57 protein-coding genes and 3 pseudogenes (3 of these 60 only partly in view) are annotated in these 57,671 nt (G+C 50.3%); 22 read left to right on the top strand and 38 right to left on the bottom strand.

Features of this window, described 5'->3' with window-relative positions; genetic code table 11:
- On the top strand, window positions 1–10 hold the 3' portion of the coding sequence (locus L3K52_11165) for a serine protease (protein ID UOG90759.1). 935 nt of this gene lie to the left of the window's left edge; only the last 10 of its 945 coding nucleotides appear in the window; its start codon lies beyond the left edge, outside the window; it ends in the stop codon at window positions 8–10.
- On the opposite strand, the gene L3K52_11160 is transcribed toward L3K52_11165, so the two are convergent.
- Window positions 1–1,352 carry the 5' portion of a hypothetical protein gene (locus tag L3K52_11160; GenBank protein ID UOG90758.1) on the bottom strand. Its footprint begins 16 nt before the window's first position, so 1,352 of the gene's 1,368 nt are visible here — the first part of the coding sequence; it begins with the start codon at window positions 1,350–1,352; the stop codon falls past the left edge of the window. The genes L3K52_11165 and L3K52_11160 overlap by 26 nt on opposite strands.
- 186 nt (window positions 1,353–1,538) lie before the next feature.
- On the opposite strand from L3K52_11160, the gene hflK reads away from it, so the two are divergent.
- From hflK to L3K52_11115, 9 genes are all read left to right on the top strand, one after another.
- The gene (gene hflK / locus L3K52_11155; protein ID UOG90757.1) at window positions 1,539–2,741 is read left to right on the top strand and encodes an FtsH protease activity modulator HflK; all 1,203 of its coding nucleotides are present in this window, start codon (window positions 1,539–1,541) and stop codon (window positions 2,739–2,741) included.
- The gene (gene hflC, locus L3K52_11150) at window positions 2,741–3,610 is read left to right on the top strand and encodes a protease modulator HflC (GenBank protein ID UOG90756.1); all 870 of its coding nucleotides are present in this window, start codon (window positions 2,741–2,743) and stop codon (window positions 3,608–3,610) included. The genes hflK and hflC overlap by 1 nt, the downstream gene beginning before the upstream one ends.
- A 66-nt stretch (window positions 3,611–3,676) precedes the next feature.
- Window positions 3,677–3,808 carry a DUF2065 domain-containing protein gene (locus L3K52_11145; protein ID UOG90755.1) on the top strand — a complete coding sequence of 44 codons (132 nt, stop codon included), beginning with the start codon at window positions 3,677–3,679 and terminating at the stop codon, window positions 3,806–3,808.
- A gap of 9 nt (window positions 3,809–3,817) precedes the next feature.
- A complete protein-coding gene (locus L3K52_11140) occupies window positions 3,818–5,005 on the top strand; it encodes an ATP phosphoribosyltransferase regulatory subunit (protein UOG90754.1) in 1,188 nt (395 codons plus the stop codon).
- A 41-nt stretch (window positions 5,006–5,046) separates the two neighbouring features.
- Entirely contained in the window at window positions 5,047–6,342 is a 1,296-nt protein-coding gene (locus tag L3K52_11135; protein ID UOG90753.1) for an adenylosuccinate synthase, read from the top strand.
- Window positions 6,342–7,121 carry a tRNA cyclic N6-threonylcarbamoyladenosine(37) synthase TcdA gene (gene tcdA / locus L3K52_11130; GenBank protein UOG90752.1) on the top strand — a complete coding sequence of 260 codons (780 nt, stop codon included), beginning with the start codon at window positions 6,342–6,344 and terminating at the stop codon, window positions 7,119–7,121. The genes L3K52_11135 and tcdA overlap by 1 nt, the downstream gene beginning before the upstream one ends.
- Before the next feature lie 82 nt (window positions 7,122–7,203).
- On the top strand, window positions 7,204–8,187 hold the full coding sequence (locus L3K52_11125; protein UOG90751.1) for an alpha/beta hydrolase: 984 nt from the start codon (window positions 7,204–7,206) through the stop codon (window positions 8,185–8,187).
- A 23-nt stretch (window positions 8,188–8,210) separates the two neighbouring features.
- The gene (locus L3K52_11120; protein ID UOG90750.1) at window positions 8,211–8,897 is read left to right on the top strand and encodes a response regulator transcription factor; all 687 of its coding nucleotides are present in this window, start codon (window positions 8,211–8,213) and stop codon (window positions 8,895–8,897) included.
- A complete protein-coding gene (locus tag L3K52_11115) occupies window positions 8,894–10,288 on the top strand; it encodes an ATP-binding protein (protein UOG90749.1) in 1,395 nt (464 codons plus the stop codon). Before L3K52_11120 ends, L3K52_11115 begins: the two co-directional genes overlap by 4 nt.
- A gap of 4 nt (window positions 10,289–10,292) precedes the next feature.
- Here L3K52_11115 and L3K52_11110 read toward each other — a convergent pair.
- From L3K52_11110 to L3K52_11040, 15 genes and pseudogenes are all read right to left on the bottom strand, one after another.
- Window positions 10,293–10,511, bottom strand: a pseudogene (locus L3K52_11110) (dCTP deaminase).
- 30 nt (window positions 10,512–10,541) lie between these two features.
- Window positions 10,542–11,585, bottom strand: a pseudogene (locus tag L3K52_11105) (dCTP deaminase).
- 57 nt (window positions 11,586–11,642) lie between these two features.
- Window positions 11,643–11,993 (bottom strand): annotated as a pseudogene (locus tag L3K52_11100) (dCTP deaminase).
- Window positions 11,990–12,433, bottom strand: a complete 444-nt coding sequence (locus L3K52_11095; GenBank protein ID UOG90748.1) for an LEA type 2 family protein — start codon at window positions 12,431–12,433, stop codon at window positions 11,990–11,992. The pseudogene L3K52_11100 and the gene L3K52_11095 overlap by 4 nt, the downstream one beginning before the upstream one ends.
- 54 nt (window positions 12,434–12,487) lie before the next feature.
- Window positions 12,488–12,649: a hypothetical protein gene (locus tag L3K52_11090; protein ID UOG90747.1), complete on the bottom strand. Its 162-nt coding sequence runs from the start codon at window positions 12,647–12,649 to the stop codon at window positions 12,488–12,490.
- A gap of 109 nt (window positions 12,650–12,758) precedes the next feature.
- Window positions 12,759–13,235, bottom strand: a complete 477-nt coding sequence (gene nusB, locus L3K52_11085) for a transcription antitermination factor NusB (GenBank protein ID UOG90746.1) — start codon at window positions 13,233–13,235, stop codon at window positions 12,759–12,761.
- A gap of 6 nt (window positions 13,236–13,241) precedes the next feature.
- Entirely contained in the window at window positions 13,242–13,718 is a 477-nt protein-coding gene (gene ribE / locus L3K52_11080) for a 6,7-dimethyl-8-ribityllumazine synthase (GenBank protein UOG90745.1), read from the bottom strand.
- A 74-nt stretch (window positions 13,719–13,792) separates the two neighbouring features.
- A complete protein-coding gene (gene ribB / locus L3K52_11075) occupies window positions 13,793–14,899 on the bottom strand; it encodes a 3,4-dihydroxy-2-butanone-4-phosphate synthase (protein ID UOG90744.1) in 1,107 nt (368 codons plus the stop codon).
- A 6-nt stretch (window positions 14,900–14,905) separates the two neighbouring features.
- The gene (locus L3K52_11070; GenBank protein ID UOG90743.1) at window positions 14,906–15,571 is read right to left on the bottom strand and encodes a riboflavin synthase; all 666 of its coding nucleotides are present in this window, start codon (window positions 15,569–15,571) and stop codon (window positions 14,906–14,908) included.
- Entirely contained in the window at window positions 15,571–16,692 is a 1,122-nt protein-coding gene (gene ribD, locus L3K52_11065) for a bifunctional diaminohydroxyphosphoribosylaminopyrimidine deaminase/5-amino-6-(5-phosphoribosylamino)uracil reductase RibD (protein ID UOG90742.1), read from the bottom strand. The genes L3K52_11070 and ribD overlap by 1 nt, the downstream gene beginning before the upstream one ends.
- On the bottom strand, window positions 16,689–17,198 hold the full coding sequence (nrdR, locus tag L3K52_11060) for a transcriptional regulator NrdR (GenBank protein UOG90741.1): 510 nt from the start codon (window positions 17,196–17,198) through the stop codon (window positions 16,689–16,691). The genes ribD and nrdR overlap by 4 nt, the downstream gene beginning before the upstream one ends.
- A 6-nt stretch (window positions 17,199–17,204) precedes the next feature.
- Window positions 17,205–18,482, bottom strand: a complete 1,278-nt coding sequence (locus tag L3K52_11055) for a serine hydroxymethyltransferase (GenBank protein UOG90740.1) — start codon at window positions 18,480–18,482, stop codon at window positions 17,205–17,207.
- Between the two features lie 86 nt (window positions 18,483–18,568).
- Complete coding sequence (locus L3K52_11050) at window positions 18,569–19,171, bottom strand: META domain-containing protein (GenBank protein ID UOG90739.1); 603 nt, start codon at window positions 19,169–19,171, stop codon at window positions 18,569–18,571.
- Between the two features lie 153 nt (window positions 19,172–19,324).
- Window positions 19,325–19,888, bottom strand: coding sequence for a 1,6-anhydro-N-acetylmuramyl-L-alanine amidase AmpD (ampD, locus tag L3K52_11045; GenBank protein UOG90738.1), 564 nt, complete (start codon window positions 19,886–19,888; stop codon window positions 19,325–19,327).
- Entirely contained in the window at window positions 19,885–20,229 is a 345-nt protein-coding gene (locus L3K52_11040; GenBank protein UOG90737.1) for a protein disulfide isomerase family protein, read from the bottom strand. Before L3K52_11040 ends, ampD begins: the two co-directional genes overlap by 4 nt.
- A gap of 83 nt (window positions 20,230–20,312) precedes the next feature.
- Between L3K52_11040 and L3K52_11035 the strand changes: the two genes are divergently transcribed.
- Genes L3K52_11035 through rep form a run of 3 tightly spaced genes read left to right on the top strand, consistent with a single transcriptional unit; the run spans window position 20,313 to window position 23,921 of the window.
- Window positions 20,313–21,245 carry an ATP-binding protein gene (locus L3K52_11035; GenBank protein UOG90736.1) on the top strand — a complete coding sequence of 311 codons (933 nt, stop codon included), beginning with the start codon at window positions 20,313–20,315 and terminating at the stop codon, window positions 21,243–21,245.
- The gene (locus L3K52_11030) at window positions 21,245–21,922 is read left to right on the top strand and encodes a hypothetical protein (protein ID UOG90735.1); all 678 of its coding nucleotides are present in this window, start codon (window positions 21,245–21,247) and stop codon (window positions 21,920–21,922) included. Before L3K52_11035 ends, L3K52_11030 begins: the two co-directional genes overlap by 1 nt.
- A gap of 1 nt (window position 21,923) precedes the next feature.
- Entirely contained in the window at window positions 21,924–23,921 is a 1,998-nt protein-coding gene (gene rep, locus L3K52_11025; GenBank protein ID UOG90734.1) for a DNA helicase Rep, read from the top strand.
- A gap of 7 nt (window positions 23,922–23,928) precedes the next feature.
- Here rep and L3K52_11020 read toward each other — a convergent pair whose 3' ends face one another.
- The 7 genes from L3K52_11020 to L3K52_10990 form a co-directional block, all read right to left on the bottom strand.
- The gene (locus L3K52_11020; GenBank protein ID UOG90733.1) at window positions 23,929–24,768 is read right to left on the bottom strand and encodes a hypothetical protein; all 840 of its coding nucleotides are present in this window, start codon (window positions 24,766–24,768) and stop codon (window positions 23,929–23,931) included.
- 61 nt (window positions 24,769–24,829) lie between these two features.
- Window positions 24,830–26,563 carry a BatD family protein gene (locus L3K52_11015; GenBank protein UOG90732.1) on the bottom strand — a complete coding sequence of 578 codons (1,734 nt, stop codon included), beginning with the start codon at window positions 26,561–26,563 and terminating at the stop codon, window positions 24,830–24,832.
- Entirely contained in the window at window positions 26,557–28,338 is a 1,782-nt protein-coding gene (locus tag L3K52_11010; protein ID UOG90731.1) for a VWA domain-containing protein, read from the bottom strand. The genes L3K52_11015 and L3K52_11010 overlap by 7 nt, the downstream gene beginning before the upstream one ends.
- A gap of 7 nt (window positions 28,339–28,345) precedes the next feature.
- Window positions 28,346–29,329, bottom strand: a complete 984-nt coding sequence (locus L3K52_11005; protein UOG90730.1) for a VWA domain-containing protein — start codon at window positions 29,327–29,329, stop codon at window positions 28,346–28,348.
- Window positions 29,322–29,798 carry a DUF4381 domain-containing protein gene (locus L3K52_11000; protein ID UOG90729.1) on the bottom strand — a complete coding sequence of 159 codons (477 nt, stop codon included), beginning with the start codon at window positions 29,796–29,798 and terminating at the stop codon, window positions 29,322–29,324. Before L3K52_11000 ends, L3K52_11005 begins: the two co-directional genes overlap by 8 nt.
- Window positions 29,795–30,715 (bottom strand): DUF58 domain-containing protein, encoded by a 921-nt coding sequence (locus tag L3K52_10995; GenBank protein ID UOG90728.1) that lies wholly within the window; start codon window positions 30,713–30,715, stop codon window positions 29,795–29,797. Before L3K52_10995 ends, L3K52_11000 begins: the two co-directional genes overlap by 4 nt.
- A complete protein-coding gene (locus L3K52_10990; protein ID UOG90727.1) occupies window positions 30,715–31,686 on the bottom strand; it encodes a MoxR family ATPase in 972 nt (323 codons plus the stop codon). Before L3K52_10990 ends, L3K52_10995 begins: the two co-directional genes overlap by 1 nt.
- A 92-nt stretch (window positions 31,687–31,778) precedes the next feature.
- Between L3K52_10990 and L3K52_10985 the strand changes: the two genes are divergently transcribed.
- Window positions 31,779–32,093 carry a BolA/IbaG family iron-sulfur metabolism protein gene (locus L3K52_10985; protein ID UOG90726.1) on the top strand — a complete coding sequence of 105 codons (315 nt, stop codon included), beginning with the start codon at window positions 31,779–31,781 and terminating at the stop codon, window positions 32,091–32,093.
- Window positions 32,094–32,203: 110 nt separating this feature from the next.
- Here L3K52_10985 and L3K52_10980 read toward each other — a convergent pair whose 3' ends face one another.
- Window positions 32,204–32,707 (bottom strand): Rrf2 family transcriptional regulator, encoded by a 504-nt coding sequence (locus L3K52_10980; protein UOG90725.1) that lies wholly within the window; start codon window positions 32,705–32,707, stop codon window positions 32,204–32,206.
- A gap of 135 nt (window positions 32,708–32,842) precedes the next feature.
- Complete coding sequence (locus L3K52_10975) at window positions 32,843–34,066, bottom strand: sel1 repeat family protein (GenBank protein ID UOG90724.1); 1,224 nt, start codon at window positions 34,064–34,066, stop codon at window positions 32,843–32,845.
- 159 nt (window positions 34,067–34,225) lie between these two features.
- Between L3K52_10975 and L3K52_10970 the strand changes: the two genes are divergently transcribed.
- The 5 genes from L3K52_10970 to L3K52_10950 all read left to right on the top strand — a co-directional run bounded on the left by L3K52_10970 (window position 34,226) and on the right by L3K52_10950 (window position 41,743).
- Window positions 34,226–34,885 carry a hypothetical protein gene (locus L3K52_10970; GenBank protein ID UOG90723.1) on the top strand — a complete coding sequence of 220 codons (660 nt, stop codon included), beginning with the start codon at window positions 34,226–34,228 and terminating at the stop codon, window positions 34,883–34,885.
- Window positions 34,886–34,901: 16 nt separating this feature from the next.
- Window positions 34,902–36,866 (top strand): TonB-dependent receptor, encoded by a 1,965-nt coding sequence (locus L3K52_10965; GenBank protein UOG90722.1) that lies wholly within the window; start codon window positions 34,902–34,904, stop codon window positions 36,864–36,866.
- Window positions 36,867–37,619, top strand: coding sequence for a molybdopterin-synthase adenylyltransferase MoeB (gene moeB / locus L3K52_10960; GenBank protein UOG90721.1), 753 nt, complete (start codon window positions 36,867–36,869; stop codon window positions 37,617–37,619). It begins immediately after the preceding gene.
- A 139-nt stretch (window positions 37,620–37,758) separates the two neighbouring features.
- Window positions 37,759–38,169, top strand: a complete 411-nt coding sequence (gene mscL, locus L3K52_10955) for a large-conductance mechanosensitive channel protein MscL (GenBank protein UOG90720.1) — start codon at window positions 37,759–37,761, stop codon at window positions 38,167–38,169.
- Between the two features lie 148 nt (window positions 38,170–38,317).
- Complete coding sequence (locus tag L3K52_10950) at window positions 38,318–41,743, top strand: DEAD/DEAH box helicase (protein UOG90719.1); 3,426 nt, start codon at window positions 38,318–38,320, stop codon at window positions 41,741–41,743.
- On the opposite strand, the gene L3K52_10945 is transcribed toward L3K52_10950, so the two are convergent.
- The 13 genes from L3K52_10945 to L3K52_10885 all read right to left on the bottom strand — a co-directional run bounded on the left by L3K52_10945 (window position 41,723) and on the right by L3K52_10885 (window position 55,784).
- Window positions 41,723–42,535, bottom strand: a complete 813-nt coding sequence (locus tag L3K52_10945; GenBank protein ID UOG90718.1) for a hypothetical protein — start codon at window positions 42,533–42,535, stop codon at window positions 41,723–41,725. The two genes, L3K52_10950 and L3K52_10945, sit on opposite strands and share 21 nt — an antisense overlap.
- A 7-nt stretch (window positions 42,536–42,542) precedes the next feature.
- Window positions 42,543–43,670: an acyltransferase gene (locus tag L3K52_10940; GenBank protein UOG90717.1), complete on the bottom strand. Its 1,128-nt coding sequence runs from the start codon at window positions 43,668–43,670 to the stop codon at window positions 42,543–42,545.
- An 8-nt stretch (window positions 43,671–43,678) separates the two neighbouring features.
- A complete protein-coding gene (locus tag L3K52_10935) occupies window positions 43,679–44,605 on the bottom strand; it encodes a phosphoribulokinase (protein ID UOG90716.1) in 927 nt (308 codons plus the stop codon).
- A 208-nt stretch (window positions 44,606–44,813) separates the two neighbouring features.
- Complete coding sequence (locus tag L3K52_10930) at window positions 44,814–45,635, bottom strand: hypothetical protein (GenBank protein ID UOG90715.1); 822 nt, start codon at window positions 45,633–45,635, stop codon at window positions 44,814–44,816.
- Between the two features lie 312 nt (window positions 45,636–45,947).
- The gene (locus tag L3K52_10925; protein UOG90714.1) at window positions 45,948–46,466 is read right to left on the bottom strand and encodes a GNAT family N-acetyltransferase; all 519 of its coding nucleotides are present in this window, start codon (window positions 46,464–46,466) and stop codon (window positions 45,948–45,950) included.
- A complete protein-coding gene (locus tag L3K52_10920) occupies window positions 46,467–47,225 on the bottom strand; it encodes a hypothetical protein (protein ID UOG90713.1) in 759 nt (252 codons plus the stop codon).
- 309 nt (window positions 47,226–47,534) lie between these two features.
- Window positions 47,535–48,698: a TIR domain-containing protein gene (locus L3K52_10915; GenBank protein ID UOG90712.1), complete on the bottom strand. Its 1,164-nt coding sequence runs from the start codon at window positions 48,696–48,698 to the stop codon at window positions 47,535–47,537.
- Between the two features lie 216 nt (window positions 48,699–48,914).
- The gene (locus L3K52_10910; protein ID UOG90711.1) at window positions 48,915–50,192 is read right to left on the bottom strand and encodes a transposase; all 1,278 of its coding nucleotides are present in this window, start codon (window positions 50,190–50,192) and stop codon (window positions 48,915–48,917) included.
- 418 nt (window positions 50,193–50,610) lie between these two features.
- Window positions 50,611–51,312 carry a c-type cytochrome gene (locus L3K52_10905; protein ID UOG90710.1) on the bottom strand — a complete coding sequence of 234 codons (702 nt, stop codon included), beginning with the start codon at window positions 51,310–51,312 and terminating at the stop codon, window positions 50,611–50,613.
- The gene (locus L3K52_10900; protein ID UOG90709.1) at window positions 51,309–52,661 is read right to left on the bottom strand and encodes an NAD(P)/FAD-dependent oxidoreductase; all 1,353 of its coding nucleotides are present in this window, start codon (window positions 52,659–52,661) and stop codon (window positions 51,309–51,311) included. Before L3K52_10900 ends, L3K52_10905 begins: the two co-directional genes overlap by 4 nt.
- The gene (locus L3K52_10895) at window positions 52,658–53,149 is read right to left on the bottom strand and encodes a c-type cytochrome (protein ID UOG90708.1); all 492 of its coding nucleotides are present in this window, start codon (window positions 53,147–53,149) and stop codon (window positions 52,658–52,660) included. Before L3K52_10895 ends, L3K52_10900 begins: the two co-directional genes overlap by 4 nt.
- 10 nt (window positions 53,150–53,159) lie before the next feature.
- Window positions 53,160–54,383, bottom strand: a complete 1,224-nt coding sequence (locus L3K52_10890) for a hypothetical protein (GenBank protein UOG90707.1) — start codon at window positions 54,381–54,383, stop codon at window positions 53,160–53,162.
- 3 nt (window positions 54,384–54,386) lie between these two features.
- Window positions 54,387–55,784 carry a cytochrome c gene (locus L3K52_10885; GenBank protein ID UOG90706.1) on the bottom strand — a complete coding sequence of 466 codons (1,398 nt, stop codon included), beginning with the start codon at window positions 55,782–55,784 and terminating at the stop codon, window positions 54,387–54,389.
- Between the two features lie 288 nt (window positions 55,785–56,072).
- Here L3K52_10885 and petA point away from each other — a divergent pair, with 288 nt between their 5' ends.
- The 3 genes in view from petA to L3K52_10870 are tightly spaced (at most 16 nt apart) and all read left to right on the top strand, a layout consistent with a single transcriptional unit that may run on beyond the window.
- Complete coding sequence (petA, locus tag L3K52_10880; protein ID UOG90705.1) at window positions 56,073–56,669, top strand: ubiquinol-cytochrome c reductase iron-sulfur subunit; 597 nt, start codon at window positions 56,073–56,075, stop codon at window positions 56,667–56,669.
- A 14-nt stretch (window positions 56,670–56,683) separates the two neighbouring features.
- A complete protein-coding gene (locus L3K52_10875) occupies window positions 56,684–57,076 on the top strand; it encodes a nitrogen fixation protein (protein ID UOG90704.1) in 393 nt (130 codons plus the stop codon).
- Between the two features lie 16 nt (window positions 57,077–57,092).
- Window positions 57,093–57,671 carry the 5' portion of a hypothetical protein gene (locus L3K52_10870; GenBank protein UOG90703.1) on the top strand. It continues 321 nt past the right edge of the window, so the window shows 579 of its 900 coding nt (coding positions 1–579); it begins with the start codon at window positions 57,093–57,095; its stop codon lies off the right edge, out of view.

The following is a 57,671-nucleotide window of genomic DNA, read 5'->3' as shown; positions in this document are numbered from 1 at the left end:
AAAACACTGACGGTGTTGTCGAGTTCAAGCTGCTTCAGCAACAGTTTTTTCATGCCCCACGGCACAAATTGAAGCAGCGTTACCCCAGTGATGCCCAGCAACAGCATACTTCCCAGAATATTGCCGACCAAAGTGTCGGCATTCAACAAATTACCCACTCCCAAGAGATCCAGCGCAAAGCGTAGCAGGTAAAACATAAGGGAAGCCAACAGCAAAATGGTGGATAAATGCACCAAAGCGCCGCCCGTCTGATTGACCCATGACCAACGCTGGCGTTCTTTTTCAGCCACTTGTTCGTAGTGACGCGAACGCAAGCGCACTTCACGGATAATACGCTGTCTGGAGGCGTCCAAAATCCGATCCCCAATTTGTTTCTCGCGCTGACTCAAGGTGGCATAAGGCAAATGGGTCATTACCCGCTCATGCTGATCCACCACTTGGTTAAACAGCTCACCCGAATCAATCTGATCGGGCAAAGGCAACGTTGCCAGTGCATCCTGTTTCCAATTGGCATGAACGTAATGTTGAATGCGTTGGACGCGGATACTGCGCAAATCTTCCAACACCGTCTGAATGTCACCCTGCCCAGCAAAATCGGGTTCAGCTTGCGCCTGTACGTAGTGAATCGCGGAACGCCCGACCACTTGTGCCAAATGTTGTGCTGCTGAGGGGATGTCACCAGCGGCACTCAAATAACGCGACAATTCATAACGCACCTCCAGATCATCGGGAGCCGCCTCAGGCAAAATACTCAAGGCAATGTCGGCAGCTTTACCAAACGCTTGCCGCCCATACCAAGCATCAGCCAAATGCCGCTGTGCAAACCGCGCAAACAAAGGGTCGGAAGCGGCTTGCGCCTGTTGCGCCGCTGTTTCCAGATGAAACGTGGCTTCCGGCAATTGCTTCAGCATAAACAAGTACGCCCAACCCAGTTCAAAATGGGCGCGGTAATTGTGTGGGTTGACCTGCAACCCATCTTTGAGCATTTGCACCGCTAATCCTACCCGTTGCGGGGCATCATGAGCGGGAACCAGCAAAGCTTCTGAGAGCTTTTTCCCCGCAAAATCCACACTCATGCCCGCACGGTATAAGATGAAGTTGCCTTGGCTATTGCTGAGCAATTGCTTGCGCTGGCGTTCCTTATCTTGCTGTAGCCATGCACCTTGCTGAGCAATAAGCGCCGCCATCCATTCCACTTGATGGCGCAAGCTCGGCATCACCGCATCACTCTCACCCGCTCGCTGTAAATTGCCGCGTATGCCTGTTTCTAACAGGTCACTCAGGGCTGATGGTTGCAACCCTTGCAGGGATGCGAGGTATTCCAAATTGAGGCGATGGAAAACGTCAGACATCATAATATCCCAATTGTAATGACACTCAACACTATAGTGATTAATATTATAGCTAGTTATCGGGATTTCAACACCATTTTTTCAGGGTGAGTTGCGAACTGCACAAGTTAATCTGTTATGCTTTGCATTGAAATTATTCTGTAACTTAGACACTAGCAAACAGTAAAACATTTAGGAGTTTCAACTATGCCCTGGAATGAACCGGGTGGGAATCAACAAGATCCTTGGTCAGGAAAAAAACGTGGCTCAGGCAGCAACGACCCTGAAGAGTTGATTCGCAAATTGAATGAAAAATTAGGCAAGCTATTCGGTGGCGCCGGTGGCAATGGTGACAACCCCAATCAAAACACTGGCAAAGGCATTATTTTGCTGCTGGCATTGTTCGTGATTGGCTGGTTACTGTCTGGCTTTTACACCATTGATGCGCGTCAACAAGGCTTGGTATTGCGCTTTGGAGCCTATCAAGCCACAACGGATGCAGGTTTGCATTGGCGTTTCCCCTACCCCATCGAAACCGTCGAAGTCGTCGATACCGAGCAAAACCGGAGCGCACAAGATCGCAACACCATGTTGACCAAAGACGAGAACATCGTCGAGGTGGCGGTTGCAGCGCAATATAAAGTGCGTAATCCTGAAGATTATGCCTTCAATATCCTCAACCCGGATTTCTTGGCGGATCAAACCCAAGGGACGCTTTATCAAGTGATGCGGGGCGTGGCGCGTGAAGTAATCGGGCGCAATGACATGGACTTCATCCTCAAAGAAGGCCGTGCGCAAATTGCCAGTGATATTCAAAACCAAATGCAACAGGTATTGGATAATTACAAATCAGGTCTGCAAATTATCACCGTCAACTTGACGTATGCGGAAGCCCCGCCGCAAGTAAAAGCCGCATTTGATGAAGCCAACAAAGCCCGTGAAGATGCCAATCGGTACCAAAACGAAGCCGAAACTTACGCAAATAAAGTGATCCCTGAAGCGCGTGGTAAAGCCGCACGCCTGAAAGCCGAAGCCGAAGCTTTCCGTCAGGAAACGGTCAGCCGCGCTCAAGGTGACGCGTCGCGCTTCACGCAATTGCTAACGGAATACCGCAAAGCACCGCAAGTTACCCGCGAGCGTTTGTATCTGGAAACGTTGGAAACTGTTATGGCAGGTACCCGTAAAATCGTGATTGACTCTAACAGCAACAACTTGTTGTATTTGCCGCTGGATCAACTGAACGCGCAAACCAGCCCTGCTGCCGATAGCAATGCAGTTCAAGCTGCCGCCGCTGCCATGCAAAATGCAACAGACAAATCAAACCCGGCACAAACGCCAACGAATGCGACGGTCAACAGTGCCGACACTGCACGCACAGGTCGGGAAACAGGTGTAAGGGAGAGCCGCTAATGGATATTAAAAATATACTCGCGGTCGTCGCGGGCGCCATTGTTCTGCTGATATATTCATCAGTGTATACCGTGGATCAGCGGGAAAGAGCCATCTTGTTCAAATTTCGTGAAATTGTGAATGCTGATATTAAACCGGGTCTGCATTTCCGTATGCCATTCATCACGACGGTCAGCAAATTCCCGGCAACGGTGCAAACGCTCACTTCCCGCCCTGAACAATTTCTCACGGGCGAGAAAAAGTACGTCACGGTGGATTTCTTCCTGAAATGGCGGATTGAAGATGTTTCAGCATTCTACCGCTCAACCGGCGGCGGGCGCATTCCCGATGCGGAAAACCGTCTGGAACAGCTCATGAAAGACGGTTTGCGCAATGAGTTCAGTCGCCGCACCATTCAAGAAGCACTTTCAGGTGAACGCGGCAGCATTCTTCAAGGCGTTGAAAGCAAGTCCAAAGATGTCGCTAAGCAACTAGGAGTGGAAATCATTGACGTGCGCGTCAGCCGCATCGACTTCCCCGATACGGTGAGTGATTCGGTGTACAACCGGATGCGTTCTGACCGGGAACGCGTGGCTCAAGATTTCCGCTCACGGGGTCAAGAAGAAGGCGCGAAAATCGAAGCAAATGCTAACCGTGAATCCACCATTGTTATGGCGGAAGCTTACAAGGAAGCGGAAAAAATTCGTGGTGAAGGTGATGCCAAAGCCGCTGAAATTTATGCACAGGCTTATCAGCAAGATGCTGAATTTTACTCCTTTTACCGTAGCTTGAGCGCTTATCGCAATACCATCGGTAAGAATGGCGATGTGATGGTGCTAGAACCCAACTCTGAGTTCTTCCGTTATTTCAAGCAACAATCCCTGCCGTAAGCGGTGACGTTTAACTGGAACGACTTGCTCACTGCGATTGCCCTCCTGTTAATTTTTGAGGGGCTTATGCCATTCTTAAGCCCCTCTCGCCTCAAACAAGCCTACCGTGAATTGCTCGAATTGCCTGACAAAACCTTACGAACCATTGGTCTGATAGGTGTGATTGCTGGTATCCTATTGCTTTTTTTGACCGATTAGCGACAAATCATGCTGAACACTCACCAATATTGGGCGCTTCCCGATGGCATTAGTGAAGCCTTGCCCGACGAAGCCGAAGCGCTGGAACAATTGCGCCGCCGCTTGCTCGACCTTTATGCCACTTGGGGCTACCGTTTGGTTATGCCGCCACTGGTAGAATTCATGGAATCACTGCGCACCGGGCATGGCACCCACCTCGACGTGCAAACTTTCAAACTGACCGATCAATTGAGCGGGCGAATGATGGGAGTACGTGCCGACATGACCCCGCAAGTCGCGCGAATTGATGCGCACAAATTGCAAACCGAACAACCGAATCGCCTGTGTTACATCGGCACCGTGTTGCGTACCCGCAGTTTTCACGACAGTTCACGTTCCCCACTACAAGTTGGTGCGGAATTGTTTGGTCACGCGGGGCTAGACAGTGATTTCGAGGTCATTTCTTTACTGCTGGAAACACTCGAACATTGCCATATTCCCGGTTTGCTGCTGGATATTGGTCATGTCGGTATTTTCCGCACACTCGCCCGCGAAGCGGGCTTTACGGCGCAACAGGAAAGCGATTTCTACGACATGTTGGTGCGTAAATCCCTGCCTGAAATTGACGCATGGCTCGCACAAGCGAGCTTACCCGCTGAGATCAGCATTTGCTTGCAGCAATTACCACGTCTGAATGGGGCGGTTGAAGTGCTAGAGCAAGCCACCGTTTTATTTGCGGATGCTCACCCCGACATACGCGCAGCATTGACTTACTTACGCACCTTAACCCGGCGGGTGGCGGCACATTTCCCCGACTGCGAAATTCACATTGATCTGGCTGAATTGAGCGGTTATGACTACCATACTGGGATTGTATACGGCGTTTACACCGCTGGAATGGGGCGTGAAGTCGCACGCGGCGGGCGTTATGACGGTATCGGTGAAGCCTTTGGGCGCACCCGCCCTGCTACGGGTTTCAGCACCGATTTGCGCACTTTGGCAACGTTTGCCTTGCCACAACAACCGCGCACGGGTAATGACGGCATTTTTGCCCCAGCGGTACAAGATGCGGCGCTGGAAGAACTGATTCGGACATTGCGCAGTCAACAGCAACGGGTTATCCGGGCGCTGGACGGGCAAACACATGACGCGGCAGCACTGGGTTGCAGCCAACACATCATTCAGCAAGACGGTCGCTGGAGCGTTGTCGCTGTTTAATATTTAATAATACCTATTTGGCATATTTGAGCGAGACTAACATGGGAAAATTCGTCGTTGTATTGGGCACGCAGTGGGGTGATGAAGGCAAAGGCAAGATTGTGGATCTGCTGACTGAAAATGCCTCCGCCGTAGTACGGTTTCAAGGCGGGCATAATGCTGGGCATACCTTGGTCATCAACGGTGAAAAAACCGTATTGCATTTGGTGCCATCCGGCATCTTGCGTGAAGGCGTGGAGTGCATGATCGGCAACGGCGTAGTGCTCGCTCCCGATGCGCTGCTCAAAGAAATCGAAATGCTGGAAGCACAAGGCGTTCCGGCACGTGAACGTTTAAAAATCTCCGCAGGTTGCCAACTCATCCTGCCTTATCACGTTGCTTTGGATGCAGCGCGTGAAACCGCACGTGGCAAAGAAGCGATTGGCACGACGGGGCGCGGCATTGGCCCGGCTTACGAAGATAAAATTTCACGCAGAGGTTTGCGTGTTAGCGATTTGCTCAACCCGGAACAGTTTGAAATCAAACTGCGTGGCATTATGGAATACCACAATTTCATCTTGGCGCATTACTTCAAGTGCGCCCCCGTAGACGCCGATGCAGTACTCGCCGAAGCGATGCAAATGGCAGAAATCATCAAGCCGATGATTACCGACATACCCAACCGTTTGGCTGAATTGCGCAAAGCGGGCAAAGACGTGATGCTGGAAGGGGCGCAAGGCACGTTGCTGGATATTGACCACGGCACTTATCCGTTTGTGACGTCATCCAGCACGACCGCTGGCGGGGCTTGCACGGGCTCAGGTATTGGTCCGCGTAACCTTGATTACATCCTCGGTATTACCAAAGCCTACACCACGCGGGTGGGTTCGGGGCCGTTCCCGACGGAACTGTTTGATGACGTGGGTGCTTACATTGCCAAGCAAGGCAATGAATTTGGTTCGACCACAGGTCGTCCGCGCCGTTGTGGTTGGTACGATGCGGTGTCTTTGCGTCGTGCCATGCACATCAACTCCATTAGCGGACTGTGCATTACCAAGCTGGACGTGTTAGACGGGTTGGAAACAGTACGGATTTGCACCGCTTACCAGTTGGACGGCAAGATCATTGATGTGCCCCCCGTTGACACTGACGAATTCGCGCGTTGCGAGCCGGTCTACGAAGACATGCCGGGTTGGACAGAATCGACGTTTGGCGTGACCAGTTATGACGCGCTGCCTGTCAATGCCAAGGCGTATCTGGCGCGTTTGGCGGAAGCGGTGGAAACGCCTATCGACATTATTTCGACAGGGCCTGACCGCGACCAGACGATTATTTTGCGCGATCCTTACGCAGCATAATGATGGAAATGGATGTTAGCCGTCGGTTTGGCGGCATCATCCGCACTTACGGTGAGGCGGCGTTTAACCGTTTCACTGTTGCGCATGTTTGCGTGATTGGCGTGGGTGGCGTGGGTTCGTGGGCGGTGGAAGCCTTGGCGCGGAGTGGCATTGGCACATTGACGCTGATCGACCTTGATAACGTTGCCGAATCCAATATAAATCGCCAATTGGCGGCACTCGGTAGCACCATTGGACGTGCCAAGATTGCCGTATTGCGGGAACGTTGCCTCGACATTAATCCTGCCTGCCAATTACATCTCGTTGAAGATTTTATCGACAAGGATAACCTTGCGACTCTCATCAAACCCGAATTCGATTACGTGCTGGATTGCATCGACAATGCCCGCACCAAAGCGGCACTGATTGCGTATTGCCGCCGCAATAAAATCCGTCTGATTACCGCCGGTGGCGCGGGTGGGCAAAAAGACCCGACCAAAATCCGCCTGACCGATTTGACCAAAACCTTGCAAGACCCGTTGCTATCGAAAGTGCGTAAGGAATTGCGCCAGCATTACGGTTTCAGCAGCAACCCCAAACGCCGTTTTGACGTGCCTGCCGTGTGGTCGGAAGAAGCGATGACCTTGCCGGAGCGGGCAGAAGGTGCAAGCGCGTGTGATTTGAGTTGCGCTGGGGGAATTGGCTCGGTGACAACGGTGACGGCGAGTTTTGCCTTCGTCGCTGTCAGCCACGTATTGGGGAAGTTGGCTGAACAAGCACGCGAATGTAAAGAAATGTAACAATGCTTTCCGATCTAGCTCTCTGGAACAAATAATGTTCACTGTTTTTATTGAACATTGTTTATTCAAAGAGGAAATAGTGATGACCCACATCCCTTTATCATCATGGACTAAGGTAGTGCTTACTGCCGCATTAACCAGCGTATTCTTGGCTTCCTGCGGAGGAAGTTCGAGCAGTACGGTGACGACAGCGGGAGCGACCACCACGGATACCACCACAGGAACGACGGCAACCACAACCACCGCAATATCGACCCGTAGCTGGAAAGATGTTGCCTATGCCGCCACTTCCAACAGTCAAAAGATGGATATTTACTTACCAGCCACCGGCACGGGAACATTTCCAACGGTGATTTGGATTCACGGTGGTGCCTTCAAATTCGGCGACAAAGCAAACCCACAATCCCTGACAGCCCTCAATAATGCGGGTTATGCCGTGGTCAGCGTCAATTACCGTTTGAGCACCGAAGCGCAATGGCCTGCACAATTGGATGACATGAAAAGCATCGTGACTTATCTACGAGCGAATGCGGCTACTTATAGCTTGAATCCTGATAAAATTGGCGCATGGGGTGCATCAGCAGGTGGACACTTGGCATCCATGATGGGCATCGCCTTAGCCAATGACCCTGCCACGCGCATTCAAGCAGCGGTAAATTGGTTTGGGCCAATCGACTTTTACAACATGGATGCGGATATGCTGGCAACCAACGTCACCCGTTGTACCGGCGCAAACGGCGCGGCAGATTCGCCTGAATCCGCGCTGATCGGTGCAACTGTCAGTGAAAATAAAAGCAAAGCGGATGCCGCCAGTCCTTTGACTTATCTGGCAGCGCTACCTAGCAGCACGCCATTACCACCGTTTTATATGTTTCATGGTCTGATGGATTGTAATATTGCGCCTGCGCAGTCAGAACGTCTGCATAATGCGATTCGCACTAAGTTTGGTGAAGCTAAAAGCAGTTACATGCCCATCGCCAACGGGACACACGGTGCGGGGGATTTCAAAGAAGTTTACGTGGAAACCGCCGTTATCAACTTCCTGAATTTACACTTAAAACAGTAAGATCACGAGGCACTGGCACGTTTATGCATACCCTGCTATTGGTGGACGATGACACGAGTTTGCTGCACATGTTGCAGGCTTTTCTGACACAAGAAGGCTTTCGCGTGTTAATCGCCACCAATGGCACGGAGGCACTCAGTATGGTGGTGGAGTTTGAACCTGCCTTATTGGTGCTGGATTACATGATGCCGGGCTTAAACGGCATCGAAGTGCTAACCCTATTACGGCAAAATCATGCCGTGCCCGTGTTAATGCTAACCGCCAGACATGACGATGCCGATCGTATCAAGGGTCTGGACATGGGTGCAGACGATTACCTTGCCAAGCCGTTCAATGCGCGGGAATTAGTCGCCCGTATCCGCGCGATTTTACGCCGCACTCAAACACGGCAGGCATTAACCCAACATTTGACCTTGGGACATTTGCAACTGCTTGCTGAACAAACCACCGCTTATTGGCAATCCACGCCACTCGCGTTGACGCATACGGAATACCGTTTATTGGAAATTCTGGTGCGGCAGGTAGGTTACATTGTCAGCAAAGACGAAATGGCATTGTATGCACTGAAGCGTTCCTTAACCATTTTTGACCGGAGTATCGACGTGCACATCGGACGCTTACGCACGAAACTGGATGACATCGCCGGAGACTGTTTGAGTATCCGCACGGTGCGAGCGCAAGGTTATCAATTGCTACTGTTACCCGCATGAACCGCCTTTTTTGGAAAATTTTGCTGACATTTTGGTTGGCGTTGCTACTGCTGTTTGGCGTGGTTGGTATCCCCTTGTTAGTACAACAGTGGCAACTTCACACCTTGGAAGAAACCACCGTCGTACATCCGATGTCGATTGTCGCCGTAAAAGCAGCCGCGCTCACTTTACAGCACGGTGGAACAGCCGCACTTACCGCGATGTTACGCGAACAGGATCAGGAAGCTCCCGCTGACATGCAAATCTACGCACTCGACAATGCTAATCAGGAATTATTAGGGCGCACGGTTGCGCCAACCGTAGTGGCACGATTACGCGCTGCAACACCGCTTAACTTGAGCTTTCCGGTGATGCGAGAAGTGGATCATGACGGTAATACCTATCTATTGTTCGCCCCTTGGTCGGGGCAATTTCCCGAATTTGCAAACGCCCACCGCTTGCGCATGAATAAAAAACACACAGCAGACGTACTGGTCATATTCAGCATTTTCGCTGCCAGCTTTCTGAGTAGCTGGGGATTGGCGTGGTATTTTTCTCATCCAGTCAAGCTTTTGAACAAGGCTTTTCAAACAGTTGCAGCAGGCGACCTGACCCGCCGTGTCGCACAAGACATTGGTTCACGGCGCGATGAATTAGCGGATTTGGGCAAAGGCTTTGATCACATGACGACGCAACTGCAAAGCTTAGTGGAAACCCAACAACACCTGATGGCATCACAACAGCGGCTCTTGCACGATATTTCGCATGAATTGCGTTCGCCCCTCACCCGTCTGAATATGAGCATCGCTTTGGCACGACAGCAACCTGCTTACCTGAATAAAAGCCTTAAACAAATTGAACAAGAAGCCGAACGGTTGGAATGTTTGGTCAATGAAGTACTCACACTGGCTCGCTTAGAAGCGGGTATATCCACCGACATGGATAGCTTTGTGGACATACGCTTACTGCTGCAAACATTGATTGAAACCGTTGAATTTGAAGCACTTGCACTGCAACGGCACATACAATTCATTCACGACTTACCCGATGAGGGCTATCTGATTCCGGGCAATGCCGAATTACTGTACCGTGCCTTGGAAAACTTGCTGCGCAATGCTATCCAACACACACCACCGACTGGGACGGTGTTATTGCGTGTATCGGGCTACGCTTTGCCCAAAGCCCTGCAAATTGGCGTAGAAGATCAAGGCAACGGCGTGTCTGAAACGGAATTGACCAGCATTTTTAAACCGTTTTACCGCCGCAACACTCCGGCAAACAACAATAGCCATGAAGGATATGGTTTGGGCTTAGCGATTGCTTATCGCGCCATTTCTGCACACCAAGGCAGCATTATTGCCAAAAACCGTGAGGAAGGCGGTTTGGTTGTGCAAATAACACTGCCTTGCTGACTGGCTACGTCTTCGGCAGGGTAACGCCGGTTTGCCCTTGGTACTTGCCACCACGATCTTTGTAGGACGTGGAGCAAACTTCATCCGACTCGAAGAACAGCATCTGCGCCACGCCTTCGTTGGCGTAGATTTTCGCGGGTAACGTCGTTGTGTTGGAGAATTCCAAGGTAACGTGGCCTTCCCATTCGGGTTCTAAAGGCGTTACATTCACAATTATTCCGCAGTTGTGGACGAAAACGCCATTATCCAACGCAAAATTTCCCGCTTCAGGAACGGTCGAACAGAACACATCGTGATCACCTGCAACAGGACGAACATGTGTCACTTTATGGTTTTGCTGACCTTCACGGCTCACACCTCGGAACGCATCAATAATATGCGGGAAACGCCGGAATACAGCACGATCACATTCTAATAAACGTGCTGCTCCTCGAATTGATCCCGTTTGATGCAATGCCTCTTTCACGATTTCATCAGTAATCTCAGTACGCAAACGCAAATTTCGCGCCAATTCAGCCTGACGTTGATGTCTATCAGGATTAGCCTGCTCCCAAACAGCTTTCATCCGTTCACTTTGCCTCACTCGCTCTGCATGATCCTGATAACGGGCAAGCATCGCCTCACGATGAGCCTGTCGAGTAGCATCCGAGGGATTGCAACGCGCTGCTAATAATTCTGCACGTTGAGCAGCATAAACATCATCGTGCCAGAAACGACTAGCTCGTTCACTTTGCAAGCTAGAATAACGTTCTGCCCATTCAGGATTTTGCATACGTTCATGCAATGCGGCACGGATGGATGCACTGTGTTCGTCAGGGTCAAACTCCTCACCGTAGTTTTCCGCATTGTGCAGCCGAATATGTGCTCCGGCATCCATACGGACAATATTCCAAGGATTATTATTTAAACGGTCAATATCGACATGATGGCGATGGGTGTTTGGCACATCAGCATACAAGCCATTCCGTAAATTCCACTCATCAGCCAAACGGTGCGTGGGATACAAATGCCCGTTCAACGGTTGGTATACCATTTCATAACCACGCGCCAACTGCCGATATAATGGCATCAACGACGTTCCCGCTGCTAATTCACCCGCCGCGATCCAACGCCCATCACGCAGCATAAATAAATGGTCAGGGGTAGCGAAAATACTTTTACCATTATCTAACCCAACTTCAATGAGGCTATCACGCCCCACATAACGCGGGGCTTCCAGTTGTGCCACAATCAAACGACCGTTTGCACCAATGCTATAACCCCAGAACAATTCACCCTGCTCGGCACGTACTGCCATTTCTTCCAAGGTTGGAGAAGAGCCATCGACTAAAGCAACACGGGTATCACCGCGAAAACAACGTGCATACGTCGATTTTCCCAAACACACCACCAAGGTGCTACGCGGAATGCGGAAATATTCCACCGTCCGCGCCAGTGCAAACGAGTTCGGCGGGATAATGCAAACATCACCTTTAAAATCCACAAAGCTCTTTTCATCAAAGTTCTTCGGATCAACGATGGTGCTATTGATATTGGTGAAAATCTTGAATTCGTTGGCGCAACGCACGTCGTAGCCGTAGCTGGATGTGCCGTAAGAGACAATTTTTTCGCCATTCACGGAACGCACTTGCCCCGACTCGAACGGCTCAATCATGTTCGTTTCAGTTGCCATGCGGCGAATCCAATGGTCGGATTTGATGCTCATTGACGCACCCCTACCCCGCCTTGACGTTGGAACGGCACGCTGATAAACGGCAATTTCACCGCGCCCGTCAAATCGTAGCGCAGGCTGCGCGTTTTCATCGCTTCCGGTGCGAGTTGCAGCAATTGCATAAAATCCAGCTTAACCGGGATATTGATCGGTACTTCCTGACGTGCGCCAATGCTCATGCCTTGGTTTTGATCGCCACTGGCAACGGGATGCCCGTTCAAGCTCAAACCGTATTGGATGCCCTGTAATGGAATCGGGAAAGCATTTGGATTAGCGACATTGAGTGTCACCACCGCCGTGCCTTGCGTCAAAGAAATTTCTTGCAAGCTGACGTTTTGGATGGATATTTTGGGCTGCTCAACCACACCGGGAACGCCACTACAGGCTGGTAACAACAGTGTCGTCAACAAAAGAGGCAACATTCGCTTTAGCATAAACAGTCATTCGTCCTATTCGTTGGAATACTGAATACTAAACGAAACGCGGTTTCAATACACCTGTCGAGCAAATAAGCGTTCTAGCCGATGTTGCCAACGCTGCATTCGTTCCCCACGTTGCGCTTGCGAGGTACACAAACGCCGCGAGCGTAACCCCTGTCGGAACAGCAGGGGGAATTTGCTATCATCTTTGATCATTGTTGTCAGGCTCATAGTGCGCCACACTCCTATTTATCTTTTAGTTAAATACCTTGATAAGCATAACCGCAAGATGTGCAGAAAATGTGTAGAGCCGATGGAAGGTTTTTGCAGCAAGCCCTCATTAACGGTTGGCTTCAGACTCCACTGGACGAATTTGCGTCGCAACTTTATCCAATACACCATTGACGAACTTATGCGCCTGTTCCGCGCCGTACTTTTTCGCCAGATTCACGTATTCGTTGACCACGACTTTGTAAGGCGTTTCCAGATGATTGAGTAACTCACAGGTTGCCACCCGCAATACCGCGTGTTCAATCGGGTCAACTTGCGCTAATTTACGATCCAGATACGGCGTAATCCGATTTTCCAGTTCTTCGCCCCCCTCAATCGCGCAACGCATCAGCTTGTGAAAAAATGCTGCGTCACACTTGCGAAAATCCGCTGCTAATTCCTTTTCTTCCTGAAAATACACATAAATATCGTGGAAACCGTTGCCGGTAATCAACCACTGGTAAGTCCCTTGCATCGCTAAACGCCGCGCCACACGGCGACGAGCGATTAATTGCTGGGACTCCGAGAGGGGTTTGTGTCCTGCCATTTGTGTTTATTTCCTAATCTTACGCAGCAAGGAAACCATTTCAATCGCCGACAATGCTGCTTCAGCGCCTTTATTGCCTGCTTTGGTACCAGCACGTTCGATGGATTGCTCAATGGTATCCGTGGTCAATACGCCAAAAATAATCGGCAATTCATGGCTCAAACCCACTTGCGCCAAGCCTTTGGAGGCTTCGCCCGCCACGTAATCAAAATGCGGGGTACTGCCACGAATAACCGCACCCAAGGCAATAATGGCATCGTAATCACCGTTTGCCGCCATCGCCTGCGCCACTAACGGGAGTTCATACGCCCCCGGAACGCGCACCACGTCGATGTCTTCCTCTTTCACACCGCCATGACGCTTGAGCGCATCCACCGCGCCTGCCAGCAGGCTTTCGACGATAAAACTGTTGAAACGCGCGACGACGATGCCGTACTTGGCTTCTTGGGGTGCAAAATCACCTTCGATGACATTGAAGCTCATTGAACCATCCTAAACTCATTATTAAAGAACGCTATAAGAATCCCTTCGGCCCCGCTCAGGGAGCAAAATGACACTTAATCCTGAACATAATCCACAATTTCTAAACCGAAACCAGCAATGCCGTGCAAACGGCGCGGCGCACTCATGACACGCATCCGGTGTACGCCCAAATCCGACAAGATTTGCGCACCAATACCGTAGGTTTTTAATTCAGCCGGTGAAGAACGGGTATTGTCCTGCACTACTGCTTGAAATTCAAACCCTTTCAAACGTTTCAGCACATCTTGCGTCTGAATCGGTTCGCGCAAGATAACAATCACACCCTTGCCTTCGCGTTCAATCCGCTGCATCACGCCACGTAATGGCCAGCCGCAACCCGGTTCTGCCAATGCCAACAGGTCGCACAATTCATTTTCCAAATGCACCCGCACCAGCACCGTATCGTCAGCACCGATGTCACCTTTGACGAGTGCTAAATGAATGTCATGCTTGGCTTGTTCCTGATACGCGACTAAATGGAATGCGCCGTATTCGGTTTGCACCTCTTTTTCAAACACGCGCTCAACCGTTTTTTCATGTTGCACGCGGTAGCGAATCAGGTCTTCGATGCTGCCCATTTTCAAACCGTGCTTTTCGGCGAAAATCTCCAAGTCAGGGCGACGTGCCATCGTGCCGTCTTCGTTGAGAATTTCGACAATCGTCGCCGCCGGTTCAAACCCTGCCAAACGCGCCAAATCGCAACCCGCCTCGGTATGCCCAGCACGGGTCAATACGCCACCGGGCTGTGCCATCAACGGGAAAATATGCCCTGGCTGCTCAATATCGGTAGGTTTCGCATTCGGTGCCACCGCAGTACGCACCGTGTGCGCCCGATCATAAGCCGAAATGCCGGTCGTGACGCCTTCAGCGGCTTCAATCGACACGGTGAAATTGGTGCGGTGTTCTTCATCCGTCGCGGAAATCATCAGCGGCAAATTCAATTGCTTGCAACGCTCGCGGGTCAAGGTCAGGCACACCAAACCACGCCCTTCCTTCACCATGAAATTAATGTCTTCGGGGCGGGTGAGCGACGCCACCATTAACAAATCGCCTTCATTTTCGCGGTCTTCGTCGTCAACGATAACGACCATTTTGCCTGCGGCGAGGTCTTTAAGAATCTCTTCTGTGGTGTTGAATTGCATGGTTTCTCACTTCATAAAGCCGTGTTCGGCAAGGAATGCTTCGGTAATCGCACCGCTGTGAGGCGTCATCTCAGCAGCGTTATCACCCAGCAACAAACGTTCAAGGTAGCGGGCAATGACATCGACTTCCAGATTAACCGCTGTGCCGCTGCGGTAATCGGCGATAATGGTTTCGCTCAAGGTGTGCGGCACGATATTGAGTTCAAAGGTGCTGCCCTCGACCTTATTGACAGTCAGGCTAGTGCCATCCATGGTGATCGAGCCTTTCGCGGCAATGTACTTTGCCAACTGTGCCGGAGCGCGGATACTGAACCGCACCGAACGCGCATCGTCATGGCGGCTAATCACTTCGCCCAAACCGTCCACATGCCCGCTGACCAAATGACCACCGAGGCGGGTTTGCAAGGTTAAGGCTTTTTCCAGATTGACCTTGGAACCGCGAGCCAAATGCCCAAGACTGGTTAAGGACAAAGTTTCGCGCGAAACATCCGCGCTAAAACTGCCACTATCCAACGCCACCGCCGTCAAACACACGCCATTGACTGCAATGCTATCGCCCAGTGCCACATCACTCATGTCCAACTTGCCGGTTGCAATCGTTAGGCGCATATCGCCACCTTTGGGCTGCATGTCGCGGATTGTGCCGATGGATTCAATAATGCCGGTAAACATCAGTTTTTCACCTCTGGTTTCAGGCTGGCAATGATACGCCAATCTTGCCCCACTGCGCGAATATCGCGAATTTCCAGCGGAATACGGTCGCTCATCTGAGCAATCGCCGGTAACTGGAATAAAGGGCGGGCGCTAGACCCCATCAGATGAGGCGCAAGGTAGATAACTAATTCATCTGCTAAGCCTTGTTCCACTAGCGCCCCCGCCAGTGTTGCACCCGCTTCGACGTGAACTTCGGTAATTCCATCCGCGACCAAAGCCGTCATAACTTCGGGCAAATGCAACTGTTGACCCGTAAAATGGCGGACAATCACCCCAGCTTGCTCCAACAGCGCTATCTTTTGCGCGTCATTACTGCACGTATATACCCGAATTTCACCCGGTAATTCGAGCAGCTTAGCGTTCAGCGGGAATTGTAAAGCCGAATCCAGCACCACCCGAATCGGCTGACGCACGTCACCCACAATCCCCAACTCGTCCGATGTTAGGCGAACATTCAACGATGGATCGTCCGCCAACACCGTGCCAATGCCGGTTAAAATAGCGCCCGCCTGCGCCCGTAGCAATTGCACATCACGCCGCGCCGCTGCGCCGGTAATCCACACGCTTTCGCCCGATTCCATCGCGGTACGCCCATCCAAACTCATTGCCATTTTCACGCGCACATACGGACGATGACGTTCCATGCGAGAAATGAAACCGGGGTTCAAGGCACGCGCTTCGCTTTCCAACAAACCGGACGCGGTGCTAATTCCTGCATCACGTAATAATTTCAAACCATCGCCTGCCACCAATGGATTCGGGTCAACCATGGCAGCGACGACCCGTGCGACCCCCGCTTGCAGCAAGGCATTGGCACACGGCGGAGTACGCCCATAATGCGAACAAGGTTCAAGTGTGACGTAGACATCGGCATCACGCGCGGCATCGCCTGCCATGCGCAAGGCGTGGATTTCGGCGTGGGGTTCACCGGCACGTTCATGCCAACCCTCGCCGACAATTTGACCATTGCGCACAATCACACAGCCAACACGCGGATTCGGTTGCGTGGTATACCAGCCGCGTCGCGCCAGTTGCAGCGCATATGCCATGTAACGGTGGTCGTCAGGGGTAAAATTCATGCTTTGGGGGGAATCGGCAGTAAATTGATTTGGCGATTACGTTGCTCGGAAGTGGGGTCACTTTCCAGATGCTCGATCATGCTGCGGAACTCTTCAATTGCATCAAAGCGGCGGTACACCGACGCAAAACGGATGTAGGCGACTTCATCCAATTGACGCAATTCATCCATCACCAGTTCACCGATCATGGAGGAAGGCACTTCGCGTTCCCCGCTAATCAAAATGCGTTTGCGAATATGCGTTAATGCCGCTTCGATACGGTCAATCGACACCGGACGCTTTTCCAATGCTCGCATAATACCGCCGCGCAATTTGTCATCGTCGAAGGGCTCACGCGCTGCATTGGATTTAATCACACGCGGCATGGTCAATTCCGCCACTTCGTAAGTGGTGAAACGCTCATCGCAAGCCGAACAACGCCGCCGACGGCGCACTTGGTCGCCGTCATTGGCTAAACGCGAGTCAACGACCCGCGTGTCATCTGCGCCGCAAAAGGGGCAACGCATCCGTGCTTACGCCGGGTGGTCGCCAAACGTGCTGGAACCGTAGACCGGGAAACGCTCACAAATGCTGAGTACTTGCCCTTTCACCCGGTTGATGGTAGCGGTATCTTCCACGTTATCCAACACATCCGCAATCCAGTTCGCCAACTGGGTACACTCGACTTCCTTAAAACCACGGGTGGTAATCGCAGGTGTGCCAATACGAATGCCGCTGGTGACGAACGGCGATTGTGGGTCATTCGGCACCGAGTTTTTGTTGACCGTGATATTCGCCGCACTTAAAGCCGCATCCGCCGCCTTACCCGTAATGCCTTTGTCGATTAAATCAATCAGCATTAAATGGTTGTCCGTGCCACCCGATACAATCTTGTAGCCACGCCCCATCAAGGTTTCTGCCATGATTTTGGCGTTTTTCGCTACTTGCTGTTGGTAAACGGTGAATTCAGGCTCTAATGCTTCCTTGAACGCTACCGCTTTTGCCGCGATAACGTGCATCAAGGGGCCGCCTTGAATGCCGGGGAATACCAGCGAGTTGAATTTCTTTTCCAACTCAGGGTTAGCTTTTGCCAGAATAATGCCGCCACGAGGCCCCCGTAGGGTTTTGTGCGTGGTAGAAGTGGTCACGTCAGCAATTTGTACCGGGCTGGGATAAACGCCAGCAGCAACCAAACCCGCCACGTGCGCCATATCGACCAGCAAGTACGCGCCGACTTTATCCGCGATTTCACGGAATTTGCCCCAATCAATCACACGGGAATACGCCGAAAACCCCGCCACGATCATTTTAGGCTTGTGCTCCAAAGCTAAACGCTCGACTTCGGCATAATCAATGTAGCCTTCGTCGGTAATGCCGTACTGAACTGCATTGTAAATCTTGCCGGAGAAGTTGACTTTTGCGCCATGCGTCAAATGCCCGCCGTGCGCAAGGCTCATGCCTAACACGGTATCGCCGGGGTTTAGCAGTGCCATGTAAACCGCTGCATTGGCTTGTGAACCGGAATGCGGTTGCACATTGGCATAATCCGCGCCAAACAATTGCTTCGCACGCTCAATCGCAAGCTGCTCGGCAATATCGACGTATTCACAACCACCGTAATAGCGCTTGGCAGGATAGCCTTCCGCGTATTTGTTGGTCAGCACCGAACCCTGCGCTTCCATAACACGCGGGCTGGCGTAGTTTTCGGATGCAATCAGCTCAATGTGCTCTTCCTGACGGCGCACTTCGGACTGCATGGCACTCCACAATTCATCATCGTAACCTGCGATTGTCATCTGGCTGGAAAACATGTCGCTTTTCTCCTGCACGTTGAAAGCTAAAAAGGCGTTATAGCATACCACTGTTTTCAGTCTCAACCTACGCGGTTTTAATTGAATCAGCCCGTAGCAGCAGGTGGCTTTTCTTCAGCAGGCAATTCAGCGTCGGGTTTATCAGCATCTGCACTGCCGAACTTCTTACCGAAGATGACTGAAGGCTCGCCGCTGCGGTTATAAAAATGCAGGGTATTGCCAATTGTTTCTACGCTGCCAGCCCGTTGCAACGTGCGCAAATAAGCACCTTCCCAATCCCCTACATTGATAGTTTGCTGACCTGAACCAGGACGCAAGATTGGGCAACCTGAGCGCCCCTTGTCAACGCCTGTAATCATAAAGCCGGTATGCCCGACCCGTTTGAAATCAGCCTCGTATTCATTGCACCCGCCTGAACCCGTGAGTGCTACCTCACCGACCTTCATGCTGATAACTAACTCACTGGGAACTTTATTGCCATAAACTGACAGCAAACGCCACTCTGTATCCAGCAATGAAGGCCCACCACTGTTAAGTGGACAAGCGCCCGTCGGGAGTGGCGTTACAGCGCCGTCAGGGGGTGTAGCCGTTTCTGCGCAAACAGCAACACTGCTCAACAGCAAAGGAAGCAGTAGCAAAGTGCGGCAGAGCTGAACAGAAAAACAAGACGGTATAAAATTCGTTTTCATGGGGTTCCCTCAATTAATGATGGTTATGTGGGGCAAGCAATACGTCATATGCGTGTGACACCTCTTCAGTATAGGAAGAATGCTAGGTTTTCACCACATTGAATATTTTCTACCCCCTAGTGTTGGATTTATACAACAACTGGCTAACAATATTCAGGCAGGCAGCACCACACCTAGCGCATCACTCAAACGCCTCCAGTCAAAAAATGGCCCCGGATCGGTTTTACGCCCTGGCGCAATATGCTCATGCCCCGTAATGTGCTTCAAACTTAATCCCGGATAAGCGTCAACCAAAACGGGCAGTAACATTTCCAATTGCGTGTATTGTGCCGCCGTAAATGGCTCAAAGTCTGACCCTTCGATTTCAATACCTATCGAAAAATCATTGCATTGACTTCTTCCCTGATAGTTTGACACACCCGCGTGAAAAGCGCGTTTATGGAAGGGCACATACTGGACAAGCTCGCCATTTCGCCTGACTAACAGATGACTGGCTACCCGCAAGTGACAAATTTCGGCAAAAAATGGGTGCGCCTCAGGGTCAAGTTGATTGGTAAATAAGTGATCAATCCACGGCCCACCAAATTCGTAGGGTGGCAGGCTAATATTGTGCAAGACAATTAACTCAGGGATGCAACCTTGCGGGCGTTCGTCGTGGTTAGGGGATGGGCATTGGCGAGCGCTGTCCAATAAGCCAGTTTCTAAGTCTATGTTCAAGGTTCATCCTCGGCAGGCCGCGCCAATGCAGTTTGAAGCGCCGTGTGAATCCGGGCGGGCAAGGGTTCACAATGCAATTCACAGTGGTAATGACCATCAACGTACAGAAACATTGCAGGCAGGTGAAAAATATCCAGCGCGTTGACCAGCCCACCGTTGTGAACAGCATCCACCTCAAACATTGGCAAAGCGGGGTATTCATGCAAATACCTACTCAGTGCCAACTTGAGATTGCGGCACGCGCCACAGTTAGGGGCAGTAAAAAATACCAGTGCCGCGCCGTGTGTTTCCGCCAGCACATGGTGAAAGTTCAGATCAGTCAGGCTTGCAATGTTTTTCATGCCGCGCATTATACATCCACTTGTTACCGTGCCTGCACGAAACTTGCTATAGTTTGGGGACTTATGGATGAAGGATACACGCCATGCTCGACAGCTTACACATCAAAAATTTCCGCTGCTTTGAAGACTTGACCATTCCCTCGCTAGGGCGGGTGAACCTTATCGTGGGGAGGAATAATAGTGGTAAGAGTACGCTGTTGGAGGCAATTTCTATTTTTGCACAAGACGGCTCAACAAAATCTATAAAAAATCTTTTAAATAAACGCCATGAATTTTTCAATGGTTCTATTTACCAAGATAATAAGAAAAACATCATTATTAAAAGTGATAAAAAAACACTTAGCCTTTTTACCGAATATGATGAAAATATTGGTGAGATATACACATCAGAAGCAAGTCTCTCTGATAATGACTCTGATATAAGAGAGCATCAACAACCATTTGCAATGGTTAAGAGCCAACTTGCCCATGAGAATGATCTTGCCCAACAGTGGGACACTGCCTACTTGGACTCTGAAGAACATATCATTAAAGACATTCTGACAATCTTCAATGCAGACATTACCAATGTCATATTTGTTCAATCACCGGAAAAAAAAGATGAACGAGTTGCTGTACTTAAAATAAAAGGTAAAGCCAAAGCTGTTCCGCTTAAAGCAATGGGTGAAGGTGTCAGTCGTGTTTTGCAACTATTTTTAAGTGCGTTACGAGCAAAAGGGGGCTATTTGCTAATTGACGAGTTCGAGAATGGCTTGCACTACTCTATTCAGGAGGAAATATGGAAAAAATTATTCTATTTGGCAAAAGAGCTTGACCTTCAAGTATTTGCAACAACTCATAGCGAAGATACGGTAACAGCATTTGCAACGGTTGCCGTGGCAGACAAAGAAGTTGACGGTAAGCTTATTACTTTGGGACGTAGTGCTGGTAAATCCAATCGTGGACAAATCATTGCCCATGTCTACAGTGAAGATAGATTGGATTGGATTGTTAATTCTGGCATGGAAATCCGTTAATGAGAAAGCAACAAAAAATCCTTCTTATTGAGGGACAAGATGACCGTATTTTCTTTCAGCACTTCTTGTGCAAGCTAGATATACAAGTTGATATTGAACCAAAAACACCAAAAAATTTCTGTCAAACCACAAGCGATGGTATTGATGTATTACGTACTCAGGCATTACCGACCGCATGGGAGCGAATTACCTCAGGAGAACTAACTCATTTAGGCATTGTGGTAGATGCTGACTCCCAAATACAAGGCTATGGCTTCACAAAGCGTCGGGATCAAATTACTAATGTACTGAAAGAATATGGTTACGACATACCTGAATTATCCAATATTCCTCTCAAAGGTGAAATATTTACTCACCCTGAAGAATTCACTCCCATTGGCTTATGGATTATGCCAACACATAGCGCTGACGGGATGCTTGAAGACTTACTACTCGACAACCTGAGCGACAATATTCAGCAAGCACTGCTAGATAAAGCTGATGAAACAATCAGTGAATTAGGCGACTTACGCACGTTTAAAGACACACACTTATCCAAAGCACGCCTCTCCACATTACTCGCATGGCAAAAGAAGCCCGGTACATCCGCAGGTAAAGCCTATCAAGCAGGCGTTTTTGCTGCTGACTCCGCAGCCCTCACTGCATTCACACTCTGGCTACAAGCAGTATTCCAATAACATGAACGGATTAAACCCCCAACAACAAGCCGCCGTCACCCACCTCGGCTCACCCCTCCTCGTTCTCGCTGGTGCTGGCAGTGGCAAAACCCGCGTCATCACCCAAAAAATCGCCTGGATGATCCGCAAAGGCGTGCATTCTGCCGACCAAATCGCGGCGATCACCTTCACCAATAAAGCCGCCCGTGAAATGCGCGAACGCGCCACTCAACTCTTGACCAAGGAAGAAGCCAAAGGCTTGACCGTTTCCACCTTCCACACCTTAGGCTTAAACATCATCAAGCGCGAAGCCAAACGCCTAGGCTACAAAGCCAATTTCAGCATTCTTGATGCGCAAGACAGCGAAGCCATCCTCAAAGAACTCGCCCACAAAGAAGACGTGGAAGAAGCCGACAACCTGCGCTGGATAATTTCACGCTGGAAAAATGATTTCATCTCGGTCGAACAAGCCGCACTGCTGGCAAATACCACCGACGAAAAACTCGCGGCGATTTTATACGAAAAATACCAACGCCAAATCAAAGCCTACAACGCCGTCGATTTCGACGACCTCATCGTCTTACCTGTACAACTTTTCGAGCAACACCCCGACGCGCTGCAACACTGGCAACACAAATTGCGCTACCTATTGGTCGACGAATACCAAGATACCAACGCCTGCCAATACCGCCTGATTCGTCTGTTAGCGGGTATTCGCGGCGCACTCACCGCCGTGGGAGATGACGACCAATCTATCTACGCTTGGCGTGGCGCACGCCCCGAAAACATTGCACAGTTGCAAACCGATTACCCCACGCTCAAAGTGATCAAGTTGGAACAAAACTACCGTTCCACCAGCCGCATTTTGCAAAGTGCCAACAAACTCATCGGCAATAATCCGCATTTATTTGAAAAAAATCTGTGGAGTACCCTCGGCGAAGGCGACCCAATCCGCATTATGCCGTGCCGCACGCCCGAACACGAAGTCGAAAAAGTTGTCGGTGAAATTCTCAAAGCTCGCTTCCGTGACCGCGCCGATTTCAAGGATTTTGCCATCCTCTACCGTGGCAACCACCAAAGCCGTTTGTTTGAAAAAGCCCTGCGCGAAAATAATATCGCCTATAAAATCAGCGGCGGCACCTCGTTTTTCTCGCGTGCTGAAGTCAAAGACATCCTCGCCTACCTACGCCTGATCGCCAACCCCGATGATGACGCTGCTTTCTTACGCATTATCAACACACCCAAGCGCGAAATTGGCACCTCCACGCTGGAAAAACTCGGAGAATACGCCCACGAACGTAAAACCAGTATGCTCACCGCCGCGCAAGAACTCGGCTTTGCCCAGCGCATCTCCGCCAAAGCCACCCAGCGCATCGAAACTTTCTGCTTCTGGCTGCACGAAATCACTCGCGCCGCTGAAAATGCCGATCCAACCAGCATTGTTAAACAAGTCATCAACGATACCGGCTACGAAGACTGGCTCAAAAACACCTGCAACACCCCCAAACAAGCCGAATCGCGCATGAAAAATGTCTGGGAAATTGTCGAATGGATACGCAAACTCCACGACGATGGCGCTGGCAAAGAAACCTTGGGTGAAATTATTGCACACATGAGCTTAGTCGATATGCTGGAGCGCAATAGCGAAGAAAAAGAACAAGATGCCGTAGCATTGATGACCTTACACGCCGCCAAAGGCTTAGAGTTTCCCAACGTGTTTTTGATCGGAGTGGAAGAAGAACTGCTCCCACACGCCAACAGCCTCGACGAACACAGCATCCAAGAAGAACGCCGCCTCGCCTACGTGGGCATTACCCGCGCCCAGAAAAACCTCACCATCAGCTACGCCAAAGTACGCTCACGCTACGGCGATGCCGCCACCGTTGAACCCAGCCGCTTCCTCGACGAACTTCCCCCCGAACATCTCGAATGGGAAGACAAAAAAGTCGTGTCGCCAGAAGAACGCCAGGAAACGGCGCGAGCGTATATTTCTAACTTGCAGGCTTTGCTAGGTGATTAAGTGAAAATTATTGCGACAAAGTGCTCCATTCCACCCACTTTTCCACCCGTTTTTTGCCGTCAAAACGCACTAAAAACCACTCCACACCGTCATCACCCTCGCGATGATCCAAAAGCGTCACTTTGTCGCCCTTAATCAAGTACATTTTAGTTTTCGTTTTGGCATCCGGCTTATCGTACAAAGCCGCTTTGTCGACGGTGATTTTGCGGGTAGCCGCAGGTGTTTTTACCGTCACATCTGAGGAATCTTGCGTATCGGCGATGACTTTCGTCAGCATTTTTCCTGCTGCATCGTAGATCTTGACGAAATACAAATCCCCATCCGTGCCCACCATTGAACCCTCCGACCACACATAGGGTTTGCCTTTATTGAAACGGTAATCCGTGCTGTACCAACGTGGCCCTGAGCGTTGCGCGGTGCTCAGTGTTTTGGTTTCTGGGGTCAACGTGGGGTTGCTGATTGGCTCTTTGTATTCCTGAAATTTACCCTGCGCTTTATTCCACAAGTGCAAGCGGTAGAACAGATTGACACCGCCATAACCCACGCCTTCTAGCACTGCCACGTCACCGTAGCCGTCAAAATTGAAATCGGCTTGCAGCAACAAACCGTCAATGCTTTGGCTACCTTCGGGAACATCGGGCATCTCTCCCAATTGTTGCGTTTTGCCGTTGGGAAGTTTGGCAATAATGGTATTGCCTTGCTGCTCTACCACCACGTTCACCTTGGTTTCGGGGGAAAACGTGATGGGCAATTTGGCATGACCTTGGGGTTCGGTGAATGCCGCTGCATTCAAGGAAAATAGGCTTGCGCCCAATAAAAATAACCCGGCTGGAATGGGCATGTGCATGATTTTACCTCGCTGATTTAAACACCTACACCTTAGACCCTTATACCCGATTTCGTTCGGATTAGTCTGGGTAAAGTGCAGCAAGTTCCGAGGTTTTCACCGCTGTCTGTCCGTTGGATAGCTTAAATCCTTGCAGTGCTTGCCACAAACTTGCGCCGCGCCAGCCACCGCTGCTGCGACCATAGAGCACCGCATTGAGCGCATCAATTTCGGTTTGCAACGCTGGGAGGGCTTGTTCGCGCAAATTTGCCAGCAACGCGGGGCGTAGATGTAAGCCGACTTCCATCCATTGCAGTAAGGCATCATGGGCGGCTTGCGGTTGGTTTTGCTTACACGCTTGTTCCAGCCGTTGCCACACAGTTTTAGCGTCGGGAGGGCGTACTGATGCGGGCGTATAGGAGGTTTTGGCAAATTTTTTAGGCGTTGTTTGGGCTTTTTTCCAGAAATGCCACAGCAACCAACCCACGGATAATGTGCCCCAAATAATCAGCAATGCGGCGGCATACCAGTCCCACGAAAACCAAGCAAACCAGCCAGCAGTAACTTCTGGCGTATCCGGGGTTGTGGCGGTCGGAGGTGTTGCTGGAGCTGCCTGCTTAAGTTCTGTTGCGGTGGTCGTATTCGCAGCAGGAGCTGCTTGCCCACCTGTTACTACCAGTTTCACCGGATCAAGTGTGGTGGTTTCCTGTTTACCCGTTGTGGTATTCCACCAATCAATGCTCAGACCGGGGAATGCGTATTCACCATTATAGGGGGCAACCACTACCCACTTTTCCTGACGCACGCCCACGACACCGTTGCTACCGGGATCGTTACGCAATTCGGGCTGATCGGTGTACGCCTTGATACCCGCAGGTGCTTGGATGTCGAGCTTAGGCAGTTGTTCTGCGGCTAAACCGTCCGCCACAATCGCCAAGGTCAGAGTCACGGGTTCCCCTGCCTTGAGTTTATCAGCGGGTGTCTGCCAATGCGCATTCAGAGTAAGACTATTCGCGGGTAGCCATTGCTTGCCGGTATAGCTGGCGGGTTGACCTTGAACCTGCAACGTCAAGGGTTCGGAAAAACGCCGAATGCGCTTGCCCCTCATGCCAAATGGGTCAAATTCATTGTTGTTTTGATCATCAATAATACCGTCAAAGGTCGTGCGCCCCAAAGTCAGTGTGCCGCTTTGCTGCGGGGTAAGCGCGTAACGGCGTTCAATCACTTGGTAATTGCGCCCGTTGCGCATCAAGGTCGTATTGCGCGTTTTACCCAATTGCTGAATATTGCCCTTGCCCGCTTCCACTTCGGGATGGCTGAGGCTGGCCTGCGGTTGCAACGGCGTAATGTGCAACATGCGTTGGGTAATCACGGTTTGCTGCTGCACATACGGCTGCTGCGGTTCAGCGGTGAGTTCAATGAGAATATCGGACGAGTTCCCCGTGTTCGCCTGTGGCGGTGGCTGATCCATGACTTGCAAATCCAGCGCCTGACTTTGATCTGCGCCAAACGCAATCGGGGGAATCGGTACAGTGCCGGTACGACGCGGGTATAAGCGCAATTCCCACGTGGTGGTAATGCTGCTGACACCGTTCACCACGCTGAGACTGTTGCTTTGCGAACGCCCGCGTATCTCAAAATCTTGCTCTAAAGGCGAAAAATCCGGGTCGCCCGCTACTATCCCATCCGCCGTAAAGGTGAGTACCACGGGGTCGCCTACCGCCACCGGATTGCGGTCAAGTTGTGCCATAATCGCGGCGGCTTGCGCCCCAAATGGCAGCAGCCACAGCCATGCTATCAAGAGTAATCTCACCATTCATCACCCCTTGCCTGCGCACCACGTTGTTGGTATTGGTACTGAAACTTGCGCCGCCACAGACCCGATGGATCATCAGGAATACGCCGCAACCATTGCTCAGTGGCTTGTTCTTGTTCACGCTGTTGCGGGTCATTAGCCTCGTTTGCTTGATCGCCTTGTTTGGCTTGCCCTGCTTCCTGTTCAGCTTGTTTGGCAGCGTCTTGTTCTTCCGCCTGCTGCTTTTCATCCGGCGAATTCTTGGGTTGCTGCGCTTGTGAATCCTGACCTTCCGCACCTTGCGCTTGCTGCTGACCTTCGCCCTGTTGGTCTTGTGGTGGGGGTTGTTGCCCCGATGAATTTTGTGGCGGCTGTTGCGGTTGTTTTTGCTGAGAATTTTGTTGGGGCTGAGGTTGTTGATCCTGCTGTTGCTGGAGCGCCTCTTCCACCATCTTCAGGTTATGACGCGCATCGTCATGGTTAGGCTCGGCTTCCAATACGCGCTTGTAGGCCGTAATTGCCTCCTTAAATTTGCCCGCTTTCGCTTGCGCATTCGCGTAATTGTACTGCCCGGTAATGCTTTGTTGCGCGGCATACTGTTGTGCAGCAGTTTGATAATCCTTGTTTTTATACGCCGAAGCCCCTTTCCATTCAGGGTTTTGGAAAAGTTCGGAAGCACGGGCAGGTTGTCCGCTATCCAGCGCTTCTTGTGCTTGTTGGTCAGGCGTTAGCCATAGATCATCCCAACTGAATGCTGTCGCGGTTTGCGGTTGCGGCAACAGAATGCACACCAATACCGCCCCTAACCAGCCGCGCCTAAACGTCAATGCCGCCAGTGGCAAGAGCAACAACACTAACCAATACCCTTCATTCACCCACGCATCGGTTTGGCGACCTTGACTTTTGCTTAACTGCTGCTGGCTAAGTGCCTGCCACTGCTGACTCAAGGTATTCACATCGGCATCGCCCAACGCCGCTTGCGTGAAAACCCCGCCACCGGCTTTGGCAATACGTTCCAAATCATCCAGATTCACGGTCGCAATCACGGTTTTACCCGCATTATCCAGCAAAAAGCCCCCTCTAGGACGTGGTATTGCCGCACCATCCACCGACCCCAATGACAATACGGACACGTTGTAACCCATGCCCCAAGCCTTATCCGCTGCGGCAATCGCCGCTTCCGTGTCCGCTACGCCATCCGTCATCAGCAAAATACTGCCGGTTTTCATACCCGCTTGTTGCAGCAATTCGACCGAGCGTTCAATCGCCGGGGTCAATAAACTGCCGGGCGCTGGCATAATGTCGGGCGCAAGATTCTTCACTTGCTCCTGAATCGTGGCAACGTCATCAGTCAACGGTGAAACCACAAACGCATCCCCGGCAAACACCACCAACCCGTTTTGCGCATCCTGACGCGCATTGAGAATGTCGAGCAATTTGAAACGTGCCAAGGTAATGCGATTGGGTTTTTCATCATCCGCGTACATCGAGGCAGAAAAATCCATCGCCACCACCAGCGCTTGCTGATCACGAAATACCGGCACTTCGCGCTTCTCCCACGCGGGGCCTGCCATTGCCACAATCGCCACCAGCAACGCCAGCGACAGCCAAGCCAAGGGCAACCATCCCCAACTGCCCGCCGTGCCACTCAACACAAACGGCATCAATTGCTTATCGACAATGCGTTCCCAGCCGCCTTGCTGACGCGCCTGAAACCATTTCATGCCCAACACCAGCAGCAGCACCAGCAATAACCACAGCCATTCCGGGTGGAGAAAATGCAGATTATTCAACATAAAACCCTCACTCCCGCTCTACCCGCAACACGGCTGCCAACAGCGTCAGCACCAGTGACGCCAGCAACGGCCAACGGAACAATTCTTGCTGCGGTCGCCATTGCTGTGCTTCTTTTTCCACGGGTTCGAGCCGATCCAATTCCGCGTAAATCTTGTGGAACTCTTCGGTATCACGCGCCCGGAAATACATGCCACCCGTGCCGGTCGCAATCGCTTTCAAGGTGCGCTCATCCAAATCCGCCGACGGATTCATCAACTGAAACCCAAAAACGCTGCGCATCTGGTCACTTTCCGAACCGATCCCCACCGTGTAAATTTTTAAACCCACGGCTGCCGCCATCTCCGCCGCTTCCAAGGGGCTGACACTGCCAGCAGTATTCGCGCCATCGGTCATCAGAATCAGAACGCGATTTTTTTCCGGGCTATCTTGCAAGCGTTTCAGCGCCAGCCCAATCGCATCACCAATTGCAGTGCGTTCGCCCGCCAAACCAATTTGCGATTCATTCAACAAGCGCAGCACGGTTTGACGGTCAAAGGTCAACGGGGCTTGCAAATACGCCTGATCACCGAATAACACCATGCCGATGCGGTCGCCAGTGCGTTTGCGCACAAACTCCCCCGCCACCGCTTTGGTTGCGACCAAACGGTCGACCACCTGCCCATTGAGGATAAAATCCTGCTCCTGCATACTGCCCGACAAATCGACAGCCAGCATCAAATCACGCCCCGACACCGGCATTGCCACTGTATCGCCTACCCACACCGGACGCGCCGCTGCCGCCACCAATAAGATCCACGCGGCACTCGCCAACAACAATACCAGCAAACCGAACCACGAACGCCCCAATACCTTGCCACCCTGCTGAAAATCCTCCAAAAACGGGACTTTCAAGGCAACCCCTTGCTTGGGTTCTGCCGGTTTCAGCCACCAACGCACCACCAGCGGCAAGGGTAGCAAGATAAACAGCCACCACCAGAGGAATTCATACATGATCTTTCCCCCGTTGCAATTTGATCCATTCACGGGTGGCTTGCAGCACGGCTTTGGTTTCGGCTTGCGTTTCCGGGCGATAGGGTATTTCGGTGAGTAAATGTGCCAACTTGCCACCAAATAAGGGCTTGCCTGCTTTATCGTCCAAAAATTTGACCCACGCTGCGCCAGTCAGCCCCGCGACGGTTTGCCGCCCGTACTGACTGATCGCGACCCGCCGTAGCAACACCGACAGTTCGCGCAATAATTCTTTGGTATTCGTGCCGTATTGACGTTGCAAACGTTCCAACTCCAGCAAAGCGCTTTCCAACCCTTGCTCAGCACGTTTTTGCTGCTGCCAACGCCAGAACAACCACGCAATCACTGCCAACATCAAACCCGCGAGCATCCACCAGCCCGGTGCTGGCGGCCACCAGCCAATTGGGTCGGGCAAATGAATATCACGTAACGGTAGTTCTTCTGGGTTCATCGCAACCCCCGTGACAATTTCAGCAAGCGTTCGTTATCGCTGTCAGCGGTCGACAATTGCACCAATGGAATCCGGTAGCTGCGACTGAATTCCTGCAAGGTTTTCGCCGCTTGCGCCACACGATTGCTATAACGGTCGCGCCACAGCCGCAAACCCAAATTCAGTAATAAATGCCGTTTACCGTCAGTCAAACGCAAGCTGCCGTTATTGGGCAGTTTCTCTTCAAATGGATCGTGAATTTCCACCAAGGTTAATTGCGAATGTTGCGCAATCATTGCCAATTGCCGTAATGCTGCCGGTGTCACTTGCCGAAAATCACTCAGAATAAACAATTGACTCCCCGGCTGTGTCACCCGCCGTAAGCGCGTCCAACTGGCTTGCAAATCGCTGCGACTCGGCTCAGCGACCGTAGGGCGGGTCATATCACTTAACTGCCGCAACAAATGCAAAGCCGCCGAGCGGCTCCGCGACGGTTTAAATTCGGTATGCGTGCCATTTTGCAAAATACCGCCGATGCGGTCGCCATCATCAAGGGTTTTCCACAGCAATAATGCCGCAATCTGTGCCGCCAACACCGACTTAAAACGCCCACGGGTCGCAAAAAACATCGACGGGCGTAAATCCACCCACAATAACACCGGCTTTTCGCGCTCTTCTTCAAACACCTTAGTATGCACCCGCCCGCTACGCGCCGTTACCCGCCAGTCAATGGTGCGAATATCATCACCGGGCTGGTACATGCGCGATTCCGCAAAGTCCATGCCGCGCCCTTTGTGGACTGAACGGTGCAAGCCCGCGTGACGCGCCCGAATATGCTTTTTCGCCAAATGCAAGGTGCGCACCTGTCCCTGTAAACGCAACAAGGATTGCAGGGAACTGAATACAATCCCTTCGCCAACTCCAGCGACACCTGCCATCAAGGGACTGCCACCAACGCCAGCAATTCATCAATAATATGGTTGGCGGTCATGCCATCGGCTTCGGCTTCAAACGTCAGCAATAAACGGTGGCGTAACACATCATGCGCCACCGCCTGCACGTCTTCGGGGCTGACGAAATCGCGCCCAGCCAACCATGCATGAGCGCGGGCGCACCGATCCAATGACAACGTGGCACGCGGGCTGCCGCCATACGCAATGCTACCCGCCAAGGATTTACCGTAACGTTCGGGGTTACGGGTTGCCAACACCAATTGCAACAGGTAGGTTTCCACCTTGTCGGTCATGTAAATATTCAGCACATCCTGCCGCGCTAACGCCACGTCATTCCGGCTGACCAGCGGCGCAATGGCTTCTTTTTCATGGCGCACTTGCTGCATCGCTTCTTTGCGCCCCAAATGCAAAATGACTTTTTCTTCGGCAGGCGTTGGGTAATCCACCATCACGTGCATTAGAAAACGGTCGAGTTGCGCTTCCGGCAAACGGTACGTGCCTTCCTGCTCAATCGGGTTTTGGGTCGCCATCACCAAAAATGGTTCGGGCAATTTCCAGGTCGTACCCGCAACGGTAATCTGGCGTTCCGCCATCGCCTCCAACAGCGCGGATTGCACTTTGGCAGGCGCACGGTTGATTTCATCCGCGAGGATCAAATTGTGAAACAACGGGCCTTTCTGGAAGTGAAACGAGCCATCATTGGGGTGAAATACTTCCGTGCCGGTAATATCCGCTGGCAATAGATCCGGCGTGAACTGCACACGGTGAAAATCGCCCTCGATCCCCTGCCCCAACACCTGAATGGCGCGGGTTTTCGCCAAGCCCGGCGCACCTTCCACCAGCAAATGCCCATCTGCCAGCAACGCGATCATCAGACGATTGATCAGGGATTTTTGCCCAATGATTTTGCTTTGCAAATACTGGGACAACTTGTCAAAGTTTTCTTTTTGGTTCATGTTCGCAGGTAGTTATGTGGGTGTAGGGCGGAATATACGCGCCCCATTCCCGTGGTTTCAAGTTAATCATCGTTAATTCAAGTGTAGAGAGTATGACCATCCAAACCCAAATTGAACAGAAAATCCAACAGGCCATGCAACCTGACTTCCTCGAAGTCATCAACGAAAGCCACATGCACAATGTGCCGCCCGGTTCGGAATCGCATTTTAAGGTGACGGTTGTGAGCGAACAGTTCAATGGAAAAATGCTGATTGCACGCCATCGGCAGATTAATGGCATTTTAGCCGACGAATTAAATGGCAAGATTCACGCGCTGGCCTTGCATACGCTGACGCCGGAAGAACATTTCGCGAAAGCAGGCAAAGTGGCGGAATCGCCCTTGTGCATGGGCGGCAGCAAGGCATAAAAAAAGCGGGGTTGTTGGCTCAGGACAACCCCGCTGGGAGATGCTGCCCGAATGTTGGAGGAGTCTGGGCAGCCGTGCGAAAACGTTAGCGTTATTTTTTGTTGGTCAATTTACATGGCCATTTGATGAGCCATTTGCGGTCTTAGCCCGCGTGCCGGGAACATTCTAGCGATTAAACTGGCGGTTTCACCCATTTTATAGGTCTTGCGCGGCAATGCATGGCCTTCCATTAGGCTATCCAGCGTAATGTCTTCCATGAAGCGGTAAAACTGACCACTCAAGTCTGACCACATGCGTTGCACCAAATCCTGACCCCGTAACGCCGCGCCGTGTGGGGCATTCATGGCGACAACGGTATCGTCTTCAGCGGCTTGAATAATTTCTGCCAAGGTGATTTCGTCGGCATGGCGGCTTAAACGATAACCACCGCCGGGGCCGCGAATGCCTTCAACCAGCCCTTCATGGCGCAAGCGGGCGAATATCTGTTCCAGATAAGACAACGAAATTCCTTGCTGCGCTGCCAGATCACCCAAGCGCACTGCACCGTCGTCATCGTGGATAGCCAATGCCAGCATCGCCATAATCGCGTGTTGACCTTGTGTGGATAGTTTCATGTCTGTCTCCTAAAGCGTACTTGTCATTGATCTTTAACAGGTACTATACGGAGACGACACATTAAGGAAAAGTCGAAATTTTTATTGAAATAGTTCGTTAAAAACGAAGTTTTCTTTTGAAAACATTACAATTATTTAATCTTTGCGTAACATATCAAGGTTGCGCTGCGCATCGGCATTGCCTTTGCTGGCGGCATCCGTGAATAATTTTTCAGCTTGCTTGCTGTCTTTCTTGACGCCTTTTCCCAATACAAACAGTACACCTAGGTTGTTTTGGGCTTCGGTGAATCCGGCTTTAGCGGCTTTATCATACCAATAAGCGGCTTGCTTATCGCTTTGGGTGACACCGCGCCCGTCTTCGTATAATAAACCAAGATTGTATTGGGCTTTAGGGTAATGCTGCTTCGCGGCTTGCTCATACCAGTACGCCGCTTCGCGCAAATCGGCTGGCAGACCGCCAAGACCGTCTTCGTACAGGGTGCCCAGCATTAATTGCGCTTGCTTATCGCCCGCTTCGGCTGATTGACGCACAACCTCAGGTTCAATACCAGCAAGGTCAAGCTTACCTGACGTGCTTTCATCCTGCTCAGTGGGTTGCGCCATCGTGGGCAGAGACGTGGGCGTGGCAACAGGTTCCGGGCGACTGGCGGGATCAACCACCGGAATTTTTGGCATCAAAGCCGGTGACGGCTGTGGTGACGGTGGTTGTAGAGACGCAAGATTTTGCGATTCTACGGTTTGCGCCGATTCTTGCGTTTTCAGGTTATCAGAAGCGGCAAGCGCCTGCGCGGGTGCGCCATTCCCAAGTGACAGCAAAGCTAAGCGAGCAGCGACATGGCCTTGCGCGGCTGCTTGATCGAACCAGTGCCGTGCCTGTTGATTATCAGCGGGTACGTATTGTCCATTCGCATACAACAATCCCAGACCGTATTGGGCTTCCATGTGCCCGGCTTCGGCAGCGCGTTGTTGCCAAGTTAGCGATTGCTTAATGTCGGTTTGTGAATTTTCCTCGTTGCGGTATAGAATGGCTAATTTATATTGCGCTTTAGCATCACCACTTTCCGCTGCTGCCTGCAACGTAGCCAAATCACCGTCAATATTATTCGTTTCGACTTTGCGGCGATTGCGGTACCAACTTTCCACACTGGAACCCGTTGCTGACTCGCCCGCTGCTGGGATGGCTGCGGGTGGTAGGGCATTCTCGTTCCACGGTGGCGGCGCTTCATTCATATTGATGGGCTGCGCAGGCTCAATCTGTGGTTCCGCAGCAAGTGGTAGGGTCACGCCGAGCAGCCCCCACAGCAGTAGCGGGGAAGCTAACCGAGAAGAGGTCCAACGTTGTAATTTTATTGTTCTCATGGCAACACCGATACTCAATAGGAAATAATGATGATTATGAATTTTTATAGATAACCATGATTTTGCCAAGCCACAACCTAACCCCAGATGAATATTCTTTTTCAGCGACGGATTGCTATAGTATTAGTCTGAAACAGCTTGTTTTAAGGGGAAATGTGAGTGTCTGCGCAGGATCTCGCTAAATACATCAAAAATCGCTTGACGGCGCTGGATATGACCTTAGTGGCAGCCGCTGAACGTTCTAAGATTTCGCGGCAAACATGGCACAAGCTGTTGAATGCGGATATAGACGAGGCCAAACTTTCTACGCTCATGAAAGTCGCTGAAACCCTGCAAACGCATCCGCTCAGCATGTTGCGCATTTATTTTCACGGCAAACAACTCAGCCACGGCAGTACCCGATCCAGCGGTAATAATAAATTTGCCAGCGGCTTTATTGCTGATGTTACTTACCCTGATAATAGCATTGTGCAAACCGGGCAGGTTTTTGAAAAGGTTTGGGAGGTCGAGAATCTTGGCACTCAGGCGTGGGTTGACTGGCGTTTGCAATGCGTGGATGAACACTTAAGCGTGCAAACCTTGATAGGCTCAGAACACTATAACGGCAATGGCTCGCAATACAGCTTAATGCCGTTGGTCGATAGCATTCCCATTCCTATCACCCAACCGGGTGAAAAAGTGCAGTTGCACGTGCAATTTCGTGCGCCCGATTTTCCTTGTACTACCATTTCACATTGGAAGAGCACGGATGCCGCAGGCAATATTATCTTCCCCCATCTGACTGGACTGTATTGTTTGGTCAAAGTTATATCACTCTAAAAATACTACAAGCACCATGGAATTACCCAACCACGACGTCCTCATCGTTGACGTACAACGTTCGCCACCACGTTTAGCCATTTACGGGCAAGCACCCGACAAACTGCCTCAATCCAACACCCGGATTAACCCGCAACAAACCGGCAATAATGGCAGCAACCGCTTGGAAGATTTCGCCGATTACACCCCCGGCGTACAGCTTGGGCGCAATCAAGCGGGGATAGGCAGCGACGTTTACCTGCGCGGCTATCCCCTCAATGGCAATATGCAACTCGATGGCTTACTTGATGTACAAGGCTTTTACCTGCGCGACCCCGCCACCTTGGAGAGCATTGAGATCAGCAAAGGCTTGAACTCGGTATTATTCGGCTCAGGTTCACCCGGTGGCACGCTCAATTACGTCAGCAAACAACCGCATTTTTCGCCGCAACGCAGCGGGCAATTCACCGCAGGCTCCCCCAACAGTCTGCATACCGTGCTGGACGTGAATCAACCTTTCGCCCAAACCAACTGGGCCGGGCGTTTGCTCATGGTCGGGCAACAAGGCGAAACCGGACGCGCCAACGTCGGCGACGACCGCTTTACTTTTCTGCCATCGCTGTTGTGGCAAACCGCGCAGCAATCGCTATTGCTGGAGCTGGAACACGGCTGGCAAAACCGCGAATACGATTTTGATAACGTCTTTTATCAAGGCAAACCGATTTATAACGTTTCCTACGTTGACCCGCGCTCCTACGCCCAGCGGCGCATGAATCGCGTAAGCGGCACGTACACCCGCGACTGGGGCAATGGGTGGGAAACACTGCTGCAAGCCAACCAGATCGACGCCAAGCGCGATGAACGTTGGATCGGTTTTGCCTATTTGCCCGCCAGCGGCACGGCACTCCCCGGCTATTACCGCGATGCGCAATACGTACAAACGCAACAAGCGTTACGCGCCGAACTGTCGCGGCATTACACCCACGGCATGAGCCAACACCACACCCGCCTCGGTGTGAGTGGGCATTCGGTTGAAATTGACCTGAAACGCCAATTTCGCACCGGCTTGTTCAGCCTTGATTTGTTTAACCCCACCTTTGATTTTCCGCTGCCAGACGCTGATAAGCTCACCAAACGCGAAGCTGTCACCTTGCGCAAAGAGCGAGCAATCTATTGGCAACACCATGCTGAGATTGGCGACCGCTGGGGCATTCATGCCGGGGTGCGCAATAGCCAATACCAAGCGGATTACGCCTCCCCGACCCTCGCCTTTCAGGAAACCGATGCCGCTGACACCTCCACCGCACTGGGGCTGACCTGGCAAGCCACTCCGCATTGGCAAGCGTTTGCCAGCCGCAATGAATCGTTCGCCCCCAATATTGGCATGGACAAAAACGAGCAATTTTTTGCCCCGCTCCAAGGCGTACAGCATGAAATCGGCGTGCGTCATCAACATGAAACCCGCCAAGGCAAGCCACTCAATAGCAACCTGAGCGTTTACCGCATTGATCAGGAAAACGTCACCACCCGTGACCCTAGCGAACCGGGCGCATTAATGCTCACCGGCAAAACGCGCTCACAAGGCGTGGAAGCCAACGTCAGCATTCCCATCAGCAAAAAACTGACCGTGAACACAGCCTATAACTACAGCGATGCGCGTATTACCGCCAACAACGACGGTAACACCGGCAACCATTTACACAATATTCCTCGGCATAGCGGCTCGCTGACGCTGGATTACACCCCCAACGCCCGCACACACCTCACACTTGGCGCGGTAAAAGTCGGCAAGCGCCCCGGTGACGATGCCAATAGCTTTGACGTTCCGGCATACACGCACTTGGATGCGGGAGCGACTTGGCAACTCAACCGCAACACCACGCTCAAAGCAGGCGTGCGCAATCTGCTGAATGAAGATTACGTCGCCGCCTCCGAAGGCGTTGATTTCATTGTGCAGGGGCGCAAACGTACCGTGACCTTGGGATTGGAGGTAGATTTCTAAATGGACGACACACAACTGCTGCGCTACAGCCGCCAAATTCTGCTCCCTGAAGTCGACATCAACGGGCAAGAGCGCCTGTTAGCCTCAAAAGTGCTGATCATTGGCATGGGCGGCTTGGGCGCACCCGTCACGCTTTACCTCGCTGCCGCTGGGGTTGGGCAACTCACGCTGGTCGATTTTGATACCGTGGATTTGAGCAATTTACAACGCCAAGTGATCCACACCACCGCCACGATTGGGCAACTGAAAGTCGACTCTGCCGCACAAACTGCCCGCGCGTTGAATCCAAACATCCAGATTAATACGATTCAACACAAACTCGAAGAAACTGAATTACTTAGCGTGGTTAGCTCACACGATGCCGTCGTCGATTGCAGCGACAATTTCCCCACGCGCTTTGCGCTCAACCGTGCTTGCAAAATCGCCGCCAAGCCATTGATTTCAGGCGCGGTGATTCGTTTAGAAGGGCAAATCACCACCTTCGACTTTCGCCAGACGCATACCGCGTGCTATCGCTGCCTTTACACGGAAGACGGCACGCAGGAAGACACCTGTAGCACCACCGGCATTCTTGCGCCATTGGCAGGCATTATTGGCAGTATGCAAGCCGCAGAAACCCTCAAAGCGTTATTGGATTTGCCCACGCTCAGCGGGCGGCTGTTATTGCTGGATGCGAAGCAGATGCGCTGGCGCGACATGCACTTAACGCCAGACCCCGATTGCCCGGTTTGTGCGCTCGACCATAAAAAATAACGCGCTCAGACTCAAAATTTTGAACATTGTCTTAAACTACTGGTTCAGTGAAGTCTTTAGCGATACGCTGAAAATGGTGAACCAAAATCACACTTATGTCGTCAGATAGACAGTTTTTTTACAAACATTGGAGGTATGTATGAGTTTCATTAGTGAATTCAAAGAGTTTGCCATGAAAGGCAATGTGGTCGATCTCGCCGTGGGTGTCATTATCGGCGCTGCCTTTGGCAAAATCGTCTCGGCATTCGTGGATGGTGTTGTGATGCCACTGCTAGGCTTGTTGATCGGCGGAGTCGACTTCAGCAAAATGGGTATTCTGCTCAAAGCAGGCGACCCCGCTGCTGTCCCGCCTATCCCCGATTTAGTCTTGGCTTATGGTGCGTTTATCCAAACTGTTTTTGACTTCACGATTGTGGCACTCGCGATTTTTATTGCGATTAAAGCCATGAACAAGCTGAAGCGCAAAGAAGAAGTCGCGCCAGCACCGGCAGCACCGTCTAATCAGGAAGTGTTGTTAGGCGAAATCCGCGATCTGTTAAAACAGAAATAAAACCTCTGTTTTCAAGAGGATGTGGGCAAAGCTATCCTTTGTTCACATCCAAACAGTTGGCTGGCGCTTTAATTGCCGTGACAAAGCCAGCCCTTCACTGCACAATGTTACCCGACTAAAAATTCAGTCTGGTAGATACACAAACGCAATGCATTTAAAAACGAAACATCTCGACTTACTGGCCGATAACAACCTTCCCCCATCCGTCTTATTCAACGTCTTCGATACCGTGACGCTGGAGAGGGGTATCGACTATTACGACACGGGCAAAGTCACCAATTTTCGTGCAGAAAAAAGCGGCAATGGCAATGTATCCATCACCGCGAAAGTACAAGGCGGCAGTAAAGAACCCTACGTCACCGTCATCAATTACAACGAACAATCACCGCGTTGGATCACCGGCGTTTGCACTTGCCCCGTCACCATGGCCTGCAAACACGCCGTTGCCGCCTTGTTTGAATACCTCGAACACGCCCGCAAACAAAAAGCCAGAGAACCGCAACGCAAGCCCGTGCCAGCGTTTACCGCCGCGACCATGCCCACCACCGCCAGAGCAGCCGTCACACGTTCGCCGGTCGACGTGTGGTTGCAGAGCTTAAGAACCGCCAGCGACACCCACGACAGCCCACTGTTTAGCCCAGAAAATGACGTACCCGGCGCCGACTTACTGTATTTTTTAGACGCTGACAGTCACCAGCAACTTACCTTGAGCTTGTACAAAGCCAATACCCTCAAAAAAGGCGGTTACGGCAAACCCGCTTCAGTGCAACTCGAAGCCCTGCTAACCCCGTACCGCGCCCGCAATTTCGCGTATGAACCTCACGATTTAATGATTGCGCAGTTGCTGGCGATACCCGGAATGCGCTTTTTGCATCACTGGAACAAGGGCAATTTGAGCGGCAAACACGGCGAACAGGCCCTGCTGGAAGTGCTAAAAACCGGACGCGCTTTTTGGGCAACCGTCGACACTTGGCAACGCGAAGCCCAACCCTTACAGCATGGCGCACCGCTCGGCTTACAATTCATCTGGCAAGCCAACGATAAGCAAGAATTCACCGTTGAATTGCAGACCGACCGCCCAATTACCGAACATTTTTGGCTCAACAATAAATTCTGGTACATCGACACCGCCACCCGCACCTGCGGCTTGCTGGAACACTCCGATCTTAGCCCCACACAAGTCGAAAAATTCCTGAATGCGCCGCCGATTCCCGCCGCGCAAGCAGAAACTGTCAGCGAACGGTTGCTGGAAGCCTTGCCGGATGTGGATATTCCCGCACCCTCACCGAAAATCCGCCAACACATTGACGATTTACACGCCGAACCCATACCGGATTTGTATTTGCGCTGCACGCGCCTGCCGGACACGGGTCACGATACCCACATTGCCAGTTTGCGCTTTAACTACGCAGGGCATGTGTTGCAACCTACGCAACACAAACCCAGCAGCTTGCACAAAGTCGGCGCAAAGCGTTACCGCATTCACCGTGACCTCGCCGCAGAACAAAATGCACTCGATACCCTCGCCGATTACGGTTTTGAAAGCGTCAATACGCGCTTTAGCGACCTGCACCGCCTCGAATTGCTGATGCACCCCGATACCCCGTCGCTAACGGCGTTACGTTGGAACGATTTCCTTGATCATGGCGTGACCGCACTGCGCGATTCCGGCTGGAATGTCACCTTGGACGACAATTTCGACCTGCATTTCGACATCGTTGGGGATCTCGATGCCGCGTGGGAAGAAAGTGCGAATGGCAATGACTGGTTTGAAATCAGCCTCGGTTTTGAAGTCGACGGGCAACGTATTAATCTGTTGCCGATTCTGGTGGAAATGCTGGGGCAAATGGAAAGCCCGCAGGCTTTGCGCGACTTGCTGGAACGCCAACCGTACATTTTCGTGCCGCTTTCTGGCAATCGCTGGGCAAAACTTGAATCGCACCGCCTCGCCGGAATTCTCGAAACGCTGGTGGAACTCTACGACCACCAACCGCTGAATGCCGACGGCAATTTAGAACTCAGCAAATACCAAGGCACGAATCTAGGCGCACTGCTCAATGCCCCCGGCATGAAATGGAAAGGCGCAGAAGAATTGCTGGCACTGACCCAAAAGTTACGGGATTTCCAAGGGATTCAAGCTGTTAACTTACCCGAAGGGCTGAATGCCGACTTGCGCCATTACCAACACGAAGGCTTGAGCTGGCTGCAATTTTTACGCGAATACCAGTTCAATGGCATCCTCGCCGATGACATGGGTTTAGGCAAAACCTTGCAAGCCCTCGCGCATTTGCTCATCGAAAAGCAAGCGGGGCGCTTGACCCAACCCGCCCTAGTCATCGCCCCCACCAGCTTAATGGGCAATTGGCGACGCGAATCCGCCCGTTTCACACCCGATTTGCGGGTGCAAGTGATTCACGGCAACGACCGCCACCAGCATTTCGACAAACTGGGTGAATACGACCTGCTGCTCACCACTTACCCTTTGATTGTGCGTGACGAAGAACAGTATTTGCGCCACACCTTCCACTACCTGATTTTGGACGAAGCGCAAGCGATTAAAAACGCCGCGTCACGCACCACTCAAGTTATCTACACCCTCAAAGCCAAGCATCGCCTATGCCTGACAGGTACACCGCTGGAAAATCATCTGGGGGAATTGTGGTCAATGTACCATTTCCTGATGCCCGGTTTCTTAGGAGCGCACGACAAATTCACCCGTCTGTTCCGCAATCCCATTGAAAAACAAGGCGATGCAGGCAGGCAACAGCAATTACGCCAGCGCGTCCTGCCGTTCATGTTGCGCCGCACTAAGGAACTGGTTGCCAGTGAATTGCCGCCGAAAAGCGAAATCATCCGCAGCGTGGCGCTCGAAGGCAAACAACGCGACCTTTACGAAACCGTGCGCTTGGCGATGGATACCAAATTACAGGAAGAAATCAGCCGCAACGGTTTCGCTCGCAGCCACATTATGATTTTGGATGCGTTGCTGAAACTGCGCCAAGTGTGTTGCGACCCGCGTTTGGTCAAGCTCGACAAAGCCAAGAATGTCGACCAATCTGCCAAGCTCGAATTGTTGATGACCTTGCTGCCGGAGATGTTAGAAGAAGGTCGTAAGGTGCTGTTATTCTCGCAATTCACCTCGATGCTGGCACTCATCGAAGCCGAATTGGTCGCCGCCAATATCGTTTACGCCAAACTCACCGGGCAAACCAAAAATCGCGAAGACGTCATTGCCCACTTCCAAGAAGGCGATGCGAAAGTGTTTCTGATTAGCCTCAAAGCCGGGGGGACTGGGCTGAATCTAACCGCTGCGGATACCGTGATTCACTACGACCCTTGGTGGAACCCGGCAGTGGAACAACAAGCCACCGACCGCGCTTACCGCATTGGGCAAGACAAACCCGTCTTCGTCTACAAGCTGATTACCGAAGACACGGTAGAAGAAAAGATTCTCAAATTGCAGGAAAAAAAACAGATGCTCGCCAATGGCTTGTATTCAGAAACCGGCGCACAAGAAGGCGTGCGCTTCAATTCCGAAGATTTGTTGGATTTATTAAAGCCCTTGGAGAAATGATTCGGTAAACAATAACTTGCCGACGTATTTCGCCCCGGCGGGGGTTAAATGCCCGCCGTCATACGACAACAATTCCCCCGCATCGGTGAACAGGCGGCAACTGTCACCCTCACCGCAAATCAAGCGTTGCTGATCAATAAACACAGCCGCGCCCAAGGTATCGCGCAACCACTGGTTACTCGCCAACGGTTTGGGATCAACCTTATTACGCAAGGCCAGCCGTTCATCGCCAGACAGCTTCAGGTAATTTCTGATGGAAATTTTACCGAAATCCTTTGCGCCGATGACGATCAATTGCTGATCCGCCCGCAGCTTCATCTGTTGAATCGTCTCCGGCAATAATTTTGCCGCCCACTCTTGCCACCGCGCCACCATAATGACCACATCCGCCTCGGCAATCTGCGCGGCGGCTTGCGTCACAGTATCCGATTCCGCACACAGTGCCGTGTCTTTCGACTGGATAAATTCAGCGCCTTTATCGCCCCATACCATTTGGCAACGAGTCGGAATATAGCGGGTACTGAGCTGATAATTGCTCAGATAGCCATTTTCCAGCACGCCATTAAAAAAATCCTGCGCATGACTGTCGCCAATAATCAGTAATTTTTTACGTGCATCAGCCGCATCAAACGGTTTTTTCTGCACGGCGAGAAAGCGCTGGCGGGTGTATTCACCACTGGCTTCGGTATCCGCAGCCTTGAGTAAAGCCTCAGACGACGCATCCGCCCACACCGGCGTCATGCCACCGATACACAGCAATCCCAGCAATAATGGCACGTAAATTTTCATCATAGGTTTTTCAATCCGCAAAACGACCAGCAAAGCCATCGGTCAACACCAACGCTGCCCCCACTGCAATGAACAGCACGCTACCAACCAATGCCCCCGCGAATACTTGGGTACGGGTAAAACGCTGCCGATTGCGAAACGGTTTTTCCACGAAACGCCAGCTAAACCACGCCAGCCCCAAACTCAACGCTATCAGCGCTGCCATGACATTCTGGCTCGGTTCTTCCAACGCTTGCAGCCGCGCAAACACGAATACCGGCTGATGCCACAAATACGCACTGTACGAAATCAGCCCCACCCACACCAGCGGCGGGAATGCCAGCAACTGACCGACCCACGTTGCAGGTGTTGCAAACACAATCAACAACACCGCGCCCAGCGTCGGCACTAGCGCATACAGGCTTGGAAACGGCATCCCTTCATTAAAAAACAATACCGCGCAAGCCAATAAAGCGATACCCAATAGACTGCCGCTTTGCGCCAAGATTCCTTGTGGAAACGGGTGTTTTTGCCAATAAAATGCTGCCAATGCCCCCACCAATAATTCCCATGCGCGGCTGGGAATCAAATAGAAATTGGCTTCAACCGAGCTGCGCCACAACCATTCCGACCAACCCAAACTCAGTAACGCGATCAGTGCCAACAAGCCCAACAGCCAACGTTTCCCCAAGCCCCACGCCAGCAACATCAACAGCGGGAACACCAGATAATACTGCTCCTCAACCGCCAAGCTCCACGTATGCAACAACGGAATCTGCTCTGCCGTCGCCGCAAAATAGTCGGTTTGCAACCAAAACAGAATGTTAGAGGCAAACACCGCTACCGCAATCAAGCTTTCCCCAAACGCGACCAATTCATGTGGCAATAACAACCACCACGCCAAAGGCAAACACGCCAGCAACACAAAAAACAGCGCGGGCAAAATCCGCCGCGCTCGCCGTTCGTAAAAGCCCGCGAGACTGAACGTGCCTGTCTCCAGTTCAGCCAGAATAATTGACGTAATCAAATAGCCACTGATGACAAAAAAGACATCCACGCCCACGAATCCACCACCAAAGGTGCTGAATCCGGCATGAAACAGCATGACGGGCAACACTGCTAGGGCGCGTAGCCCGTCAATTTCCTTGCGATAAATCACGGCTGCCGTTATTCCACTAAACCTAACACGCCCGCGCCACGCTCTTCCGGCACGTCGGTGATACCGCGCAATTGGCGGCTATTATCAATGAGGCGATGAATAATCGGCACTAATACCAGCTCAATCGCCATCAGCGTCTTGCTACTCGGCACCACCAACGTATTGCGGCGTGACATAAACGCCCCCGGAATATCGTGTAGCAATGGCAAAAAATCAGGCTGGAATTGCTTTGAAAAACGCATCACCAAATAACACTCATCCGGGCTTGGCACGGCTTCAGCCCCAAACGGATCGGAGGTATCCACCAAAGGAATAAGCTGGAAATTAATGTGGGTGCGCATGAATTGCGGGGTAATGTGATGCACATAATCGTGCAAACGGTTCAGCAGCGCGGTTTTCGCGTCATCTAATGCGACACCTTTTTCTTTGATTTCGTGCTGGATTTTTGCCATCCACTCCAAATTCGCGTTGGGGGCAATTCCAATCGAAAGATCGGGGTATTGCGCAACATCAACACCATCCGCCACCGCTGCGCCGTGCAAGCCACGGTACAACAATAAATCGCTGTCGGGATCCATCGGCTCCCACGGTGTAAACGTGCCAACGGCCTGCCCGTATTTCTCCGCTTGCCGCGACGTATGCAAATAATGCCGATACGCGCCTTTGCCAACCGTGGCATATTCGAGAAATAAGCTGGCTAATTTATCCAGATGATTACCTTCAGGGCCGAAATGCCCCAAGGTGCGCCCTTCTTCCTGTGCTTTGCGCACTTCTTCGCGCATCGCGGTGCGGTCATAACGTCGGAAAGCGCTGCCGTCGATGTAGACAGCTTTGACGCGTTCGCGGTAAAAAATCCGCTCCAATGCCTGAATCACAGACACAGAACCGGACTCCATCGCGCCGGTGATTGCCACAATAGGGTGTTTTGCTGACATGAAACCTCCTTCCTAACACTTGGTGGCGTAGAGCATAACACCACCCCATTCTGTTGGGATAGCTACCCAAGCAGTAGGGCAATCCGCTTAAAGCCTTGTCCGTTCGCATTTCTGTCTTATGCGTTGAATCGCCAGCATCATTTAATAATTAAATTACCAAGCAAATCAGCTTTATGCCTTTTATCAATAAAGCTCAATATTGAAACAACTACATAATAACATATGCAATAATATTAACCGTATTAGGAATTCCGTAATAATCTTTAATCTCATTCACAAGATTATTTTCGTTTTCATACTTTGTATATCCAAAAATCATTAACAGAAATGCAGCAGTTGCTAAAATAAAAATAGATTCCATAAAATTATAAACAACTTCTTTAATATCAAAAGAAACACTCGTATAAAGAATATCACTCAATTGATTAATAATTCCATATATCACTAATAGAATTGCACTATTCATGAAAATTATAAAAAAACTTCTTAATATTTTTCCAAAAAAACTACTTTCTGTTACTTTTCCAATACGAAACTGATTAACAGAAATTTCTTTATTTATTATTTCATCATTAAAACACAAACGTGGCGGGTCAAAAAATATCGTATTTTTATCTTTTTGATGATGATTTTTGAAATTTGATAAATATAAAAAATCTATGCGCATAAAGTCATGTTCTTGTAATTCAGCAACATGAATGCTCACTTCCTTATCTTTTAGTAAAATATTATTTTTTATATAAGAAGGATTACTTGAAATTATGGATTTGAAGCTAACACTGTTCTCTGTCGTAATTTTTATTACTTTCAAACTTTCATAGTTTAAAATATTTTTCTTTTTGCTGTTTTTTATAAAAATCGAATAAACATAGAGGTTTTTATCATTTGAATATATTTTTATATCTTCATTATTTATCAAAAAAGCAGGAAATGCAGTATACTTTATGCATATTCTATCATCTGGCCTATAAGCTATAAAAACCAGCAATAAACATAAATAAAGACTTACGGCAATAGAAGTTATAATCATAAAAATTAAGACCTAAACTAAATGGATTGGCTTATCCTGCTCTAACTATAATTTAAAGGTAAATACCTTGTTATGGTTTTTTAAGATTTGTATGCTTATTTATCAAATAAGTTAATCTATTAATCCGCCAAAAAATTTCGCATGGGTACTTATATAATTTGACAGATAAAAATAAATTTTTAGGATACCTATAGTTTCTCAACTTTAGGCCAACGCCCGCAACAGCGGCATATTTGGAGTGGATTGTTTTGCGGTAGCGTAGCGTAGACCGCAAAACAAGGAACGGAAAATATTTCCGGCTAGTTGCGATTGTTAGGTAAGTTCATAGCTAAGCCGATAAACCATTTTACCCTCTTCCGACACAACAAAACCAATACGCCGATAAAGGTGCATTGCGACGCTGTTGGACTTAAAGACGGACAGTTTTATAGCCATTAAACCCAACGATGACGCAATGTCAATAATATGCTGCATTACAGCACTACCCACACCCTTATTTTGGTGCTCTGGTGACAATTGCAGATCGCAGACATAAATATGATCTTCTTCTTTGAAGAATGCGAAAAAGCCAATAAAGGAGCCTTTATTCAAAATATGGAAATGCTCCACTGAATCTAAAAGCTCCCTACGCTTGCCCCTATCCCAAACGAGGCCATATTCCCTGTAATAAAGCATCAATTGCTCAGTTAAATCTAGCGATTTCTCAACGTCATCGGAGGATATATAGTCCATGGAATACCTAATTTTTTGTCTTGGACGGGCGCGGCGGGGAGTAAACTGGGCGAAGTCGCGGGTTGTCACCGCGTCCGTCGTCGATGTAATCGTTAGCATTTAAATAAGTTCTTTTGTTTTTATCCAATTGAGCAATTCTTGATAACTTAAGTTAGTGGCTTTACTAGCTTTACGTGCAAATGTTTTTGATGATGCTTGGATATTTTTACTTTTAGTTGTGGATGCTATATCTAACAATAACTCACAACCTAATTTTAACATAATCCAAGAACGCCCACCTTCTTTCTTTATTGGATAAATTATTTCCATTATTTTATCTTTTTCTTTTGTGGTTGGGGTTTGCTCTTCAATTTTTTCATGAATTTCTTTTGCTAAAGGAATAGGTGGTCTTCCATCTCTCACCGGGTGATGTAGCTCAATATTAAATTCGTCTGCTGATATGCCTGATATTAAGCAGTTTTTAGTTAGCTGTTTATATTGTTGTCGAGCTGTGCCACCAAAAATATATCGGTCTGTCGCTGCTTGTTCAGCGGATAGCCATTGTTTTAATGAGTTTAACGCTAAACAGTAAGCTCTAAACTCTTTTGGTAAATATTGTTCTAATTTTTGTGGCAAAGGGTTATTTGATAGAAAAGAGCTAACTTGACCTTCTTTGGATGATAACTTTTTTGACTTGGTTAGAATTAATTCGCCAATATCATTCAATAAATCATCAAAGGCATCACGAGGTAGTTTTGAATTGAGAAGTTCTGGATTACTTAATGCTACTTTTTGATAGTAATCAAAATACTCCTGTAGCAGTTCTCTTTTTTCATCTGGCGATAATTTAATATCACTTTTTGGTCTGGTGTATGCCATATGGATTGGTGCTAACGAGGCTGTAGAAAAACCTAGGTCTCTCTAACAAAATCTCAAAAGTGGCGTGATGTACGTAAATCTTTGAATACTTTTCACTGAAAACCCCTCAAAGATTTACGTACATCACGAATTTGTTTATCTTTCGTTCAATTTCTAAAAATCGAAAAAGTGGTTTGGAGGTTATTCTACAGCCTCAACGCCTCGTGTGACGGGCGCGGCGATAAACTAATTGATCGGAGTCGCGGGCTGTCACCGCGTCCGTCGTCGAATAAATTGTTGGCTCTATAGGGGTTATATTATTTATTCGCATCATTTTTGCTCTAGTATACGGTAATAATACCCACCATCATCTTTTGAACAGACATGAAATAAATAAATTTTTGAATCAAATTTTGTCATTGTCGAATTACAGTTTTTAACTACTTGAGCTGGATTATTAAGGGCTTTATATTTTTCTTTAACTACTTCACAATTAGGTAAATCTCTTTTTGCCCATTCTCCCGTTAGCTTTCCTATATAATCTTTATCACACTCAAGGTCACTTGAAGGAGGGCTTTTAAAAGATCTGATTAATGAAATATATCCTTGAATAAAACTTTGACCAGTATTGAATTTAATATAGTCTGGATGAGTGTTGCTGCTTTTCCCGACTTTGTATTTCTCATTACCTCTTACATAATAAAAATAATGTTCACTTGTTCCGGTTCCTTCTATAAGAAATAAATTATTATTAGTGCTATTGTTAGAATCAAGTTCACAGCGATCCATCCCACTAACGCTCCAAGTTCCACCGTATGTTTCTATCTCATAATTATCTTTAGATGTTAAAGTATAAGTATTTATTAGTTTAAAGTTTGTGTCTTCTAATTGATTGCAAAAGAAGTCTGCTTTTTTATGGTTAGAATCACTTATGTCTGTGATGAATTTTTTTATTTCAGGAAAAAAATGATATACTGAAAAAACCAGACCAAGAAGAACTGTCACAATAGATATTAAAATAAGCCACTTTTTGTGAATCCACTCAACTATTTTATTTAACTTGCTATCAACTTTTTGGAGATAATTAACTACTAAATTAAGCCATCTTTGATTGTTAATGTCTTCTTGATTTACTTCAATACACTGTAACTCTAAAAAAGGATTGAAATCATTTTCGTTATTAACTGAAAGCTCATCAGAATCTGATGGAAATATTACAGGAATTATTTTCTTATTAGGATAATTATTCTTTTGATCTAGTATGAGATTTAATTCATCATTCACATATTTATCATAATCAATACCTTTTTGCCATAAAATTATATAAACATTGGACTTTGCTATATTGTCTCTGATGGTTTTATCCCAACCTGCTCCAATTGGGATTGAATTAAAATCAATGAAATGTTGGTATTGATGTCCTCTTAGTTTACTGCTCAAAAGGTTTGCTTTATCTCTCAAAAGATTATTTGGATAAGCAATAAATATTTTCATAAGTCTATTCACTCCTTAAAAATTTCCTAATGGAGTATAGTAAATTTATCAATTTTAAATTATGTGAATTTCTATATAATTATAGAAAATACTTATTGTATATTTAGCTGCGCACTTCAATCGCGTACTTTTAATCTCTTGGTTTAGGGAGATACATCAATCTCTAGGATGCCAACCGTCAAAGATAAGCAGCTTACGAATCGCTGCAACAGCCCTTCAAGTGAGTAAAACAGTATCAGAATGGAACGAACTTGAAGGTGATGCGGTGTAAGTAAGTCTGCTTGATCGGGTTGTTGAACGTTGGTCTGCCTCTTGGTCGGGACAGACACCTTTTATAATGGAATTTTCAATTTGAGTCCTGCGGAATTTTACGTAGGTTGGTTGCATAGCAACGCCACAGCAATCACACAGTACCTGATACACCTTTTTCAAGTCATTGCTTTCAGATGAAACGCCCTGTTGAACGGACGCTGTACCCAATAGTTCAACGCTAGTCTGGTGGGCTTTTTTCGCTTGCGAACCATAAATCCCATAGTAACGGACAGTGTGGACACCAATCTCAGGTTGATGAATCAGTAACCGCTTCATGAATTCAGGCATGGCTAAACGCAGTGTTTTGTGTTTGCCATCACGATGATCTTTGTACCCAAATTCCACCGCCTGATGACTGACCGACTGAATTTGTTGCGCTTTGATCGGGCTACTACCTAAGTAACGCGACAGGTAAGACAACACACCATTGCCATGCGGGTATTTTTCCTGAATGCGCACACTCCATTCTTTCTTGTACAGCGACTTGTGTGCCAACATCAGGGTTTCCCTGCTGTCATCCTTGGGAATATTCACTGATTCGCTTTGGATGAAGGCTTTTATTCTGGCTTGAAACTTACCCCTATAAAGGGCTTTGGCTACTTTGACGGGAAGCAGGAAGCCATTTTCAACAGCTTTCCATTGTCCGCTTGGGGTTAATCCACCCGCAGTGATTAAGCAATGGATGTGTGGGTGTAAGGTCAATTGCCGTCCCCACGTATGTAGCACCAACATAAAACCGGGCGTGGCATCCAGATAGCTTTTGTGGGTCGCTTGTTTTTCGTTTTTGGCGAGCAACAGGTCTTTTAACGTTTCACTGACCACTTCAAATTGGGTCTGGATAAACCATTTCCGGTTATAACGCCACAACGGGTGGTATTCAGATGGCAGCGTGAATACTAAGTGAAAATGGTCACAGGCAAGCAGGCGGTTCTTTTGGCTATCCAGCCATTCCAGTTGCTTGCGTTTATTGCAAAGGGTGCAGCCACGGTTGCGGCAAGAATGGTAAACCGTCTTTTCTAAACCATCCTCAGCACAACGGTATCGGGTAACGCCTTGCTCTTCCGTGCGGCAACGTATTTGTGATTCAACCGACTTAAGCACCCTAAACGGCTGTTTGTACTTGGCTTTGTAACTGGGGAATTCACTGCTCAGTATTTTCTGAATGATTTTATTGTCAGTCATTGCTTTGTCTCCCGCATCAAAGGAAAGACAATAAAGGCAATTCTGCTGCTATACTCTTGTTTTCAGATGTATTTTCTATCCCACTGACAGACGGCAAACCATCAGCTAAATTGTTTATTTTTTGTTCAACAGTTTATTAGGCGGCGTTCTGGAATATCAGGATAGGAAGCCTGCGCTCAATCAGTGAGCACAGTTCGCAAGTCTTCCGCATAGTCTGGGACTGCGGAGGTGAGTTGCCATGAAACCACGCTACCGCCCTAGCGCGTACACACCAACAGTTGCAAAAACTTTACTCTGATCGTCATCTGAACGAGTGTAAATCATAACGCCGTCGCATGGAATCTGCATTTTTCATACCTAATGATCAACCGCAAAACCTCCCCCTGATACGTGCCAGGAGGAGGAAGCACTAACGAAACTATCGCGTGTGGTAATACGCCGCCAACTGCCGAATTTCTTCATCGGTCAACTTACCGGCAAACTGTGCCATCGACTTGTTCACATCATTATCGCGCTCACCATTTTTATACAGCATCATGGTGCGGATAAACGCTTTTTCCGACTGCCCCGCCAGTGCTGGAGCGGCTTCTTTACCGCCCTGCCCCTTCACCCCGTGGCATGACGCGCACGGTGTCAGCAAGCGCGTCGGGTCGCCCTTACGCACCAGCCGTTCCGCATCCGCGTGCGCTGGGGGTTTAACCGTGGCTTCGTGTGCAGGCAAACTGGCGTAATACGCCGCCACATCCGCCATATCCTGCTGACTCATCGGCTCGACTGCCGCCGTCATCAGCTTGCTGCGCTCATCTTCGCTGCGTAAACCCGACTGATAATCCAACAGCATTTTGTAGGTGTAATCGGTTTTTTGCCCCGCAACGTTTGGCCAATTGCTGGTCGGAGCAACGCCATTTTCACCGTGGCACGACGCACACATCAGTTGCGAATTCAATGCTTTACCACGGGCAATGTCACCCGCTGGCATATCCGCCAACGCTACGCGCAAGGTGGCAGGTTTCCATTTAACCGCATCCGCTACTTCATGCGCGGCATCATTTGCCCACACCCAGCCGGATAGCAACAGGGCAGCACCCACGCCAATGAAGGAAAGTTGTAAAGTTTTCATGCAAAACAGTCCTCCGTGAAGGATTTCAGCCAAGCTTGTTGGTAGACCGCGCCCATGCGAATTTGCGCCGGAGTCGCATCCAGCTTCAAATATCGGCTGAATTTGCCCACCCGCTTGATCTTGTTTTCGGCTTCCGCCAGCTCGAATACGTCGGCGACGAACAGCCCGTAATCCGAACCCGCCAGCGCGTAACACGTATTTTCCCAGCTAGGTGTGGGAATTTCACGCCCTGCCAACGCTTCGACAATCGCACGCGCCACGCTTTTCGCCTGCGTATTCGCCGAAAAACCGGATTTCGGCATCACGTCAGCATGGCAGGCATCGCCAATCACATGCACATGCGGGTGCAGGCTGGATTCGAAGGTTTTGCGGTTATTCGGACACCAGCCTTTTTCGTCGGTCAGCCCCATCGCGGTGGCAATCTTGCCCGCCCGCATCGGCGGTACGATATTGATCACATCCGCCTTGATGTCGCCGCCCTCGGTTTTTAACGTCATTTTTTCAACGTCCAGCGACACGGGTGTGCCGCCATCCGCTTTCGGAATCCAGCTCAGGATACCGGGGTTGCTGTGCTGCTTGATCTCCACACTCGCGGGCATATCCTTGCGGAATTTTTGCGGGATATTGAAACCGTACAAGCGGTTCCAGCCCAGCATCATGGTCTGGTCGGTGACGAATTCGTCTTTCGGGTCAACGATAATGACTTTGGCGGTCGGGTTGTGTTTTTGGCACCATTCCGCCACCAATGCCGGACGCTCGTAAGGCCCCGGCGGGCAACGGTAGGGCGCGGGTGGAACCACCATCAGAAACGTACCGCCCTGTGGCATGGCTTTGAGCTGTTCGCCCAACAACGCGGTTTGCTTACCCGGAATCCAGCCCGAAGTGACTTTAGTGTCGGCAATTTCAGCGGAATAGCCCGGAATCTTGTCGTACAGCAATTCAATCCCCGGCGACACCACCAGCTTGTCGTAGCTGACTTTACGCCCACCTTTCAGACTCACATTGCGCTTGTCGGGGTAGAAGCCGACCACTTCGTCAATGATGACATTCACGCCGTATCTGGATTTGAGCGCGTCGTAAGTCACGTTCAAATCGTCCATTTTAATATGTCCGGTGACAACTTCAGACGAACCGTAAGGGCGGATGTAGACCGGATTTTTTTCAATCACCGTCACTTTAATATTCGGATCAAGCAGTCGCAGGTATTTGGCAGCAGTTGCCCCACCTACCCCACCGCCGATAATGACCACATGCGGTTGCGCCCCCGCAAATGCGCTACGCAAGGGGAATGCGCCCACCAGCGCGGTTGCGCCAAGCAGCCCCAAAAATTCACGTCGATTCAGACTCATGGGGATACCTCCATAAAATAACGTGCCATGTCGCGGATTTGCTGTTCGCTCAAGCCGTTAGCAACCGTGCCCATCAAGGTCGATTGGCGTGCGCCATCGCGGAAATCCAGCATGGTTTTGACGAATTCCTGCTCCGGCATTCCTGCCAGTGGCATGAAGGCTTCGTTTTCCAGCGTGCCGTTCGTGCCGTGACATCCCGCGCAGGTATGGGCGAGGATTTCGCCCGCTTTAGCGGCATGAGCAGGCGCAACCGGCTTGCTTTCCGTGTTGCTGGTCGGTTGCAAATTCGCCATTTCTTCCTGAATCAATTCGCGGATCATCTCGCGTAATTCATCCTTGGAAACGCTGTCGGCGGCTGGCGCGGGTACCGCTACCGTTTTGGACTCCGGCGTTTTTGCAGCTTTCTCGACAACTTTTTTCTCATCCGCTTGGGTGCTGCCGATCATGGTCAGCAGCAACAGCGGGATCAATGCGTATTTCAGTTTCATGCTTGCCCCCTTAGCGCAGCCATACCCACAAACCCGTCACGAAGAATTGCACAATCCATAACGCGATGAGCAGGATAGAAAGATTACCCAAACGTGTAATCGCCGGTGACGGTGTATACACACCTTCGGTTTGCCCGGCTTGCCATGCCACGGTGAGAAAATACGTCAGCACCACACCGCCAACGATCAAAAATGTGCCGAAGAACATTAACGTGCTGTACCAATCCATGTTCACCGGATAATCGAGTGCGTTGTAGCCAAACTGACCAAACAAAATATTCCAGCGCAATACTTCACGTGCCACTGCAATCAGAATCATGGTCACTGCCGCCATCCCAAACAAACCGTAACCGAACAGCGGCGCATTCACGCGGCTACCGATGAGTTTCGGCATAACAGCAGTGAGGGCAATCAGCACGGCTGCCAGCACGACCCAAGGTGAAAATGCAAAACCGGCTTGCGGGGCAGGCAAAGTTACCATCCAACCAATGCCAAAGAACAATGCCACGCCGCCGCCAACGAAGCTCAAGGTCGTCGCCAAGCCGCGCAGCCATTGCAAATAGCCATTATCCACATCAATGCGATGGCTAATGTAATGACGGTAAGCGAACACCCAGCCACTCACTACCAGCACCGACAAGCTGATGAAAAATGCAAAGCGCCACAAGTTATAATCGTGCAACTTGCGCCCTGACGCATCGATTTCACCGTTCGGGGCGTACCATTGCATCCACTGATCCGGCGACAGCATTTGATAAGTCAGCACGTGCATAATGAAACCGACCACCAGCAACAATACCAACGACAGCACCATTGAGCCGGGGCAGATGGTTTTCTGCGTTTCCAGATGGTGATTTTTCGCGTAGAAAAAATACATCAGCAAATAGCCCACGATGAGAATCAGGATAAACCCAATTACCCACCAGGCTGACAGCACATTGGAGGTGTACCAGAACGGGTCATAAATCACCTGCACAAACAGCAACGGCGCAACCCCTAGCACCACCGCGACTGACACCGCAATTTTCGCCACGCCCAACATCGCCGCCGCCAACTGGCGTTTATAAGCCGCTTTCGACAGCGCCCCCCAAATCACCAGACCGGACGCACCCAACATCACTTGCACGGCAATCATGTGCAGGGCAAATGTCAGCACCCCTAAAATCAGGAACAACACAGGGTGCGACGGCACGCCTGCCACATCGCGTAACGCGTATAACATTTCTGCATTCATGGTTTATTTCTCCCCTGCTTGTGCCAATGGCTTGCGGGTAGCGGCATAGTTTTCTGCCACCGTGTCATCTTTCAGTGCGCCGATGTAGACCGCCAAGGCTTCGGCTTCGCTATCGTTCAACGGAATTTTCGGCATGTACAAAGTATTGCCGGTCGTCAATGCGCCCAACAAATAATTCTTAATGTCACCAATATCGGTATTGCCACCGAAGTATTTCGCCAACGGACGAATCCCGGTATCGGTCAAGGAATGGCAGTTAGAGCACGCCGTCATTGCCAACGCATGACCGACTTCACGCGCATTGTCCGGGGTCACTGTCCGTAAGTTTTCTGGCAGAAACACATGGCTTTGCAGAAACCCTTTTTCTTCGAGCAACGGAATCTCTGATTTAATACCCATTCCCGGCACATCGCGTGCAATCACTTGATTGGAATACACGTATTGCCCTGCCACGAAAGGCTTGCGAATCGATTCACGCGCCACTTCTTCAGGCCACAACCCGAACACCAAAATCATCACCGTCATTACACTGGCAATCGCAGGTACAATCACACGCGGCATTACCAAGGTGAATAAGAAGTACCCCAAAATACCGCTCAATACGATCATCAACGCAGGTTGGAAATAATCCGGCAAACGGTTTTCTAAAACGATGTGTGCTTGTTCGGGCAATGTGTGTAAATACCATTGGAATAACAGCGAACCTGCCAAGGTAGACACAATCCCCAGCACCGCCAAGCGGCGCAGCATGGCCTTTTTGAACGCCACTTCCTTAATGCCAGAGGCCACAATCCCACCGACCACAGCGGTCATGGTGAACATGAACGCGGTACGCATCGCCAGTTGCGCAAAGGTATTCGCGCCGTAGAAACCGTTGAGGTAGCCACCTTCGGTAAACCAAATTTCTTTGCCCGGCCACATCATGAAGGACAAAATCCCGATAATGATCAACATCGTGGTGTAAGACGCCAGCCCGAAGATGACCGCGATGCGCATGTGCGTTTTCTGGTCAACCTTGCCAACCAAGTACACCACCATGTACACCCCGACGACTTCAATAACAAAGAACACCCATTCCGCCGCCCACTTCCACACAAAGCTGTGAATCAGTGCCGAAATTCCGCGCGGGCTGGCAACGGTGGTCGAAAACCAAATACCGGGACCTGTGATCGAGCCAATGACATAAGAAAATACCAGCAAAAACAGGCCGTACTTTTTGATGTAATCGAGCAATTCGGGCTTGTCTTGCCGATAAGCCACGACCGCAAGGTACGCAAATACCATTGCTGCGCCCACTGAAGTGTGTGACGCCAATACGTGAATGGTTGAGATGATAGCAACGACCCAACCGCTGCCCACCATTGGCTCTAACCAAGTGGGATATAATCCGAGCATTTCCATGGAAATCTCCTTGTTTTTTAACTAACAACGACACACAGCCGTTGACCCTAAAGCAGTGGGTGGAGATTCTGCCTTTTCCGACAAAAAGGCTTTGAGATTTTTAAAAAATTGAAAAAATCAATTAAAAAACGATGAAATCTAAGATTTGTTGACATATGTCAATCAAAAACGGTGCATTAATAATGCAATTGATTTGCAGTTTCGCAATGCAATCAAGTGATTAACCCATTAACGTTGTGGGTTATCGTCGCTTGAATACCGGCACTCATTTTTAGGAGTTATTGTTACATGACACACACAGACATTAATCAAGGCCGCCGTCGCCTGCTCGTCGCTGCTACCTCGGTCGTCGGTGCAGCGGGTGTGGCGGCAGTCGCCGTCCCCTTTCTCAGCTCATGGTCGCCGAGTGCGCGGGCGTTGGCAGCGGGTGCGCCGGTTGAAATCAACATTAGCAATGTAGAGCCGGGGCAGTTGATCCGAGTCGTTTGGCGCGGCAAGCCGGTGTGGGTAGTGAATCGCACCGAGGAAATGCTGGCAAATTTGCCCGCGAACAATGGCAATTTGCGTGACCCTGCCTCCGCCGTGGTTGAGCAACAACCGACCTATGCGCAAAACGCACACCGTTCGCGTGACCCGAAATACTTGGTATTGGTGGGGATTTGCACCCATCTGGGCTGCTCACCAACGTATCGCCCAGAAGTTGCGCCGGAAGATTTGGGTGCGGAGTGGAGAGGCGGCTGGTATTGCCCCTGCCACGGTTCGCGCTTTGACTTGGCGGGGCGCGTGTACAAGAATGTACCTGCCGCGACGAATCTGGTCGTGCCGCCGTACTATTTCAAAGACGATGCTACTTTGTTGATCGGTGAAGACGGTAACGTGGCTTAAACGAGGATTTCCCCATGAAAGTTGGTTCTTTGAAAATTGGTGTCAGCAGCCAGAATTTCCGCACCATTACCGGACATGCCGGTAAAGGGCGGCGTTTTATGGTGTACGAAACGTATGATGGCAACGAAATACAGGAACTTGAGCGGCTGGATTTGCCCAAGGAAATGGCTTTGCACGAATGGAACGGTCAGGGCGAACACCCCTTGCTTGAACTAGACTATTTAATAACCAGCGGCTGCGGCGAAGGTTTCGTGAGTAAGATGGGCAGCCGGGGTGTGATGGTGCGGGCAACGGCGGAAACGGATCCGGTGACGGCGGTAAAAGCCTTGTTGTCGAATACACTGCCACCGGCAGCGCCGCATGAACACGATCATGAGCATCATCACGATCACGAGCATCACCACTAATTCAGGACTTGTTTACATGGATGTATTAACCCGCTCAGCAACCCTTGCTTGCCTAACCCTCGCCAGCATCACCCCCGCCCACGCCTTGGAATTGCGCTACGGCAGCGGTGATTTCGACATGGGCGCAGCCGCCAAGCCCTTTGTGAGCATGGATACCTCGCTGGAAGTGGATACCTGGACGCTGGCAGAACCGCACCGCAATATCAACGGTTCGCCGCTGTATTACCAATTCCGCGCCGATTATTTCGACTCGGATACCGTCAACCAAATGACCGATCTTGCCAGCCTGCCGCTAACCAGCAGCTTGCCCGTGATCGGTAGCAGTGTCACGGATTTGATTGCGGACAATACCGCAATTCCCGTCCCAGCCGATTACCGCATCCACGGCGTAAACCTTGATGCAGGCGTGGGTTACGATGTGCTGAAAACGGCGCGGGGGCATGTGGGAGTGGGCGTGAATACCGGCGTCAGCACCCCGTTCATGAAAGTGCGCAATGCCCTGCCCGCCGCCAATCTTGCCTTGGATATGTTGGATACCTTTGATACCGAAGTCACTACCTACAAAGCCGGTATCGCGGTGCAAGGCAGCTATCAG

The organism is Candidatus Thiothrix sulfatifontis, from assembly GCA_022828425.1.
GTDB classification, from domain to species: domain Bacteria; phylum Pseudomonadota; class Gammaproteobacteria; order Thiotrichales; family Thiotrichaceae; genus Thiothrix; species Thiothrix sulfatifontis.
Note: the sequence above shows the minus strand (reverse complement) of the source record. Positions and strands in the feature narration are given on the sequence as shown.

What these genes read in the sequence shown, in the direction of transcription:
- hflK (UOG90757.1), top strand. Translation starts at nt 1,539, where the DNA reads ATGCCCTGGAATGAACCGGGTGGGAATCAACAAGATCCTTGGTCAGGA.
- hflC (UOG90756.1), top strand. Translation starts at nt 2,741, where the DNA reads ATGGATATTAAAAATATACTCGCGGTCGTCGCGGGCGCCATTGTTCTG.
- L3K52_11145 (UOG90755.1), top strand. Translation starts at nt 3,677, where the DNA reads ATGCCATTCTTAAGCCCCTCTCGCCTCAAACAAGCCTACCGTGAATTG.
- L3K52_11140 (UOG90754.1), top strand. Translation starts at nt 3,818, where the DNA reads ATGCTGAACACTCACCAATATTGGGCGCTTCCCGATGGCATTAGTGAA.
- L3K52_11135 (UOG90753.1), top strand. Translation starts at nt 5,047, where the DNA reads ATGGGAAAATTCGTCGTTGTATTGGGCACGCAGTGGGGTGATGAAGGC.
- tcdA (UOG90752.1), top strand. Translation starts at nt 6,342, where the DNA reads ATGATGGAAATGGATGTTAGCCGTCGGTTTGGCGGCATCATCCGCACT.
- L3K52_11125 (UOG90751.1), top strand. Translation starts at nt 7,204, where the DNA reads ATGACCCACATCCCTTTATCATCATGGACTAAGGTAGTGCTTACTGCC.
- L3K52_11120 (UOG90750.1), top strand. Translation starts at nt 8,211, where the DNA reads ATGCATACCCTGCTATTGGTGGACGATGACACGAGTTTGCTGCACATG.
- L3K52_11115 (UOG90749.1), top strand. Translation starts at nt 8,894, where the DNA reads ATGAACCGCCTTTTTTGGAAAATTTTGCTGACATTTTGGTTGGCGTTG.
- L3K52_11095 (UOG90748.1), bottom strand. Translation starts at nt 12,433, where the DNA reads ATGCTAAAGCGAATGTTGCCTCTTTTGTTGACGACACTGTTGTTACCA.
- L3K52_11090 (UOG90747.1), bottom strand. Translation starts at nt 12,649, where the DNA reads ATGAGCCTGACAACAATGATCAAAGATGATAGCAAATTCCCCCTGCTG.
- nusB (UOG90746.1), bottom strand. Translation starts at nt 13,235, where the DNA reads ATGGCAGGACACAAACCCCTCTCGGAGTCCCAGCAATTAATCGCTCGT.
- ribE (UOG90745.1), bottom strand. Translation starts at nt 13,718, where the DNA reads ATGAGCTTCAATGTCATCGAAGGTGATTTTGCACCCCAAGAAGCCAAG.
- ribB (UOG90744.1), bottom strand. Translation starts at nt 14,899, where the DNA reads ATGCAATTCAACACCACAGAAGAGATTCTTAAAGACCTCGCCGCAGGC.
- L3K52_11070 (UOG90743.1), bottom strand. Translation starts at nt 15,571, where the DNA reads ATGTTTACCGGCATTATTGAATCCATCGGCACAATCCGCGACATGCAG.
- ribD (UOG90742.1), bottom strand. Translation starts at nt 16,692, where the DNA reads ATGAATTTTACCCCTGACGACCACCGTTACATGGCATATGCGCTGCAA.
- nrdR (UOG90741.1), bottom strand. Translation starts at nt 17,198, where the DNA reads ATGCGTTGCCCCTTTTGCGGCGCAGATGACACGCGGGTCGTTGACTCG.
- L3K52_11055 (UOG90740.1), bottom strand. Translation starts at nt 18,482, where the DNA reads ATGTTTTCCAGCCAGATGACAATCGCAGGTTACGATGATGAATTGTGG.
- L3K52_11050 (UOG90739.1), bottom strand. Translation starts at nt 19,171, where the DNA reads ATGAAAACGAATTTTATACCGTCTTGTTTTTCTGTTCAGCTCTGCCGC.
- L3K52_11040 (UOG90737.1), bottom strand. Translation starts at nt 20,229, where the DNA reads ATGAAAAACATTGCAAGCCTGACTGATCTGAACTTTCACCATGTGCTG.
- L3K52_11035 (UOG90736.1), top strand. Translation starts at nt 20,313, where the DNA reads ATGCTCGACAGCTTACACATCAAAAATTTCCGCTGCTTTGAAGACTTG.
- L3K52_11030 (UOG90735.1), top strand. Translation starts at nt 21,245, where the DNA reads ATGAGAAAGCAACAAAAAATCCTTCTTATTGAGGGACAAGATGACCGT.
- rep (UOG90734.1), top strand. Translation starts at nt 21,924, where the DNA reads ATGAACGGATTAAACCCCCAACAACAAGCCGCCGTCACCCACCTCGGC.
- L3K52_11020 (UOG90733.1), bottom strand. Translation starts at nt 24,768, where the DNA reads ATGCACATGCCCATTCCAGCCGGGTTATTTTTATTGGGCGCAAGCCTA.
- L3K52_11015 (UOG90732.1), bottom strand. Translation starts at nt 26,563, where the DNA reads ATGGTGAGATTACTCTTGATAGCATGGCTGTGGCTGCTGCCATTTGGG.
- L3K52_11010 (UOG90731.1), bottom strand. Translation starts at nt 28,338, where the DNA reads ATGTTGAATAATCTGCATTTTCTCCACCCGGAATGGCTGTGGTTATTG.
- L3K52_11005 (UOG90730.1), bottom strand. Translation starts at nt 29,329, where the DNA reads ATGTATGAATTCCTCTGGTGGTGGCTGTTTATCTTGCTACCCTTGCCG.
- L3K52_11000 (UOG90729.1), bottom strand. Translation starts at nt 29,798, where the DNA reads ATGAACCCAGAAGAACTACCGTTACGTGATATTCATTTGCCCGACCCA.
- L3K52_10995 (UOG90728.1), bottom strand. Translation starts at nt 30,715, where the DNA reads ATGGCAGGTGTCGCTGGAGTTGGCGAAGGGATTGTATTCAGTTCCCTG.
- L3K52_10990 (UOG90727.1), bottom strand. Translation starts at nt 31,686, where the DNA reads ATGAACCAAAAAGAAAACTTTGACAAGTTGTCCCAGTATTTGCAAAGC.
- L3K52_10985 (UOG90726.1), top strand. Translation starts at nt 31,779, where the DNA reads ATGACCATCCAAACCCAAATTGAACAGAAAATCCAACAGGCCATGCAA.
- L3K52_10980 (UOG90725.1), bottom strand. Translation starts at nt 32,707, where the DNA reads ATGAAACTATCCACACAAGGTCAACACGCGATTATGGCGATGCTGGCA.
- L3K52_10975 (UOG90724.1), bottom strand. Translation starts at nt 34,066, where the DNA reads ATGAGAACAATAAAATTACAACGTTGGACCTCTTCTCGGTTAGCTTCC.
- L3K52_10965 (UOG90722.1), top strand. Translation starts at nt 34,902, where the DNA reads ATGGAATTACCCAACCACGACGTCCTCATCGTTGACGTACAACGTTCG.
- moeB (UOG90721.1), top strand. Translation starts at nt 36,867, where the DNA reads ATGGACGACACACAACTGCTGCGCTACAGCCGCCAAATTCTGCTCCCT.
- mscL (UOG90720.1), top strand. Translation starts at nt 37,759, where the DNA reads ATGAGTTTCATTAGTGAATTCAAAGAGTTTGCCATGAAAGGCAATGTG.
- L3K52_10950 (UOG90719.1), top strand. Translation starts at nt 38,318, where the DNA reads ATGCATTTAAAAACGAAACATCTCGACTTACTGGCCGATAACAACCTT.
- L3K52_10945 (UOG90718.1), bottom strand. Translation starts at nt 42,535, where the DNA reads ATGATGAAAATTTACGTGCCATTATTGCTGGGATTGCTGTGTATCGGT.
- L3K52_10935 (UOG90716.1), bottom strand. Translation starts at nt 44,605, where the DNA reads ATGTCAGCAAAACACCCTATTGTGGCAATCACCGGCGCGATGGAGTCC.
- L3K52_10930 (UOG90715.1), bottom strand. Translation starts at nt 45,635, where the DNA reads ATGATTATAACTTCTATTGCCGTAAGTCTTTATTTATGTTTATTGCTG.
- L3K52_10925 (UOG90714.1), bottom strand. Translation starts at nt 46,466, where the DNA reads ATGCTAACGATTACATCGACGACGGACGCGGTGACAACCCGCGACTTC.
- L3K52_10920 (UOG90713.1), bottom strand. Translation starts at nt 47,225, where the DNA reads ATGGCATACACCAGACCAAAAAGTGATATTAAATTATCGCCAGATGAA.
- L3K52_10915 (UOG90712.1), bottom strand. Translation starts at nt 48,698, where the DNA reads ATGAAAATATTTATTGCTTATCCAAATAATCTTTTGAGAGATAAAGCA.
- L3K52_10910 (UOG90711.1), bottom strand. Translation starts at nt 50,192, where the DNA reads ATGACTGACAATAAAATCATTCAGAAAATACTGAGCAGTGAATTCCCC.
- L3K52_10905 (UOG90710.1), bottom strand. Translation starts at nt 51,312, where the DNA reads ATGAAAACTTTACAACTTTCCTTCATTGGCGTGGGTGCTGCCCTGTTG.
- L3K52_10900 (UOG90709.1), bottom strand. Translation starts at nt 52,661, where the DNA reads ATGAGTCTGAATCGACGTGAATTTTTGGGGCTGCTTGGCGCAACCGCG.
- L3K52_10895 (UOG90708.1), bottom strand. Translation starts at nt 53,149, where the DNA reads ATGAAACTGAAATACGCATTGATCCCGCTGTTGCTGCTGACCATGATC.
- L3K52_10890 (UOG90707.1), bottom strand. Translation starts at nt 54,383, where the DNA reads ATGAATGCAGAAATGTTATACGCGTTACGCGATGTGGCAGGCGTGCCG.
- L3K52_10885 (UOG90706.1), bottom strand. Translation starts at nt 55,784, where the DNA reads ATGGAAATGCTCGGATTATATCCCACTTGGTTAGAGCCAATGGTGGGC.
- petA (UOG90705.1), top strand. Translation starts at nt 56,073, where the DNA reads ATGACACACACAGACATTAATCAAGGCCGCCGTCGCCTGCTCGTCGCT.
- L3K52_10875 (UOG90704.1), top strand. Translation starts at nt 56,684, where the DNA reads ATGAAAGTTGGTTCTTTGAAAATTGGTGTCAGCAGCCAGAATTTCCGC.